Below are 57,671 nucleotides of genomic sequence, written 5' to 3'. Positions count from 1 at the left end.
GCGAAGTGCTAATTTATTGGAAAGGATTTCAGGCAACTTTTTCATACATCACAAAAATAAGGGAATTTTTTGGTCTTTTGGTTTTTCGTCGTTTAGAAACTTGATTGCTTTGAAAATCGAAATCGGTTTCGATTTTCGAATTCACTAACATTTGTTAAAAAAAAGTTAAAATCAAACCTTTGGTTAAGGTGTCAACCGAATAGTTTTCTACTTTCGACATCGATGAAAAGAATTGCCACCCTTTTTTTAATCGTAACTTTATTCTACAATATGATAGGTTACTATTTAATGTTTGCGTACCAAGAACAGCAAGCATGGGTAGCGCGTATGGAAAAAACAACCCATACTGATTTTCGTGTTATGCGATTAAATGCTTCTTTATATTCGTTTGCTGATGATACCGAATTTGAAGAAGTAAATGAAGATGTTATCATCAATAACAAAAGCTATCACATCTTTAAAAAACAAGTCAAAGACAATGTTTTGAGCTTATACTACCTTCCTAATAGTAAAGAAAACACTGTGGGTAAAGATTTGAATGATATTGTGGATAGTCAATTATTCAATAGTGGTTCATCAAAAGAATCGCCAGTAAAAAAATTATTAAAATCTTTCATTAAAGATTATGTAGACCAACCTGAAGTTAGCATTCCTGTGCGAACTAAAGCAATTGCTTCTACTGAATTATTTTCTACCAATGGCACTGAATTTACCAATCCAGGCCATCTCTCGTTACCGTATTCCCCTCCAGATTTTATTTAATCTCCTATTCTAAAAACCCTTCGTTTTGAAGATAAAGTATGTATTAGTGCGTTGAACTAATATTCTACTTATGGTTTTGTTTAGCTATCGATTGCATAGTTGGCAAACCCTTATTCATTCAAAATTTATACGCTGTTGTTTAGAAATAGTTCGAATTATCTTATTGATTAAGATACATTCATCCTTTTATTTTATCCTATTACTAATTATTAAATTATTTTTTTGGGCATCCCAAAAAAAAATCAATTAGACCAACCTTACAATCAAGGGTTGATTTAGTGCTTTTTGAATTTCTTTTTAAAGAAGAAATTCAACTAATTTATATCAATATTTAACTAAACAATGAAAAATTATACTTTCTTAAATCGCGTATTTATTTTATTAACAGTAATTCTAACTACTTTTTCTGTCGAAAAAACAAACGCTCAAGGCTGTGTTGCCGTTCGACAAATGGGAGGACTTAGTCTATGTTCAACTAATTCGTATAATTTGCAAAAAGGCGAATTTCAAGTAGGAGCTAACTATCGCTATTTTCATTCATGGAGACACTTTATTGGAACAGAAGAACAACCACAACGCCAAACAACGGGTGGAGGAGTTGATGCCAATGGTAATTCTTTAGGAAACGCAGTAAATATTTACTCTCACGCTGCCGATTTCACAGTTTCGTATGGTGCAACAGACCGACTACAATTGAATGCTACTATTCCGTATGTAAATAACGAAAGATCTCAAGTACTAAACCAAACCAGTCCAACTGCCAAAATATTTAGATATAGCGTATATGCACAGGGGTTTGCTGACGTTAGATTAAGCGCTAACTATTGGATTTTTGACCCTAAAAAAGCAGAAAAAGGAAACATCATGGTGGGTGTAGGTGTTAAACTAAACACTGGTAGCCACAACAAAACGGACGATGCGCCTCAAGCTAATGGAACCATACAAAATGTAGTGATGGATCAAGCAATTCAACCTGGAGATGGAGGTGTAGGATTTTCATTAGAATTTCAAGGATTTCGTAAATTAACTGGAAAACTGTATGGGTTTGCCAATGGGTATTATTTATTCAACCCAAGAGAATCTAACGGAACTTTCAAATCAGCTGCTAAATTAGGCTTGGAAGGATATAATGTTTACGCTTGCCCAGATCAATATTTTGGTAGAGCTGGAATGATGACAACGGTAGACAAAAAAAATAATTTAAGTGTTTCTCTAGCGGGCAGAATTGAAGGTATTCCTGCTTACGACGCCATTGGTGGTCAAGTAGCTTATAGAAGACCTGGGTATGTTATTGCTGTAGAGTCTGGAATTTCATACCGTAAAGGAAAACATGGTATCACATTATTTGTTCCTTATAATTTTGTAAAAAACAGAATTCAAAGTGCTGCTGACATTGCTGATCAAAACATTCAAAATGCACGAATTGCTAATCCAGCAAATTACGTTCATGTTCAAGGAGATGCTGCTTTTGCTGACTACTCAATCAACCTTGGTTACACCTATCGTTTTAGTCTTCACAACACCATGAAAATGAGTGTAACACATTAATAAATAAAAATTATACAACTAAACTATATTCACAAATGAAACAAATTTACTTCTGTTGCCTATTATTAGGTTCTTTATTTGCCAATGCTCAAACCGAAATTGACGGTATTATGATGAGTAAAAAACAACTTTGTACCGGTGCGGTCTATCAATACAGTGCTTGGGACAATTACTGGGAAGGCAGTTTCAAGAGAGACAATCAAAATTTAGGAACTGTTTCAAATAACAATATTAGCGTAAATGCTAACTATGGGGTTTCTGATAAATTGAATGTTATTGTGAGCTTGCCTTATATTACTACCAAAGCTTCTGCAGGTACCTTAAAAGGACAAAATGGATTGCAAGACTTTTCGGCAACGGTAAAATACATGCCTATTGAAAAAACGATTGGAGATGCGACTTATTCTTTATACACTATTGCAGGGATTTCGATTCCAACAACCAACTATGTTGCTGACTATTTACCATTGAGTATTGGATCACAAAGTAGAACAGGTACTTTCCGTTTGATGGGAGACTACCAAAAAGGACATTTTTTCACTACTCTTTCTGGAGCGTATTTAAAACGTGCTAAAATTACAATAGACCGTAATGCTTACTTTACAAACGAAATGATTTATTCTAATGAAGTGGCGATGCCAGATGTTATTAATGTCAATTTCCGAATGGGATATCGTTCTAGTCGTTTGATTGCTGAGGCGATTGTGGACAACCAAGTAACCCAAGGCGGATTTGATATTACACAAAACAATATGCCTTTTCCTAGCAATACTATGAATGCCGTTAAAGTGGGTGTACATACCAAATATACCTTCCCTAAAAAAGAAGCGCTTTCTCTTGTGGGTGGATTCAATCGTGTATTGGACGGCCGCAACGTAGGGCAAACCAATGCCGTTTATGCAGGACTTTTTTATATCATCAACTTCAATAAAAAATAAAATGAAAAATATAGTTGCAACTTTTTTAAGCCTTATCTCATTAGCCATACTTTCTTCTTGCAGTAATGATATTTACGATCGTTCTGAAAGTTATCCAATGCTAATTCCATCAAATAATGATAATCTCGCAGGTACTTGGAGACCTATTTTACTTAGCGCTCCAGACGAATTCAGCTTAGACGCTCCTGTAGCAACAACTAATGCTTCTTTTACGCGAGAATTAAACGAAATTAAAAGCTACCAAGCCAATATCACTGATGAACAAAAAGCCATCATTAAATACTGGAGTGCAGGAAGTGTTTTGCGTTGGAACGAAATTATGCGTACGTTAGTGGCTAAACACAATCGTCCGCCGTATCAAAATGCAGATGGAACGTATCCTACACCTTCATCTGCCAATCCATTTGCCAATCCAGAATTTCCATTTTCTAATCCTCCTTATGCAGCGCGTGCGTACGCTTATGTGAGTGCGGCACAATACGATGCTTTGGTAGCTACTTGGCATTATAAAAGATTGTACAATAGAGTCGCTCCTTATGTAGCAGACAATACTTTGAACGTATTGGTTCCAAAAAATGGAATGCCTTCGTATCCATCAGAAGATGGTGTATTAGCTGGTGTTACAGTTGAATTATTGAAATTATTGTTCCCTACAGAAATTGCCTATATTGATGGCAAAGCCGAAGAAGAAAAATTATACCGAATCATTAGTGGTGCCAATGTGCGCAGTGACGTAGATGCCGGAATCATTTTAGGTCGAAAAATTGCAGCTAAATACATTACTAGAGCTGCGGGTGACGGAATGGGAGCTGCGGGTGGAAATCAAACCATTTGGACACAACTACAAACACAAACAAGTGCTACTGGAGAAACCCCTTGGTTATCTTTAGATTTGCCTATTAGACCGCCTATGTTGCCTCTATTTGGAAGTGTTCGTTCGTTCTTAATGTCGTCTTCTGATGTATTAGCAAGTCGCCCAGTTCCACCCCCATCAACAAAATCAACACAATTTGCTAATGAAGTAGCAGAAGTGAAAAATTTTAGCAAAAATGCTACTAGAAAAGAAATGGAAATTGTAAGCTTTTGGGCTGACGGAGTAGGAACTTATACTCCACCGGGGCATTGGAATGCTATAGCAGCTGATGCTTTTGTACCACAAAATTACAGTGAAGTACGTTGGGCAAGAAATTTGGCGCTATTGAACCTTTCTTTGATGGATGCGGCTATTAGTTGTTGGGATGCCAAATACTACTACTTTAATCCAAGACCATCACAAGTAGATCCTTCGATTAAAACACTGACAGGAATTCCAAATTTTCCAGCCTATGTTTCAGGACACTCTACTTTTAGTGGAGCAGCAGCCACCGTATTATCTCATATAATTCCTGCAAAAACAGAAGAATTCAAAGCGTTGGCAAAAGATGCATCTAACTCTCGTTTGTTTGGAGCCATTCATTATAGAAGTGATTGTGAAAAAGGATTGTTATTAGGAGAAACTGTTGGAGGATTTGCCGTTGCAAGAGCTCGAGTTGACGGAGCTGAATAAATTAAGTACCAATACTAAATCAAGAATATTATGACAAATATTTTCAACACTTTTTACTTTTCATTCAGTGAAAAAATAGAAAAATACAGCATTGTAATTATGCGTATTGCTTTGGCGATTGTTTACATTTGGTTTGGAGGTTTAAAAATAATTGGGCTAAGTCCTGCGGGAGATTTAGTAGAACATACCGTTTTTTGGTTCCAGCCCCAAATATTTATTCCTGTACTTGGAATCTGTGAAGTAACAATTGGATTGGGGCTATTAATAAAACGATTTGTCCCAATAACCATTTTGTTGTTGTTATTGCACATGATTGCTACCCTATTTCCGCTTTTTATATTAACTGATGCCTGTTTTGATACTTTTCCATATCGACCAACTTTAGTAGGCCAATACATTATCAAAAACCTGGTTTTAGTAGCAGGAGCCTTGGTCATTGCAGGAAAACACAATAAAAATTATTGTACTCAAAAATAGCACTAATTAAAAACAAAAAAGCCTAACAAATGTTAGGCTTTTTTTATACAATCCAATTCGTATTAGTCAGCTAATAGAATTACTTTATTGTCTTTCATTTCGATTGTTCCAGACTCAACTGATAAAGTATACAATTGGTCATTCACTTTCGTTAATTTAGATGCTGCTTCTTTAGAAAGATTAAAACTTGGTGCTGCAATTTTAACAGTCCCCTTTTTAAGCAAAGAAACAATCGGCGCGTGATTATTCAAGATTTGAAAATCTCCATCGACACCTGGTAGGTATAATGAAGTAATCTCTCCTGAAAATAATTTTGCTTCTGGTGATACTATTTCTAAAATCATTTTTTTTTAGTTAATAGTTGATAGTTGATAGTTGATGGCTGAAAATGTAACAACCAATAACCGTCAACCAACAACCAAATTACGCTTCTGCCAACATTTTCTCTCCAGCTTCGATAGCTTGCTCAATTGTTCCTTTAAGGTTGAAAGCAGCTTCTGGCAAGTGATCTAATTCACCATCAATAATCATGTTAAATCCTTTGATAGTATCTTTAATGTCAACTAATACCCCTGGAATTCCTGTAAATTGCTCAGCAACGTGGAATGGTTGAGATAAGAAACGTTGAACACGACGCGCTCTAGATACGGCTAATTTATCTTCTTCAGATAATTCCTCCATACCAAGGATTGCGATGATATCTTGTAATTGTTTGTATTTTTGAAGAATTTCTTTTACTCTTTGTGCGCAATCATAATGCTCATCACCTAAAATTTGTGGAGTTAAAATTCTTGAAGTAGAATCCAATGGGTCAACCGCTGGATAAATACCTAACTCAGCAATTTTACGAGACAATACAGTAGTTGCATCTAAGTGAGCAAATGTAGTTGCTGGTGCCGGGTCAGTTAAGTCATCCGCAGGAACGTAAACCGCTTGTACAGAAGTAATAGATCCTTTATTTGTAGATGTGATACGCTCTTGCATAGCTCCCATTTCAGTTGCTAATGTTGGTTGGTATCCTACCGCAGATGGCATACGACCTAAAAGTGCTGATACCTCAGAACCTGCTTGTGTAAAACGGAAGATATTATCCACGAAGAACAATACGTCTTTACCTTGATCAGATCCAGCTCCATCACGGAAATATTCAGCGATAGATAATCCAGAAAGTGCTACACGAGCACGAGCTCCTGGTGGCTCATTCATTTGTCCGAAAACGAAAGTAGCTTTTGACTCTCTCATTCCTGGCATATCTACTTTAGACAAATCCCATCCTCCATTTTCCATAGAGTGCATGAAATCTTCTCCGTATTTGATAATTCCTGACTCTAACATCTCACGAAGCAAGTCATTCCCTTCACGTGTTCTTTCACCTACTCCTGCGAATACTGAAAGTCCACCGTGACCTTTTGCAATATTGTTGATCAACTCTTGAATCAATACTGTTTTACCTACTCCAGCACCACCAAACAATCCAATTTTTCCTCCTTTTGCATAAGGCTCAATCAAATCGATTACTTTGATTCCTGTAAATAAAACTTCAGAAGAAGTTGATAAATCTTCGAATTTTGGAGCTGATCTATGGATAGACAAACCATTTTCTCCTGTTTTAGGCAAGTTTCCTAAACCGTCAATTGCATCTCCAATTACGTTGAATAAACGTCCGTAAACGTCTGGACCAATTGGCATTTGGATTGGATTTCCTGTACCTACTACTTCATAACCTCTACTCAAACCATCTGTTGAGTCCATCGAAATGGTACGAACGGTATTTTCACCAATGTGTGATTGTACTTCTAGAACCAAGATAGTTCCATCTTTTCTTGTGATTTCTAACGAATCATAAATTTTTGGAAGTTCAACATCTTTACCGTTGAAAACAACATCAACTACTGGACCAATGATTTGGGCAACTTTTCCTATTACTTTAGACATTACTTATGTATTTATTAAATAGCTATTTAGGTTTATGAAATTGACTTAATCGAAAGCTCTCGATTAAATACTTTTTACAGAGTGCAAAGATAATTTTTAAAATATAAAATCAATAATTTTTTTTAAAAAAATCAGGATAAATTTAGTTGTAAATAAAAAACCACCACATAAAAATGTGATGGCTTGTTATTTAAATATGAATAGTTTATTTCAACTATAAACTTGAAGGATATAAAATTCTATATTTCCCTAAATCAACTTTCTTCAAAGTAGAAGAATATTTAGCATTAATGGCATCAATAAATGCATTGGCGATTAAAGCATACCCTCTTGGACTTGGATGAACTCCGTCAAGTGAGAAAGAACCACCTGTAACATATATTGAATTCATTGTGAAGTTATTACTTACTATTCCTGTAGTTGACAATTTATCCATAATTGCTTTAGCATCTACAAAAGCCAATCCTTTTGAATCAGCAATTGCTCTAATACTTGCATTGTAGGCATCAGTTGCAATTTTAATTTCGGCTGCTTCAGATGGAATTAAAACATGTGCGTCTTGCAATGGGAAAGTTATACCAAATTTATTTAATGGAGACGGCGGAGCCATTCCTAATCCCGAGTTGGTTGCAGTTGGAGCTGCTCCAATAACAGACTGTGTTGGCAACAACACTAAATCCGTTGCTTTAGCTTGACGTGCTTGACCATACACTGCACCGTAAAAAGCAGCGTTTTGAGCACCCAATGTAGGTGTTAAAACTGCTGTTAATTGTACGGATAAATTAGTTATTGATTCGTCCTTAATTAATAAAGGATTAGAAGCAGTTGTAGACAATAAATTAATTCTATCTCCCGCACCTAAATAGGTTAATGCCGATTTTAAAGGGCCATACAATTGCGTGTTCAAAGCTGAAATTGTAGCTTGTCCTACTGCCGTATTACCAGAACCTAATACTGAAACACTCAGTGGATTGTAAGGAACTGTTGTAAAATATGGTAGAGTAGAAACATATGGTAAGTTTGCCACAACACCTTTAGCGCCATTAGCCGTTAAATTTGTAATTAAAGCATTATACACATACGCAAAAACGCCCGGATCTGTAATATCGTTTGAACCATACGTTGCTGCATTATTATTTCCTGTTTGGTTTACACCAACACCTCCAGATGTTGCATACCCTAACACATCATTACCACCAATCCATAAAGAAAAGAAAGTTGGAGACTGTGCCAATGCATCTGCTAAAACCGTAGTAGTTGCAGAAGTTGAAAAACGAGCAAAATAAGGGTTAGCCAATCCTCCAGCTACTCCAGCTACGTTCCCGTAACCAGCAGCAACTAAATGATAACTTTTAGCTCCAGGAACTCCTAAATTATTAAATGGACCTGTAACTTTTGTACTTACTTCTGTAGTTGGAGCGCCAGAAACCGATACTGGAGCCGACCCGTTAAAATACAAACGTTGCGCTGCAATTACATTTCCTCCAAGAAGTAATCCTCCAATATTATCCGAAGTAAAAGGAATTTTAAAATCCCCTCCACCAGCGGCTGCAAATTGTTGTGACAAAATATTTGGATATGATCCTTCTTGACCTGTTTTAAAAAGCGCTCCATCACTATATCCTGCCGCAAAAGAATCTCCTAAAGCAACATATTTAGTAAAATTTGCCGAACCTGCAACAACAGGTTCTTCTACAACTGTAGTATCATCATTATTAGTACACGCTACAAAGGTCAACGAAACCAATACTAGCCACTTGAAATTTTTTATCATGATTGTATTTTTTTAATTAGTAACCAATTACGGATTGATTGTCCATGAAGCAAAGTATTGTTGACCAATAGCACCTGCACCTAACACTTGAGTATATTCTTTTCCACCAATATTAGCCGCTCCAATTTTAAGAGTCGATTTTAATTTAGGTAACAAATAATTCACTTGTGCATCAATTACAGTTGCTGATTTAATCATACCATCCACCATTGTAGATTGCCATAAATATTCGCTATTCCATCTTCCACTTACGTTAAATCCGAAATTTTTAAATAATTTTTCATTTCCAAAAGAAGCTTTTACTCTATGTTTAGGTGTATTAAAACCTGCTTTAAAACTAGGGTCTTTAGCTTGATCAAAATTAAACTCAGCATAGTTATAATTGATTCCTGCCTCAAAATCTTTATATACTTTTTTAGAAAGACCTAAACCAAACCCAAGTGATTTAATTTCAACATCTGTATTAGTATACAATTGGAATGCTCTATAATTTCCGTTTTGAAGTGCATGCAAAGACTGAGTACCTAAATCGGTTGCCCCTCCAGCTGGATTTGGAGCATCTTGCGCTTTTCCATATAATGGAGCTACCACATTTAAATTTCCAATGAAGTTATTGTATACATTATAGTATCCGTTGATATCAACTGAAAGATCTTTAATAACTGAACGGTATCCTAACTCTAATGCTTTAACCGCTTCTGGTTTAACAAAAGCTAAATTTGTTTTTTTCAACAAAGCTGGATTTCCTGAAGCAGTAAGAGCAGCAACAGAAGAAGCAGTATAAGAGTTATTATAAGCATTCAATCCTGTAATATTAACCGAAGTTCCTCCTGCAAAAAATTGCCCTGTTGCTGTAGCTATAGGCAATGTTTCCGTATATCTTGTCAAGTTGTCTGGAGCAGATCCTAACAAAATAGCACTTCCTACATTAAATCCGATGTACTGATCTTGAGTTGAAGGATTTCTAAATCCAGTTTGGAAAGACGCTCTGAAATTATGTTTTCTACTTTCTCCTGCAGAATACACCAAGGAAACTCTTGGAGAAAAATTACCTTCAAAGTTTTTAGATTTATCATAACGCAATGAACCCGTAAATTTCAATCTGTCGTCTACCAATTTTTTAGTTAATTGTGTATACGCTCCATATTCATTGTAGTTAATTGGACCAGATGCATCTGTATAAATTCTACCGTGTGAATTCAACTGGTATTGTCTGAATGAACCACCTACTTGAATTTCGGCAAATTTGATTACATCCTTAAAGTTGTAATTAGCATCTGAATGATAAATTCTAGAGTTGTCTACTAATTTAGAACCTGAAAGTACACTTGCTTCATTAGTTACTTGATTGAATGCATTTTTGAATTCAGCAGTACCTGGCAAAAATCTACCGGTATCAGCCGTAGCTCTTGCAATTTTATTGGCGTTTTCAGGAGTCATACCTGCTAAAGTAGATTGGATATAAGCTCCTGCATATTCTCCAAACCATTGACTATCTGATTTCCATTTACGGTTGATGTTAATCCCTGTAAACAACATGTCATACGAATGTCCTCCGTCTTCAGTAGTAGTATATCCTCTTACGAAAAAGTTTTTACCTTTGAACTCTAATTTATGTTGTTGCATAAAGAAATCATTCAAATAATATCTATTCGCTCCTTGGTAAACGGCATTTCCGAAACCAAACTTACTTTGCCAAATCACTTCTAATTTTTCATTTCCGAAAGGTCTAAAGTGTAAAGAGAAATCAATTTTAGCATTACTTGCTTTATTATCTGTCAAATCTACCTCATTGTACCCTGTTCTACTTACATTTGAACTAGGCAACAAATTAACAGCACTTGCTGGAATTAATCCCATAGATGCTAGCGCATTTCCAACTCCTTTAATATTAGTAGAAACCTCATCACCGTATACATTGATACCATCGTAATTCACATTACTTCTATCTCTTCCCGCAACCGTTTTATCATCATAATTAGTAGCGTACCAGTCCGTTCCTCTCATGAAGGTTATATTTGCTTTTGCAGCAAAGTAAGGATTGAACGCTTTTGCCATACGAATTCCGTAATCTACATAATCATTAACACCCGCTGCTTTTTGGCTAGTTTGACCATATTTAGCATACGCTCTAACTCCCTCGCTAGTAAATGGACTTTTACTATTCATAAATAAAATACCATTAAAAGCATTGGCTCCATACAAAGCAGACGATGCCCCAGGTAATAACTCCACACTTTGAACATCAATCTCAGAAACACCGATCATGTTCCCAATTACAAAGTTCAACAAAGGAGAAGAGTTGTCCATTCCATCCACTAATTGCATGAAACGAGTATTAGCTACTGTAGCAAAACCTCTTGTATTGATTGATTTAAAAGACATACTACTAGTGTTCATTTGAACCTCTTTCATGTTTTCTAATCCTTCATAAAAAGTAGCCGAAGCCGTTTTCTTAATGTCAGCAATACCCATTCTTTCAATGGTTACTGGCGATTCTAAAACACGTTCTGGTGTTCTTGAAGCAGAAACCACAATCTCATTTAATTTAGTCTCTTCATCCTGTAATTTCACAACTACTTTTTGATTCGAAGACGAAACCATTACTTTTTTAGATCCAAAACCTAAAGCGGTAATTTCGATTTGATAAGGGAATTTTTTAGACGAACTCAAGATGAATTTCCCTTCGTTGTCAGTTATTGTTCCTTGTGTTTGTCCAGTAACTTTTATATTAGCCCCTGGAATAGGTTGATTATTACTGTCTGAAACAGAACCTGAAATTGAATTTTGCGCAAATGAAATGCTACAAAAAAACAAGGTCAAAAAAAGTAAGTATACTCTCATTGGTTAAAATTTTGTTGGTTTATGCGACCAAAATACAAATATTTTTGGCTATTATTAAAATTAGAGGTCAAAAATTTCATATTTAACAACAATTCTTCTCATTTATAATTAATCTATAGCCGATTTAATTAAACTATTAATAACAAATCGTTTCTTACGTAATTAAAAACCCCAGAGAGACAAACAAAAAATAACAAATAGTAGAAAAATAACAAAAATTAGAATTTGCAATACAGTACAAACACAAAAAGCGAGAAATATCTCGCTTTTTGTGTTTGTTATTAATTATGAATATAGGTTTATTCCACCGTAACAGACTTAGCCAAATTTCTTGGCTGATCTACATTACACCCTCGCATAACTGCAATATGATACGACAACAACTGTAATGGAATGGTTGTAATTAATGGAGATAAGGCATCTGAGGTTTCTGGAATTTCAATCACATAATCCGCTAATTCACGAACTTGTGTATCTCCTTTTGTTACCACAGCTATAATACGCCCACTTCTTGATTTAATTTCCTGAATATTACTTACAATTTTATCATAATGCCCTTGTTTAGGAGCAATTACGATTACAGGCATTTGCTCGTCAATTAAAGCAATTGGACCGTGTTTCATCTCGGCTGCTGGATATCCTTCTGCATGGATATACGATATTTCTTTTAATTTCAAAGCTCCTTCTAAAGCAACCGGGAAATTATATCTTCTACCTAAATACAAACAGTTGTGAGCTTCTTTAAAAGTAGCTGCAATCTCTTTGGTTCTATCATTTGTTTCCAAAGCTTCTTTTACTTTCTCAGGAATTATTTCTAATTCTTGTAAGTACCTATGGAAATCTGAATTTGACAACGTTCCTTTGGCTTTTGCCAAACGCAACGCTATCATTGTCAAAACTGTAATTTGAGTTGTAAATGCTTTGGTTGAAGCTACTCCAATTTCAGGACCTGCATGAGTGTAAGCTCCCGCATGACTTTCTCTTGAAATAGATGAACCTACCACATTACATACCCCAAACACAAAAGCTCCGTGTTCTTTTGCCAACTTAATAGCTGCCATTGTATCGGCAGTTTCCCCTGATTGAGAAATAGCTATAACAACATCTTTACTACTAATAATTGGATTTCTATATCTAAACTCTGAAGCATATTCTACTTCAACTGGAATTCTTGTAAATTCTTCAAAAACATATTCGGCAACTAAACCTGCATGCCACGATGTTCCACAAGCCACAATGATGATTCGGTCTGCGTTAAGAAATTTTTCCAAATTATCTTCTACACCAGCCATTTGAATCAACCCTTCATTAGCATGCAATCTTCCTCTATAAGTATCCTTAATTACATTCGGTTGCTCGTAGATTTCTTTCAACATAAAGTGATCGTAACCTCCTTTTTCAATTTGTTCCAAATTTAATTGAAGCTCTTGGATGTAAGGATCTACTAATGAATCATCTTTAATTTTTCTGATTTTCATTGGTTTATGAAGCCTGATATTAGCCATCTCACCATCTTCTAAATAAATAGCATTTGATGTGTATTCAATAAATGGAGATGCATCCGAAGCGATAAAATATTCGCCTTCTCCAACTCCAATGGCCAATGGACTTCCTAAACGAGCTGCTACAATTTCATTTGGATTTTTTTTATCAAAAACAGCGATAGCATACGCACCTACTACTTGGTTTAAAGCTACTTGAACTGCCTTTCCTAATTTTAATTTTTCTTTGATTTGAATATCTTCAATCAAATTAACTAATACCTCAGAGTCAGTATCCGAATGAAAAACATATCCTCTTTTAATTAATTCTTCTTTTAAAGGCGCATAGTTTTCAATAATTCCGTTATGAATTATTGCTAAATCACCTGAATTAGAAAGGTGTGGGTGTGAATTGACATCATTAGGCACCCCATGAGTAGCCCATCTTGTGTGTCCTATTCCTATAGTTCCATTAGAAGTAATCTCTGTAGCTGCTTTTGCTTCAAGATCAGAGACCTTACCTTTAGTTTTACATAATTTTAGGTTTTCACCATCGTACAACATGACACCTGCGCTATCATATCCACGGTATTCTAATCTTTTTAATCCTTTGATAACAATAGGATAAGCTTCTCTATAACCAATATATCCAACTATTCCACACATATTTTTAGTCTAATTAGGTTTTGTATAATAAATTTGAAGTTTCAATCTTTTATCTTCTGGTACAGAAGGATGACTTCCGTAAAGAATCGTTCCTAGCGGACTCATAACTGATGATTTTGCAACTTTAGTTGAAAACGTATTAGCTGTTTTCAATTTAGTGAATGAGGCATCTCCAATACTTTCAGTAACTACAAGTCCCAACTTAACATTAGTTGAATCGGCATGTTTTACTAGATTTCGAATCTGATTTGTAATTCTAATTTTATAGGTTTGTCCTCGCCCATTAGTAACCGCTTCTTTATTAATTAATCCACTAAAGATGTATTTTGAGTTTTTTGCATTTGCTGCACTCGTAGCATCAGTATAATAATCGTACACTGGAATATTATGAGTCAAGTCGTATAAATACACTCGATTAGGCTCTGTGCTATTCGCCATTTTAGAGGCATCAATGCTAAAAACTAAATTAGCTTCATTGATTAACCAACCTTTACTCCTAATTAAATCCAATTCGCCAGGAGTATTAAAAAGATTAATAACTGCCATCGAACCTTCTCCTCCTTTTAAATATAAATTAGCATCTCCAAGAGAAGTATTAGGATTATTTATTGCCGAAGAATACGTTCCATTAACGCCACTTTGATCCAATAAACTAACCGAATTTCCAGTCATACTCAAATCTATTGATTTTTGAACCTTCGTGGTCACGCCATTTGCATCCGTAGAATCTTCCCGATAACTAATTGTAATCTTACCTGCTTTAAAATTCAACATTGCCATACTTCCAGCACTACCAGAAACATTTTCTACTTTAAAATACAACCCTCTAAAGTAATCTTTAAAGACATCATTAGTAACTAATTTGTCTGGTGCATTTAAAATTTTATTGGCAAAAAAAGTACTATTAAGTTTCAAACGCATGGCAGGTACGGAACGAGTCGTTGTTACTTTTCCATCCGTAGCCGTTGTTGTTTGTACAATTTCTTTTGGATTAAAGAAAAAAGCATCGTTTTGTTTGGTATCTGTTGAATTATTTAATCTTGACCCAATTTTAGCATTATCAAATACTGTGTTTTGATCTGTAAAATAAGACTGTGATTGTTGAAGATATCCTAAAGGATCTAAATCCCTCATGTAATAACCTGATTCGTATACACTCAATTTTATAGGTGCTGTACCCCCATAAATAGAATCTAATTCATAAACATGACTACCATCGGTATTAGTGGTGGTAAGTGTGCTAAAATAAGGCACTGACAAATATACACTATCGACAATCGCATTAGCACCAATAGTTGGAGCTACAACATCTAAATTTAATTGAGTCGCAAAATGTGATGTAGTCTTTCCAAAAGCAGGATCATCATAAATCCCCAACGCATTTATTGCCAAATTATTTGAAGCGACAGGACCTGTTTTTTGATTGTGTGCTACCACAGGAGAAGTATATTGCAATAAATCAAAATGATTATCACCCATCAAATTTCCACCGATAGAATTATAATCTTTATCACAAGAGTATAAAAAAGTAATGCTTATTACTAATAAAAGTGCTTTCTTAATAAAAGAGGTATTGTACATGTTTTGTTGTAAAGTTTAATTTTAAAGAACTTCATTTTTATAGAAATTAGTATATGCTTCTGCAAATACTTCTTTCGATTGGAAAGGTAAAAAAGGTTTTCCTGAAGATTCTATAAATTTTGTTAAACTTGGCGATAGATTTTCTGAAGCAATAATAACAGCATCAGAATGTTTAACAGTAGCTTTAATAATGTTTTCGTAATCAGGTACTTCCAAATCCAAAATAGATTCTAAAGGCACATTATCAAATTTCACTTTATTAATCATTTCCGCATCCAATGTCCCTTCAAAAGACTGACTGTACACCGAAGTAACGATCTTAGTCTCTGAAAACAAGGCCTCATTTTTATAAAAATGCTTCATGTATATAGGCAACATAGCTGCCATCCATCCATGAACATGTATAATATCGGGAACCCAATTCAGTTTTTTTACTGTCTCAACTACTCCTTTGGCAAAGAAAATAGCGCGTTCATCATTGTCTGGGTACATATTGCCCTCATCATCTGTGAAAGTAGCTTTTCTTTTGAAGTACTCATCATTATCAATAAAATAAACCTGTATTCTTTCTTTTGGAATAGACGCCACCTTGATAATCAATGGCATATCCAAATCATTTACTACCAAATTCATCCCTGAAAGTCGAATTACCTCATGCAATTGATGTCTTCTCTCATTGATATTTCCATATCTTGGCATAAAAATTCTAATCTGTCCGCCTTGATCATTAATCATTTTCGGCACATCGTAGGACATCAAAGAAACCTCATTTTCAGCAAGATAAGGAACTACTTCAGATGATACATATAATATCCTCTTGTCTTTCATATTGTAATTTACTTAATTTTTTGGCAATAAAAACCGAGCAAAATTACAAAAATTTATGCACTTTATAACAAATATGTTAAGTTTGCACTCCATTTAAAACATCTAACATGCAGATTTTCCACGGAAAAGCACCCTTAATAGCCCACCTAAAACCTATTAAATCAGCACATTCCACTATTGGATTTGTCCCAACCATGGGCGCTTTGCATGCTGGACACTTGGCTTTGATGGAACGTTCACTTCAAGAAAATGAGTGTACTGTAGTGAGTATTTTTGTCAATCCAACTCAATTTAATAACCCCGAAGATTTAGCCAAATATCCTCGAACATTAGACGAAGACGTAAGAAAAATTACTGCTTTAAGTCCAGAAATAATTGTATATGCTCCGTCAGTTGAAGATATTTACGATGGGAATCCCGTTTCTCAATCCTTTGATTTTGAAGGATTAGAAAATCAAATGGAGGGTAAATTTAGACCTGGACATTTTAATGGAGTGGGGACAATTGTACAACGATTGTTTGAAATTGTAACGCCAACAAATGCTTATTTTGGCGAAAAAGACTTTCAGCAATTACAGATTGTCAAAAAATTAGTTGCTAAAAATCATTTAGAAGTAACTATAATAGGTTGTCCTATTTATAGAGAAGCCAATCAACTAGCGATGAGCTCCAGAAATGAGCGGTTATCCGCCGACGAAAGAAACCAAGCTAGTTTGATATACCAAACCTTAGTTCAGGCAAAAGAGAAATTTAAAACTGAATCCATAGAAAGCGTGAATCAATATGTTCAAGAAGCATTTAAAAACCACTCACTATTTGATTTAGAATACTTTGTCATTGCCGATGAAGAAACACTTTTACCTTGCGTCACCAAAGAAAAAAATAAGAATTACCGTGCATTTATTGCGGTTTTTGTTAACAATATTCGATTGATTGATACCATTTCACTAAATTAATTTACTTTTGCACCATGCAAATTCAAGTAGTAAAATCAAAAATACACCGCGTTAAAGTAACCGGAGCCGATTTAAATTACATCGGTAGCATCACTATTGACGAAGCCTTACTCGAAGCCTCTAATATTATTGAAGGTGAAAAAGTGGCTATTGTTAACGTAAACAACGGCGAACGTTTTGAAACCTACGCAATTAAAGGAGAAAAAAATTCAGGCACCATTACACTGAACGGTCCAGCGGCTCGAAAAGTTCAAAAAGATGATATCATTATTATCATTTCGTATGCCACATTAGAGTTTGAAGAGGCCAAAACCTTTACACCTTGGATTATTTTTCCTAACGAAAATGACAATTCCTTAACTTAATTAAGGATTAATTTGATATACAAAACCACTCTCAAAAGGAGTGGTTTTTTGTTTTAACAATAATCTATTACCCGATTATTTTTTTAGACCATTCTTTACTGTAAATTTGGAATCAATTTATTCCAAGAAGTATGTCGAAAGTTAAAACCTCTTTTTTCTGTCAAAACTGCGGTACGCAATATGCCAAATGGCAAGGTCAATGCAATGCCTGCAAAGAATGGAACACTATTGCCGAAGAAATCATTCAGAAACAAGAAAAAGTGGCTTGGAAAAGCGAACCGGCGGCTGCCGGAAAAGCACCTAAACCTTTGCGAATAAATGAAATCGATTCTACTCAAGAAATTCGTTTAGACACTACAGATAATGAACTTAATCGTGTTTTAGGAGGCGGAATTGTTCCTGGTTCTTTAATTCTTTTAGGAGGAGAACCTGGTATTGGAAAAAGTACGCTTTTGCTACAAATCTCATTGAGTTTACCTTATAAAACGCTTTATGTTTCGGGCGAAGAAAGCCAAAAACAAATTAAAATGCGTGCGGAACGTATTACCCCAAATGGGGACAATTGTTTCATTTTAACTGAGACTAAAACCCAAAACATCTTCAAACAAATTGAGGCTATCCAACCTGAAATCGTCATTATTGATTCGATTCAAACGCTGCATACCGATTATATTGAATCGACTCCAGGGAGCATTTCTCAAATTAGAGAGACCACTGCTGAGTTGATTAAATTTGCCAAAGAAACCAATATTCCCGTAATTTTAATTGGTCATATTACCAAAGACGGCACCATCGCTGGACCAAAAATTTTAGAACACATGGTAGATACCGTCTTGCAATTTGAAGGCGACAGAAATCATGTGTATCGAATCTTGCGTTCGCTTAAAAATCGTTTTGGCTCCACTGCCGAAATTGGAATATATGAAATGTTAGGCAGTGGCTTGCGCGAAGTGTCTAATCCATCGGAGATTTTGATTTCGCACAAAGATGAAGAATTATCAGGAACCGCCATTGCCACTACTTTAGAAGGCATGCGCCCTTTGATGCTCGAAATACAAGCTTTAGTAAGTACTGCAGTATATGGAACTCCGCAACGTAGTACAACAGGATACAATGCCAAAAGACTGAATATGATTTTAGCCGTTTTAGAAAAACGTGCTGGTTTTCGTTTGGGTGCCAAAGACGTTTTCTTAAACATCACTGGTGGAATATCCGTTGATGATCCTGCTATTGATTTGGCAGTGGTGGCGGCTATTTTATCTTCGAACGAAGACATTCCTGTCAATAAAGATTTTTGCTTTGCGGGCGAAGTAGGTCTTTCAGGCGAAATTCGACCTGTAAACCGCGTGGACCAACGCATCCAAGAAGCTGAAAAGTTAGGTTTTTCGACCATATTTGTATCCAAATACAACAAAATAGCCTTGAAAAATACCGGTATCAAAATCCGATTAGTCGCTAAAATTGAAGATGTAGCTGGCGAATTATTTGGGTAACACATATTAATTGCAATTTTTAGTTGTTTTGTCATTCCGACAAAGAAGGAATCTTACAACCAAAGCAACTAATGAGATTCCTCCTTACGTCGGAATGACAGAATGTTCGTCTTTTGTATTACTTAATGACATTGTACTTATTACCCCAACAACACATGAATCGTTAATGCAGCGTTAATTGTTATTCTTGCCTTATTTTATTTCGTAACTTTAAGTAAAACAATGTTTTAACTTAAAAAAAGAAATCATGAAAAGACAAACTGGAATTTGGATTGACAGCTCAAAAGCAATCATTGTTTGCTTAGACGGAAAGAAGGAAAGTATTACCGAAATCGATTCGGATATTGAAAACAAATCACATCATAATCGAGAAGGTAATAAAGGAACATTTTCAGGTAACCACCATAATGCTAACGAAACACAACTTAGCAATCGTAAAAAGGAACAAACTAATTACTTTATGGATTTTATAATTGATTATATCAAAAAATCGGATGAATTGTACGTTTTTGGTCCCGCTGGAGCTAAAACCCAATTAAAAAAACGGATTCAGGAAGAACGTATAATTACACCTGACAAATTAAAAGGTATCGATACTTCTGATAAAATGACCGTCAATCAAATTGTGGCCAAAGTAAGAGATTTTTATACACAATAACACAAAAAAAGGCTTCATTTCATACGAATTGAAGCCTTTACTCTATATTGATACATTGATTACTCGTGCTTTGGAAATGCTTTTTTATTGAAAAAGAGTAAAATTCCCACGCCTGTCGAAATAGCTACATCAGCAATATTAAAAATAGCATTGAAAAATGTAAATTCTTTTCCGCCCCAAATAGGTAACCAGCCAGGTAAATTACCTTGCCAAATAGGGAAATAAAACATATCCACTACTTTTCCATGAAACCATGTTCCATAAGGTTGATTTGAAAATAAAGTGGCTACATTTTGCTGACTATCATCAAACGTTACTCCGTAAAAAACAGAGTCTAAAATATTCCCAAAAGCACCCGCCATAATCAAGGCAATAGCAACAATCAAATAATTAGAACTGTGTCTCTTTTTAACTGAATCCCAAAGCCAATACCCTATTCCGGCTACTGCAAACAAACGAAACACAGTCAATATCAACTTTCCGTATTCGCCAGGAATTCGCGTTCCCCATGCCATTCCTTCGTTTTCAATAAAATATATTTTAAACCAGGAGAACACTTCCACCTCTTCTCCTAAGATAAAGTTGGTTTTAATATAAATTTTTGACACTTGATCTACTACCAGTATAAGAACAACAAGTAAATAAGCGTTACGTAATGAGATTGAATTTTGTTTCATGCGGCAAAAGTAAATAAATTCCAAAAATAAAAATTCCAAATTCCAAAATTTCTAAACAGCAATTTTTGGAATTTGGAATAAGTAAGTGAGTACAATTATAATCTATCGTTGCATATTTTTAGCTTCGATACTCATAGTTGCGTGAGGTACAATTAGCAAACGTTCTTTACTGATTAATTTACCTGTTACTTTACACACTCCGTAGGTTTTATTTTCTACACGGAAAAGCGCATTTTTCAAATCACGAATGAACTTTTCTTGACGAATAGCTAATTGTGAATTGGCTTCTTTAGACATGGTTTCACTACCTTCCTCAAATGCTTTGAATGTGGGAGACGTATCATCTGTTCCATTATTCAAATCATTCATATAAGCACTTTTGATCAAGTCTAAATCTTCTTGGGCTTTTTGTATTTTCTTTTGAATTAACTCTTTGAATTCTGCTAAATCAGCATCTGAGTATCTTGCAATTTCATCTACCATGACTCAATTATTTAGTGATTATTATTTTTGTTTTTATATCGTCAAATTCTATTTCTAATCCGTTGACTACTTCATTTTCGAACATTAAACTTTCTGTCAATGTTTCTGATTTGATATAGTCTTCATTCGCTTCCACAGCTTCTTTCAATTCGGCATTTTGTTGTAACGTCACTTTAATTTTATCTGTCACTTCAAATCCTGAATCTTTACGGATATTTTGGATTCGGTTTACCAATTCTCTGGCGATTCCTTCTTGTTTCAACTCTGGCGAAATCGTGATGTCTAATGCCACTGTAATTCCGTTTGAATTTGCCACTAACCAACCCTCAATATCTTGAGAAGTTATTTCTACATCTTCTATAGTTAAAGATACGGTATTTCCCGCAATAACAATAGCTAAACTTCCTTCACGCTCCAATTCATTGATCTGATCTGGTGTAAACCCTTGTATCTCCTTAGAAATCAAGCCCATGTCTTTTCCGAAACGTGGCCCTAATGTCTTGAAATTAGGTTTAATTTGTTTAACCAAGATTCCCGAAGCATCATCTAAAAGTACGATTTCTTTTACGTTAACTTCTGCTTTAATCAAGTCAGACACTGCTTCAATTTCAGCTCTTTGATTGTTGTCAAGCACTGGAATCATTACCTTTTGCAACGGTTGGCGTACTTTAATCATCTCTTTTTTACGAAGTGACAACACCAATGATGAAATCGTCTGGGCTTTTTGCATTTTGCTCTCCAACGATTTATCAACAAAGTTTTCAACGTATTCTGGAAATTTCGCCAAATGTACACTCTCAAAACCTTCTGAATGCGTTGCTTGTGTTAAGTCTCTATATAATTTATCCATATAAAATGGTGCAATTGGCGCTGCAAGTTTACTTATGCTTAACAAACAAGTGTACAAAGTTTGGTAGGCTGCGATTTTATCTTGAGCGTATTCCCCTTTCCAAAAACGTCTTCTACACAAACGAACGTACCAGTTACTCAAGTTTTCCTGAACAAAATCAGAAATTGCACGAGCGGCTCTTGTCGGTTCATAATCAGCATAGAAACCATCTACCTCTTTAATCAAAGTATTCAATTCCGATATAATCCATCGATCAATTTCTGGTCGCTCCGCCAAAGGAATTTCTGCTTCTGAATACGTAAATCCATCAATATTAGCATACAAACTAAAGAACGAATACGTATTGTACAAGGTTCCAAAGAATTTACGACGCACCTCAGCAATTCCTTCAATATCAAATTTCAAGTTATCCCAAGGATTCGCATTGGATATCATGTACCAACGCGTAGCATCTGGGCCATATTCTTTCAAAGTTTCAAATGGATCAACAGCATTTCCTAAACGTTTTGACATTTTCTGTCCGTTTTTGTCCAATACCAATCCGTTTGACACTACATTTTTATAGGCAATTTTATCAAAAACTAAGGTTCCAATGGCGTGTAAAGTATAAAACCAACCACGGGTTTGATCGACTCCCTCAGCGATAAAATCCGCTGGGAACGATTTGTTTTGGTCAATCAACTCTTTGTTTTCAAATGGATAATGCCATTGTGCATAAGGCATAGCTCCTGAATCAAACCAAACATCAATCAAATCGCTTTCGCGTTGCATTGGTTTTCCTGAAGCCGAAACCAAAGTGATTTTGTCCACTACATTTTTATGCAAGTCAATCAAGTCATAATTGGCTTCCGACATATTACCAATTTCAAAACCTGCAAACGGATTCGTTTTTTGGAAACCTGCTGCGATTGATTTTTCAATTTCGTTGTACAATTCTTCTACTGAACCAATCAAGATTTCTTCTTGTTTGTCTTCGGTTCTCCAAATTGGCAATGGAATTCCCCAGTATCTAGAGCGTGATAAATTCCAATCGTTCGCGTTTTTCAACCAATTCCCAAAACGACCTTCACCAGTAGCTTTTGGCTTCCAGTTAATAGAGTCGTTCAAATCAAACATACGATCACGCACCTCGGTAATCTTGATGAACCAAGAATCCAAAGGATAGTATAAAATAGGCTTATCTGTTCTCCAACAATGTGGGTAACTGTGGACGTATTTCTCTACTTTAAATGCTTTATTTTCTTCTTTTAACTGAATGGCAATTTCCACATCGGCAGAACGCTCTGGTGCTTCGCCTTCGTTATAGTATTCGTTTTTAACGTATTTGCCTGACAGATCTCCGAGTCCATTTACGAATTTACCTTGCAAATCCACTAATGGAACTAGCGTGCCGTTTTCGTCTAAAACCAACATTGGCGGCACTTCAGGTGTAGCTTCTTTGGCTACTTTAGCATCATCCGCTCCAAAAGTAGGTGCTGTATGCACAATTCCTGTTCCGTCTTCGGTAGTTACAAAATCTCCTGCAATTACACGGAAGGCATCCTCAGCATTTTGATACGGCAACACCAATGGCATTAATTGTTCGTAGCGAATACCAACCAAGTCCGCTCCTTTGGCTTCCGCCAAAATTTGGTATGGAATTTTCTTATCTCCTGGTTTGAAGTTTTCAAAATCAGCAGCCTCTGCCGATTCAAAGAAGGTTTTACCGAATTGTTTTCCAACCAAGTTTTTAGCCAAGATGACATTCGTTGGTAAAAAAGTATATTGATTGAAGGTTTTCACCAACACATAATCGATTTTTGGACCTACTGTCAAAGCCGTATTGGATGGCAAGGTCCAAGGCGTTGTGGTCCAAGCCAAAATATGAATATCTCCAAAGCCTTGTAAAAAGCTTGGTAATGACTCTGGTTTAGTTTGGAATTGTGCTACAATCGTAGTGTCTGTAACATCTCTATACGAACCCGGTTGGTTCACCTCGTGCGAAGACAATCCTGTTCCTGCTTTTGGAGAATACGGTTGAATGGTGTAGCCTTTGTACATCAAATCCTTGTTGTAGATTTGTTTCAACAACCACCATACGGTCTCCATGTATTTGGGTTTATAAGTAATATAAGGGTCTTCCATATCTACCCAATACCCCATTTTTTCCGTCAGGTCATTCCAAACATCTGTATAGCGCATTACGGTACGTTTACACGCCTCGTTGTATTCTTCTACGGTAATGGTTTTTCCAATATCTTCTTTGGTGATTCCCAATTCTTTTTCAGTACCCAATTCCACAGGTAAACCGTGGGTATCCCAACCCGCTTTACGCTTTACTTGGAAGCCTTTTTGAGTTTTATAGCGACAAAAAATATCTTTAATAGCACGTGCCATCACGTGGTGAATTCCTGGTAATCCATTTGCCGAAGGCGGCCCTTCAAAAAACACATATGGTGGATTCCCCTCACGGGTACTTACCGTTTTCTCAAATATCGTTTCTTTCTTCCAAAAATCCAGCACTTCTTCTGCCGATTTTGGCAAGTCAAGTCCTTTGTATTCAGTAAATTTTGTGCTCATGGTATGCTTTTCTAAATCGAGTTGCGAAAGTAGTGAATATTAGTAAATAGGCAAAAGCCAAAAGGCAAAAGTTATCGATGCTGATGAAAGTGGGATTTTTAAAGGAAATTCGAACACAGATTTCACGGATTAAATAGAATAGTCTATTTTTTTAGGAAACACTTCTTATTTGAAATTCTATGCCCATTTTTATTAACTTGCGATTATTATTTTTATCAAAACCATTAAACCAATAATTCAACAAGCTTTTTTCAAATATATATGAAATATAAAAAATACTGGTCAATTGCAGATTTACCCAACTATTCTCTAAGAGCCTATGATGTTTTCTTTTATATCTCAATAGTATTTATTCTTGCATTTATCTTAACTAAGATATTTAAAAAGAATAACGAAGACTATGAAAAAACTATCGTTCTTTGGGCTACAGGAATAATTGGAATTGGAACATTAATTGGTTTCATATATTTAAAATTCTTTATAAAAGATTTAACAGACCAACATATACAAAGAATACTAAATTCAAAAAATGTAGCAGTCGTAGAAGGAAATATTAGTAACTTTCAAAGTGGAAGACCATTGTCTAGAAGAGGCACTGTGACTCAAGAAAGCTTCATTGTTGACTCTGTTGAATTCTCATATTCAGATGAAGTTCTTGGCAGATTTAATCGATTTAGCAAAACAAATAATGGTGTTTTTCGCAATGGTTTACCCGTGAGAATAACATATGGAAAAGAAAAACACGAGATTGTAATGATTGAAATTAAAACTAAATTCTAACACCAATTTCGCAGATTACCGCAGATGATATACTGCTTCTAAGAAATTTGTGCCAATTCGTGAAATTCGTATTTTTTAAGCAAAAACCTCCTTTAAGACATCCAAAGATTTAGGTTTTCTAAAACCGTCCAAGTGATAACTGTAGTAGTCCATCAGGATTTTCAAGAGGATTTGTCGTTCAATAACATGAAAGATTTTTTGATCGGAATCCCACTTTAAATCAATCAGTTTTTTGAACAAAAGCGTTTCGTGTTCCGTCAACGAACTCACTGCATGAAACGGGGAAAAAACACCTTCAACCAATTCGAAAAAAGCCTGATCTCTATCCGACACATCTGGATAAAACCCAAAATATTTGGTCATTTCGAGCAGTAAAATCAGATGAAAGTTGGCTGTTTCGTCATGATTATCAAGCCATTGTAATGCCGCTTCTAAAAAAACGAAAAGCGCTTCGTTTTTTTCTTCTTCGTGAATGGAATGGTGCAAAATCTCCGACAAGAACAACACAATCGTGCTTTTCACAATGTCTGTATGAATCGAATAAAAAGGAGTGGCTATTTTAATTTCTTTGAAGTTCTCCAAAGTGCCTTTGTTTTTATGTACCGCTTCAATGTCTAAAATACTCAACGGCTGAAAATACGCAATTTTTTGATTGGATTTTCGAGAGGAAAAAGCATCCCGAACAAAATAGGATTTCAAACCATGCGTCAAGGTAAAGCATTTTACAATCAGGCTTTTTTCCTGAAATTTTAATGCCGAAATAACAATCGCTTTGGTTTTGACTTGCATTTTGTTGACTATTGGTCCACAAATATAAGATACTCTCTTCGTTTAATGTAATTAGTTATTGATTAAAATTTTACGTCAGTTCGAGTGATTTTCTAACTAAATCTTGGAAAAGAAAATTGTATCGAGAACAAGTAAAATTTTATCAAGAACGATTCTCGATACATTTTTTGTTCCGCTTCGCTTCACAAAAAACACTCGAATTGACGTTTTTGATAATTCTAACTAACCCGTTATAAACTAAAAAACCTTCTCCCGAAAAATCGAAAGAAGGTTTTTTTGCATTTGAATTAATAGTTTTACACCACTCCTTGTGCAAGCATTGCATCGGCTACTTTTACGAATCCAGCAATGTTGGCGCCTTTTACATAGTTAACATATCCATCTTCCTCTGCTCCATATTTTTTGCATTGGTTGTGAATACCCACCATAATATCTTTTAATCTCGCATCTACTTCCTCGCTAGTCCAGTTCAAACGGATCGAATTTTGCGTCATTTCTAAACCAGAAGCTGCAACTCCACCTGCATTAGCAGCTTTACCTGGTGCAAAAAGCACTTTGTTTTCTAGGAATAATTTGATTGCTTCTAAAGTACATGGCATATTTGCCGCTTCAGTTACACAAATCACACCATTTGCAATTAAATTTTTAGCATCTTGCTCGTTCAATTCATTTTGAGTCGCACATGGAATCGCGATATCCACTTTGGCTTCCCAAGGGCTTTTCCCTTTGTGAAATTCAGCGTTTGGATATTTCTCTAAATACGCTTCCGCTTTATTATCGCCGCGTGCTCTCATTTCGAGCATGAAATCAATTTTTTCTCCTGAAATTCCATCTTTATCATAAATATAGCCGTCAGGTCCTGAAATAGTCACCACTTTCCCTCCAAGTTCATTTACTTTTAAAGCAACTCCCCAAGCCACATTTCCAAATCCAGAAATGGCTACTGTTTTTCCTTTGATATCTTGACCGATAGTACGCAACATCTGTTCTGTAAAATACACCACTCCATATCCTGTAGCCTCAGGTCGAATTAACGAACCTCCGTAGGCTAATCCTTTTCCGGTTAACACTCCTGTAAATTCGTTTCGGATACGTTTGTATTGACCAAATAAGTAGCCAATTTCTCTTGCTCCCACTCCAATATCTCCTGCAGGAACATCCAAATCAGGGCCTATATGACGACATAATTCCGTCATAAACGATTGACAGAAACGCATGATTTCACCATCCGATTTTCCTTCAGGATCAAAATCAGAGCCTCCTTTTCCACCTCCCATCGGCAAAGTGGTCAAACTATTTTTGAATACTTGTTCGAAAGCTAAAAACTTCAACACCGATAAATTTACCGTGTGATGAAAACGAATTCCTCCTTTGTACGGTCCAATAGCGGAGTTCATTTGAATTCTAAATCCACGGTTCACAATAATTTCTCCTTTATCATCCACCCATGGCACTCTAAAAATAATAGAACGTTCCGGCTCGGCGATACGAAGTAAGATGTTCTTTCCATCGTATTTTTTTCGTTCTGAGATAAACGGGATTACTGTTTCGGCAAATTCTCTAACCGCTTGTATGAATTCTGGCTCATTTGGATTTTTGGCTTCTACCAAAGCCATAAATTGATTTATTTTTTCTTCCATGTTAAGAACTATATTTAAGTCAATACAGATTGATTTTTTAGTCCAAATTGATTTTAAGAAATCGATTTCGTAACTACAAACAAAGATAGCTGTAATTGAAGAATAAATCCGTGCAATTTATTGAGTTTTTTTGCAGATTTATCGTTTTAACAAGCTATTTTAAAGAAATTTACATTTACAATAATAAATTTTACGAAAACGATATAGTTTTCGCAATTATTACATAAAAATAATTGATTATTGAAAGAACTAAAAAATGAAGTGGAATTCCTTACACTAATTTTTTCAGGCTCATGATAATTCCAAGGTGAAGTCCCTCGTGAAAATTATTGTACGCCATAGCATCTTTTACATTTTTCAACACAAAGCCACTAGAGGTTGGGTATTCTGTAAATTGAGTAAAAATACCGCTACCGTAATCGGCTTGAGTTTGGTCAACCAAATCAAATAGCAGCGATTTGATTTGGTCTACTTCTGCTTGAGTAGCAGCTTGTTCTGGCTTGGATCCTTTTTTGTATTTGTCGACTAATTCGTCTGAAACTAACATTGGTAGTCCTGAAAGCTTGTAAATTAACAACTGTTGCGTAACCACCACATGTGCAATATTCCAAAATAAATTATTACTAAATCCTTCCGGAATAGCATTTAATTGATCTAAAGTGAAGTCCTCTAAAAAAGGAGCGATTAATTTTCGGCAAGTTCTGTTCAGTTCGAATGTTTGTTCCATTGGGTTTTGATTTGAAATTTTTGCTAAAAATAATCATTTTAAGTATCAAATGGATTTTCTTTGCAAAAAAGTAATTGCAATTCAATATGAACAAAATATACTACCTCGCTTCTTGCGATACCTGTCGAAAAATCATTAAAGCCTTACCAAAAGGACACAATCTGGTTTTTCATGACATCAAACAAGACCCAATTACTGAAGAACAATTAGAAGAAATGCACCAACTTTCGGGAAGTTATGAAGCGCTTTTTAGCAAAAAGGCACAGTTGTACAAGTCTTTAGGATTAAAAGACAAAGCCTTGACTGAAGCTGATTTCAAAAAATACCTATTAGAACATTATACGTTTTTGAGTCGTCCCGTTTTTATTATTGACGGCGCCATCTACATTGGCAACAGCCAACAAAACATACTACAAGTCCATAAAGCATTAAGCTAATGTCTAAAAGAAACCTTGCCTTACTAGCCGCTACTTTTGTATCCATTATATATGGAATAACCTTTACAATTGCTAAAGATGTCATGCCTCAATATGTAGATGCGTATGGATTTATCGTATTTCGGGCGGGAGGTTCTACTATTTTGTTTTGGCTAATCTGGATTGTTTTAAAACTGAACGGCAAAGTCCCTTCTGAAAAAATTAGTCGTTCCGATTTTCCAAGAGTAATAGCCGCAGCATTCTTTGGAATAGCCTTGAACATGCTTTGTTTTTTCAAAGGATTGAGTCTAACCTCACCCATTAGTGCGGCGGTAATTATGGTCTCTACTCCTATGATTGTATTAGTCCTTTCGGCCATTATTCTGAAGGAACGTATGCGAAAACGAATGATTACAGGCCTAATTTTAGGACTAATCGGGACTACTTTTCTTATTTTATATGGCAAATCTGTTGGGAGTGCCACCAATGCCGGTTTAGGAAATTTATTAGTTTTAATTAATGCTATTTCTTACGGATTTTATCTCATCATTGTCAAAAAACTGATGCATACTTACAACGCTTTTACTTTTGTAAAGTGGATTTACTTGCTAGGATTTTTAATGGTATTACCCTTTGGTTGGGACGTTTTTCAAACTGTAAATTGGACCCTACTGCCAATCCCTATTTTTTGGAAAATTGGGTTTGTCGTGTTCTTTTCGACTTTCCTAAATTATCTTTTGAACCTGCTTTCTATGAAAGAATTAAGCCCAACTACTGTTGCGGTTTTTGTCTATTTACAACCCCTTTTTGCTACTATTTTCGCCATCGGATTAGGAAAAGACGAGTTGAACGGCGTTAAAATAATCTCGGCAGCCCTAATTTTTAGTGGGGTTTATCTCGTTACAATGAAGAAATCCTAAATTTTCAATACATTTGTAGCTATTACACAATTCATATATGATACAATCAATGACTGGTTTTGGTAAAGCCACTTTGCAATTACCGACCAAAAAAATCACGGTAGAAGTAAAATCTTTAAATAGTAAAGGACTCGATTTAAATGTGCGAATGCCTTCGCTTTACCGCGAAATGGAATTGGGTTTGCGCAACCAAATTGCGCTAAAACTAGAAAGAGGTAAAGTAGATTTTTCGATTTTTATCGAAAGTACTGCCGAACAAACTTCGACTAAAGTCAATGTACCTATCGTGAAAGGATATATCGAACAATTAAGAGCCGTTTATGCCGAGGCAGAAGAAACTGAATTGATGAAAATGGCAATTCGAATGCCAGACACGATGAAGATTGAGCGCGAAGAAATTGACGAAAATGATTGGGCTCAAATTGAAACCGCTATTGAAGAAGCTTTACAAAATATTTTAAATTTTAGAAAAGACGAAGGACAATCGCTTGAAAAGGAATTCCAATTGCGTATTGCGAATATCCGTCAATACATGAACGAGGCCTTGGCACTGGATCCAGAACGCGTTCAAGCCATTAAAGATCGTTTGCAAACTGCTATTGCCGAATTGAAAGTAAACGTAGATGAAAATCGTTTTGAACAAGAATTGATTTATTACCTAGAAAAATTAGATATTACTGAAGAAAAAGTGCGTTTGACCAATCACTTGGATTATTTCTTGGAAACCATCAAAGGAAATGAAGCTAACGGTAGAAAATTAGGTTTTATCACTCAAGAAATGGGACGCGAAATCAATACCATGGGTTCTAAATCAAACCACGCACAAATGCAAAAATTAGTCGTTCAAATGAAAGACGAATTGGAAAAAATTAAAGAGCAGGTTTTAAACGTTTTGTAATTTTTAGATTCTGAAACAAGTTCAGAATGACAGAGCATTAATAACACAACATAATGAATAACGGAAAATTAATCGTATTCTCAGCACCCTCTGGTTCTGGAAAAACTACCATAGTAAGGCATTTATTGGCGCAAGCCGATTTGAATTTAGAATTCTCGATTTCCGCAGCGACTCGTGAAGCCCGTGGGGAAGAAATTAATGGAAAAGACTATTATTTTATGTCTATCTCCGAATTCAAACAACACATCAAAAACGAAGATTTTGTAGAATGGGAAGAAGTCTATCGTGATAATTTCTACGGCACATTAAAAAGTGAGGTAGAACGTATTTGGGCCAAAGGTAAAAATGTCATTTTTGACATTGATGTAGCTGGTGGATTGCGTATCAAGTCTAAATTTCCTGAGGAAACTTTGGCTGTTTTTGTAAAACCTCCAAGTGTTGACGAACTGAAGCGCAGACTTAAAGAACGCTCTACAGAAAGTGAAGAAAAAATCAATATGCGTATTGCAAAAGCTCACGTAGAATTGGCAACCGCTCCACAATTTGATGTCATCATAAAAAACTATGACTTAGAAATAGCTTTAGAAGAAGCATATCAATTGGTAAAAGATTTTATTAGCAAATAAAAAAATATAACACAAAGTCTCACTAAGTTTGGCGCCAAGTAGCACAAAAAAACTTCGCGTAACTCTGTGTAAAACTTTGTGTAACTCTGTGTAACAAAATGAAAATAGGACTCTATTTCGGAACGTTTAATCCTATTCATGTGGGGCATTTGATTATTGCCAATCACATGGCGGAGCATGCCGATTTAGACCAAGTTTGGATGGTGGTTACCCCACACAATCCATTGAAAAAGAAAAGTACTCTTTTGGCGGATCATCACCGATTAGAAATGGTGTTTTTGGCAACGGAAGATTTTCCGAAAATTAAACCTTCGGATATTGAATTCAAACTTTCGCAGCCAAATTATACCGTGAATACTTTGGTTCATTTAGAAGAAAAATATCCAGAGCATACGTTCTCTTTAATTATGGGCGAGGATAATTTGAAGTCGTTTCATAAATGGAAAAATTACGAGGCTATTTTAGCACATCATGAAATTTATGTCTATCCCAGAATCGATACAATTTCTGGTGAACTTGAAAATACTCTTTTTAAAAACCACCCGAAAATCCACTTAATTGATGCACCTGTTGTAGAAATCTCGTCTACGTCCATCAGAGAACACATCAAAAAAGGAAAAAATGTACTGCCCTTGTTACCTCCAAAGGTTTGGGAGTACATTGATCATAATAATTTTTACAAAAAATAAGCCCTTTATTAACACTTGTTTATTCGTGTGTTATTCCATAATAGTGTACCTTTAATAAAAACTTATACTCATGTTAAACTTCGAATTATACAATCCAACCCAACTTGTTTTTGGGAAAGGACAAATAGAACAATTACCCACTCTTGTTCCACAGAATGCTAAAATATTAGTAGCTTATGGTGGTGGAAGTATTTTTAAAAATGGGATTTACGATCAAGTAAAAACAGCTTTACAAGGTTTTGATGTGGTGGAATTTGGTGGCATTGAAGCCAATCCGTACTATGAAACATTGATGAAAGCGGTGGAGATTATTCGCGAACAAAAAATTGATTTCATTTTAGCCGTAGGCGGTGGAAGTGTAATTGATGGCGTAAAATTCATCTCGGCTGCTGTTAACTTTGAAGGCAATCCGATGGATATTTTACATAAACGAATTATTTTTAAACAAGGTGCTGATGTAGTGCCTTTTGGAACCGTTTTGACCTTGCCTGCAACCGGAAGCGAAATGAATTCAGGTTCGGTAGTTTCTATAAAAGCTACTCAAGAAAAACGTGATTTTGGTGGCTCAGCTATGTTTCCAAAATTTTCGATTTGTGATCCAACTGTGATTGCTTCGTTACCAAAAAGACAACTGCAAAATGGTGTAATTGACGCTTATGTTCACGTTTTGGAACAATATTTAACCTACCCACATGAAGGACATTTACAAGATAGACTTGCCGAAAGTATCTTACAGACCTTAATTGAAGTGGGGCCAAAAGTAGTTGAAAACCCAACGGATTACGCTCTTGCATCTAACTTCATGTGGAGTTGTACTATGGCGTTGAACGGATTGATTCAAAAAGGAGTGCCGTCTGACTGGGCAACCCACATGATCGGACATGAATTGACGGCTTTATACAATATTGACCACGCCAGAACATTAGCAATCATTGGCCCTAATTTGTTCCGCGTTTTATTTGAAACCAAAAAAGAAAAATTAGCACAATACGGGAAACGAGTGTTTCAATTGACTGGAACCGAGGAAGAAATTGCCCACCAAGCCATTGAGTCGACCGTGGCTTTTTATCATACTATGGGGATGAAAACTAAGATATCCGAAAACGCTTCTAACATTGAAAACACTGCTGATTTTATCGTAAATCGTTTTGAAGAAAGAGGTTGGAAAGCTTTAGGCGAAAGACAGAATATTACTTTAGATAAGCTAAGAGAAATAGTGGAATTAAGTTACTAATTTTAAAATCAAAAAGGCGTTCTACTAACTTACTGTGGGACGCCTTTTCAAAATACAAAAACAAAACTAACTAACTCAAAGTGCATTTTTAAATATAAAAACTTCATTAATAATAGTTTACAACGTAAACTATTATTTTTTATTGTGTAGCATTGTAAAAAATAATTAAAAATGTATTGCTTTTATTGCTAGAGCCTGTAAAATCTGAGACTGAGAAATAGAATAAATTGGTGTTTTTTGTTTTTTTTACCTACTTTTGATTAAATCCAATACATAAAATGGCCGAAAATTTAAAATTTGCAGTTATTGGTGGAGGTAGTTGGGCTACCGCCATTGCGAAAATGTTATGTGCTAATCTACCTGAGATTTCATGGTACATGCGAAACGAAGCTGCAATTGAACACATTAAAACTGAAAAACACAATCCGAATTATTTAAGTTCGGTGGAGTTTGACACTAATAAACTAAGACTAACTCACGATATTAACGAAGCAGTTGCCTACGCAGATTACCTAATTTTTGCGATTCCATCTGCTTTTTTAGAAGCGGAATTAGCTAATTTGACTACCTCGCTCGAAAACAAAATAATTTTCTCGGCGATCAAAGGTATTGTCCCTGAAACAAGTTTAATTGTGGGGGAACATTTCCATTTTAATTACAACATTCCTTACTATAATATTGGGGTAATAACTGGTCCTTGTCATGCCGAAGAAGTGGCTTTAGAGCGTCTTTCTTACCTGACAATTGCTTGTGGGGACCCAGAAAAGGCAACCATTGTCGCTAAAAATTTATCTAGTAATTATATTAAAACTAAAATTACAGATGATATCATTGGGACAGAATATGCTGCAATGTTAAAAAACATATACGCAGTAGCGGCCGGAATTGCCCATGGATTGGGTTATGGAGATAACTTCCAATCGGTTTTGATGAGTAATGCGATTCGTGAGATGAAAAAATTCATCAAAAAAGTGCATAAAATGAAACGCAACATCAATGACTCGGCTTATTTAGGCGATTTATTGGTGACAGGTTATTCTGTTTTTTCTCGAAATAGAATGTTCGGAAATATGATTGGTAAGGGATACACCGTAAAAAGTGCGATGATGGAAATGAGTATGGTAGCCGAAGGCTATTATGCTACTAAAAGCGCGTACCAGCTGAACCAAGGTTACGGAGCTAGCACGCCAATTATCAATGCCGTGTATAGTATTTTGTATGACGGAAAAAATGCTAAAAAAGTATTCAAAAATTTGACTGATCAATTGGATTAAATATAAAATTATGAGCGAAAGATGGAAATATCAGATTAAAGTAGGAGGCATTTGGGGGCTATTCATGATTGGTTTCTCTACTTGGTACTTATCAAGCACAACGCCTCTAGCCACACAATTAGCCGACAATGGCTACTATTTTAGAGCTATTGGCTATATTGTTTTTGGAATATTTATCTTGGGATACTCTAGTTGGACGGCTAAAAAACGCCGTGAAGGAAAATAAAATTTTTAAACTTTATCGTTTAAAAAATAAACCGCAGATTTACTGATTATAACAAATCAGCGAATCTGCGGTTTGTTTTAGGATATATTATCGAACAATTACGCCATCTACAAATAAAATGGGCACTTCTTCTTGATTCGTTTCTTGAATAGCATTAGCTTTAAAAATAAACTTCTTATCGTAAAGGGTGTTTCCGATAAAAAAAGTCACCATAAATTCATTGTTTAACGCCAAAAGGCTTTTGTCAATCAATTCGATTTTAGCTACCGAAACCTCAGGAATTTCTGCAAAAGCATGGCGCAAAATCGATGTTTTTTTCATTTCGCCATCTAGGGTTCCAAACGCTTTCGAAACGACCATTACGCCGTCTATTTGAAAATCAGAATCGTTTACTAAATACGCATACCACACTTTCTCCATAAACTCATCGCTCCATTCTTGAACGACCGCCATGAAAACATTTTCTACTTCGGGAATGATAATGTCTTTTTTCATCTATTTAAAAAACCCTTTCTAAATGTTACTTCAAAAAGGGCGAATTAATTATTATACTATTGATTTGAATTGTTCCAAGAAACGAACATCGTTTTCATAAAACATTCTGATATCTCCAATTTGGTATAGCAACATCGCAATACGCTCAACTCCCATTCCGAAAGCAAAACCATTGTATTCGTCTGGATTGATACCGCAGTTTTTCAAAACGTTAGGATCAACCATTCCGCAACCCCCAATTTCTAACCAACCTGTTCCTTTGGTAATACGGTAATCTGTTTCGGTTTTCAAGCCCCAATAAATATCAATCTCAGCACTTGGCTCTGTAAATGGAAAATAAGAGGGTCTCAAACGAATTTTAGACTTCCCAAACATCTCTTTAGTGAAATACAACAAGGTTTGTTTTAAATCAGCAAAAGAAACATCTTTATCGATATACAATCCTTCTACTTGGTGGAAAATACAATGCGAACGAGACGAAACTGCTTCGTTACGAAAAACACGTCCAGGAGAAATGGTTCTAATAGGCGGTTTGTTGTTTTCCATGTAGCGCACTTGCACTGAAGACGTGTGAGTACGCAACAAAATATCGGGATTAGTTTGAATAAAAAAGGTATCCTGCATATCACGAGCCGGATGGTATTCGGGCAAGTTCAAAGCGGTGAAATTGTGCCAATCGTCCTCAATTTCTGGACCTTCGGACACATTAAAACCAACGGTAGAAAAAATATCAATGATTTGGTTTTTAACCAATGATATTGGATGACGGGAACCTATCAAAACCGGCTCTGCAGCACGAGATAAATCACCATAAATTCCTTTGCTTTCTTCTTTACTTTCTAGCGCCTCTTGAATTGATTTTACTTTGTCTTCGGCAGAAGTTTTTAGCAAATTGATTACCTGTCCAAATTCTTTTTTCTGTTCGTTAGGAACATTTTTAAACTCGGCAAATAACTCTTTCAAAAGTCCTTTACTTCCTAAAAATTTAATTCGGAAAGCTTCTAGTTCCGCTGGATCTTGTGAGGAAAATCCTTGTGCTTCGCTAATGTATTCTTTTATCTTGTCTATCATCAGTCTTTTTGTAAAGGTGCAAAATTACGATTTTTTAGTGAAAAGTAAAACCTGGTTTGGGGATTCGTGATTCGTAATTTGTGATTTGGTTATGTTGGCGCCAGTTACTAGTCCATTAGTACTAATTTCTACTATTGAATTAGTCCTCTTTCAAGGAAATAATTCACAATCGCTTCTTTCATCAAAACAGATTGTTCTCCTGCTTTTAAAGGGGGTAATTCTTCTTTTACTTTGTAATGTGGCCAACCTTCATCGTCAAAAAATTCAAATTCATAATAGCCATACGGTTCAAGCAATCGACAAATAGCAATATGCATCAGATTGAGTTTTTCATCTTTCTTGAATTCGCGATGAATTTGCCCTAATTCTTGAATTCCTATTAAATAAATAATGGCATCCAGATCCAAATCTTCGCCTTGTGAAAACCGATCGGATAATATAACTACAAGCTGTTCCCAGCGTTCTTTCAATTGTACGTCTCTTGACATTGGATTTACGATTTATGATTTACGATTTACGAAATGCAAAACGAGAACCAAAATTTCAGCAGCAAAGATAAGAAGTAGAAAATTGAGAATGGACAATCGACAATTCTTTTATCTTTGTGCTTTTATACGATACAACTATGGGATTTTTAGATATTATCATTGCCGCCTTATTGATTTATGCTGCGTTCAAAGGCATTCAAAACGGACTTTTTGTAGAACTGGCTTCTTTTTTCTCTTTAATTGCTGGAATTTATTTGGCTATCAAATTTTCCTCTATGGCTAAAACAGCTCTTTCAGGTGTATTCAAATGGAATCCGTACACCATTCAAATTATCGCTTTTATCCTTACTTTTTTGGTGGTTATAATTGGAGTGTCATTAGCCGGAAAGTTCTTGACTAAAATGGTGAGTTTCGCTTATTTGGGATGGATTAACAAAGCAGGTGGTGGTTTTTTCAGAATGTTGAAAACGGTATTAATAGTGAGTATCTTATTTAGTGTTTTCGAAAAGATCAATTACAATCATTTTTTAGCTAAAAAAGAAACTTTAGATCGTTCTATTTTCTTTAATCCGATTCAGAAAACAGCTGATTTTATTTTCCCTTCAATTCAGAAATTGTACAAAAAGGCAACTACAAAATAAACCGAAAACTTTATTTCACCTCTCGAATAGCTTCGTTTTGAATCCAACCCTCCGTTCCATCGGTAAGTTGAATTTTTTTCCAATTGCCTAAAGTTTCTTCCACAAAGACTTTGGTCCCTTCGTGTAAAATGAAAGTCGCTGGGCTTGCCTTTTGCGGTTCGCTTTTTACCTCGACAACCTCAGCAAAAACTATGGCCGGGCGTTCGTTTACAAAATGATTTTTTTCAAAAATTCCGGCCGCTAAACTAATCAGTAAACTTACAAGCCAAACAAACATTCCAAAAAAGAATATACGTTTTGACGATGCCGTCAACGAAAAATAATATCCTATAAAAAACCCTAAAAACAAGAATCCAAACACCACCGAAATCCACGCCCAAGTATTGAAATCGTATATCGCGGTAAAATCGCGGAGTAATTTAGAAAAGCCTACTTTAGGCACTTCTTTTACCTCATCAATAGTTAGTTTTTGAGCAAATTTTAAGTTGTTTGCTACATCTGCATCCTCAGGATGTAACACCAACGCTTTTTCGTAATAATAAATAGATGGGGCTACTTTATGTAATTTGAAATAACTATTCCCTAAGTTAAAATACAATTCAGCAGATTGTTGGTGGCTATCCAACACACTCTCATACGCTTGAATTGCTTGTTCGTATTGCCCTTTTTGATACAAAACATTCCCTTTTTCGAATCCGCTTTGAGCGAATACAAAAGAAGTGATGAATAAAAATATATAAACTAAATGTTTCATTGTGTCCTTCGTGTTTAAGAAATCTGTTTTTCCAATGCTGAAATAATCAACACCGCTTTATCAAAATCATTTTGAATCGACGTGCTTGAAGCAGGTGCATACCGCGCGAACTCACAGTTTTCAGTTAAGGCAATAAAATCGTTTACAGCTTCTGGATTGGCATTTCGAGACAATAGCAATTCTTGAATATTGTCTTTACTCATTTCTGAAGTTTCGATATGCAATTTGGCTTTCAAGAAATTGTGCATTGCTTTTTCTAAAGCCACATAAAATGGTTCCTTGTTGTTGATTTGTTTTTTGGCTTCCGATAAATATTTCTTAGCTAATCGATTGTTCATTCGGATTCTATTTCCAGTAATATCGCCCTCCAAAGCCTCTTTTCTTCTCTTGATGAATACGACTATTGGCAACACTATAAACGGCAATAACAACAGTATGTAATGCCATAACGATCCAAAGAAATCATTACGTTGCAAAGGGGTTAACTCTGTTTTTAATTTAATGAATTTAAACTGCTCTGGTCTCTCAATTTTGTTTTTATTCGCACCTGAATTGGAAGCCACTGCTTGCGCAGCCGTTGGCCCATCTAAAACATTGATTACTATCTCTTCTGAAGTCAGCGTTTTATAAGTGCCTGAACTCAAGTCAAAATAACTGAACTGCATTGGCTTAATAGGATACTTCCCTTTGTATTGCGGGACAATAGTATAACTATCTGAAATTTTACCTAGCATACCTGACAAGCCTGTATTGACTTCTTCTTTATGAACAGCGTCATACATTTCGAGTGCATTTGGCGCAACGGGTTTGGGTAAATCAAACAATTTTAAGTTCCCTTTTCCGCTTACACTCACGACCAAATCCAAACTTTCTCCGTTTTTCAAATTGGTTTTGGTTGGCGTTACTTTAAAATCAAAATTACCCACTGCTCCTGTAAATCCTGCCGGTTTTCCAGCCTCAGGAAGTGGCTTTACGGCAATCGTTTTGGTTCCTGCCGAAACGCGTTTGTTACCTTCGGTAATCATTACTCGCCCAAATACATCTCTACGATTAGTTGGCAATTGCACATCAATATCCAATGATAAAGGTTCAATAGTTAATTTACCCGATTTTTGTGGATACAGCACCGTTTTTCGTAAAGTTACATATCGATAGCGCTGTCCTTTGAACATGCCTTCTTCAGCAACCAATTGCTTGATGTCAATGTTTTGACTCCAAAAATCATTGTATTTGGGTTTGTTCAACTCACGCCAATTGGTAATTCCAATATTGTAACTGAAATACAATTTATACACTACGGTAATAGGTTCGTTGATGTACGGATTAGTTTTAGAAATATCAGCTACGAGATAAATGTTATCATCAGCCGATATTTGAGGTGCAGATGGATCGTTCGGATCGGCTTGTTGTTGCACCGCGTCGGTAACTTTAATTCTTACGGGAGCCGTTTTATACAATTGCCCATTAAATTCAATCACCGCTTGTTTGATCACTAAGTTTCCTTTTTGCAAAGGCAATAAAAAGTAAGAGTATATTTTTTCGAAAGTACTTCGGCCATTAATCCACGATTGGCTTATTTGCTGACTCGGTCCTGCAATTACTCGAAATCCTTCAAAATTAGGCTGAACAAAATTATCCCCATCTACATTCATTATAAAATCCACGCGGAGTCTCTCGTTAAGTCCGAGCGTATTTCTACTCACTTTTGCCTCAAATTGTACTTGAGCCAAAAGTCCTTGAAAACTGATTAATAATAGCAGTATGTATTTTTTCATTGGGTGTTAAAATGGTATTCTAATTTCAAATTCTTACCAGTCTTTTTCTGTTTGTACTGGTTTTCCTTTTACTTTTTGAGCATTGACTTTATTCTGAACTTTCTTTTCTTCATTATTCACGGCATCCAACAAGTTCTGCACTCGTTGTTGCGAAATTCCTCCCGGATTCGGCTTAGGCTGCCCTTGATTTTTGGAAGGATCGTCTTTTTTATCCGATTTGTTTTTATCCTGATCTCCGTCCTTTTTATCTTTATTTTGATCGCCTTTATCTTTGTTTTTATCCTTATTTTTATCGTCTTTCTTGTCGTCCTTTTTATCCTTGTCCTTGTTTTTGTCTTTATTCTTATCGTCTTTTGGCGGGTTATCTTTTAGCATTTTTTTTGCCAAAGCATAATTGTATCGCGTTTCTTCATCTTCTGGATTGTTTCGAAGTGCATTTTTATACGCTTCCACCGCTTGCGAATAATCCTTTTCTTTCATGAACACATTTCCTAAATTGTGAAATGCCTTGTGTTTTTGAGGACGTGTTTTGATGTTTTTCAACGCATTGGCAAAAGCGATTTTGGATTCCGAAAATTGGTTTTGACGGTAAATGGAATTTCCTAAATTATAAGAAGCTACCGTTCTTCTTGGGAATTTAGAGTGTGAAATTCTATAATTGGCCTCGGCATCTGCATATTTTTTGGCTGCAAATTCTTCATTCGCTTTGGGCAAAAGTGCATCTTTCTCTTGGGCAGTAATTGCCAAAGAAAACACAAGAAAAATAGATACAAATAGATTCCTCATCCTTGTTTTTTTATTCCTTTTCATTAAATAAATTGAGTTTATTCACCCATTTGGTTTTGCGTTCCAAAAGAAAAACATCTGCAAACAACAACACAAATGCAAATCCTAAAAACCATTGAAATTGCGACTGGAAATCGGCCATTTGAGTAGCTTCAAATTCGGTTTTTTCAATGTTATTCAACGCATTTTTTACATAATTAATTACCTCTTTGGTGTTGGCGCCATTCACATAACCCCCTTTAGTCGCTTTAGCAATAGCAGTCAAACTTTCTGAGTTGAGTTTAGTAATAACCACTTCGTTATTGCTGTCTCTTTTTAAACCTTCTAAAACACCATTACGTCGTAACGGAATAGTTCCTCCATTTGGAGTTCCCACCCCTATCGTAATGATTTTAATTCCTAATTTATTGGCAGCTTCTGCAGCGGCTTCTGCCCCTTCCGAATGATCTTCACCATCTGAAACTAGAATCAACAACTTACTCGTTTTTTTATCATCAAAATAGGTGGCCGATAACTTGATAGCTTCATCCAAAGAAGTTCCCACAGAAGAAACCATATCAGTATTCATGCTTTGTAGAAACATTTTGGCTACGCTATAATCCGTGGTAATAGGCAATACAGGAAACGAACTTCCTGCATAAGCCACAATCCCAATTCTGTCGTTACCCAATTGATTGATAATTTGAGAAACCAATTGCTTGCTTTTTTCTAAACGACTTGGTGCCACATCTTCGCAAAGCATACTTTTAGAAACGTCCATAGCAAAAACGATGTCGATTCCTTCGCGTTTTACCGTTTCCATCTTGGTGCCAATTTTTGGATTAACCAAGCCTAAAATCAAACCTATCAATGCCAAAAGGAGTACCACTAATTTCAAAACAGGTTTAAAGACTGAACTTTCAGGACTCAATCGTTGCACCAATTCTAAGTCGCCAAATTCACGTTGTTTTTTTCTCTTCCAATATAAATTGAATAGAAAAACCAACACCAAAAGTGGCAGTAGCAATAGTAAGTACAAATATATTTTTTCGTCTAATTCCATTTTAAATAAATGATCGGTACACCGTGTTTCGCAATCCAATTTCTAGCAACAAAAAGAAACCTGCCAATAAGACAAACGGGCGAAATTTCTCATCATAATCATAGAATTTTAATTCCTGTATTTCGGTTGTTTCTAATTTATTAATTGCCTCATAAATAGCTTCTAGTTTACTATTACTTGTAGCTCTAAAATATTTTCCATCTGTTTTTCGAGCGATATTTTTCATCAACTGCTCGTCAATTTCTACCTGCATCATTCGGAATAAAAATTGTCCGTTGGGAGCAATTGCATACGGAAACTCAGCCATTCCATTAGTCCCAATACCTACCGTATAGACTTTAATTCCGTATTGTTTTGCAATATCCGAAGCCGTTTCTGGCTCAATAAATCCTGCATTATTTACACCATCAGTCAACAGAATAATCACTTTGCTTTTGGCTTTGCTGTCTTTTAAACGATTAACGGCTGTCGCCAATCCCATCCCAATTCCCGTTCCGTCTTGCAAGACATTATCGTATTTAATACTTTCAATCGCTTGTTGAATAATTGCTTTATCACTTGTAACTGGAGTTTTAGTATAGGCTTCAGAGGCATACACCACTAATCCAATTCTATCATTCGGTCTTTCATCAACAAAACTGGAAGCTACTTTTTTCAAAGCTTCCATTCGATTAGGTTTCAAATCTTTAGCCAACATACTTCCCGAAACGTCAATCGCCATCACAATATCAATTCCTTTTGTAGTCTTAGTTTTGTTACTAACATCAACGGTTCTAGGTCGTGCCATCGCAACAATTAAAGTTGTTAAAGCCAATAAACGAAGTACCCCTAAAAACGGATACACTTTCACAAAAAAGGATTTAGAACCTGTAAAACCTGCTGTCGAACTTATTTTTAAAGTAGCTGTTTGCTGGTTTCTTTTCAAATACAACCAAGCGCCTGCCGCTGGAATTAAAAGCAACAACCAAAAAAATTCTGGATTTAAAAATGTTATTTTTTCCATTATTTACCCGCTTGTCTTAGTTCAACTGAATGTAACATTCGGTCTGCAATTGCACTTCCGTATTGGTCTCCTTCAGGATATACAATCATAATTTGTTGTAATCCTTGATTTTGTTTGAAATATAAAATTTTATAATATACTTTTTCGCTCGACTTGGTCAACGGATTTAACATGGTCATTGTTCCGTATCCTTTTAAGCCTTTCACACCACTTTCAGTTTCAAAATCTTCTTGTTTTACAATAATATTTTGACCGCCTTGAGCCTCGATTATTTTTAGATTGCCCTCCATGGCTTTTGCCAAATCAATATCAGTTGGTTGTTTGAATTGACTTGTAGACACCATCATAAAAAAGCTATTCATCATGTCGCCATACTGGAATAATTGCATTTCTTTAATCAATGCCATCGTGTTTTTCGGCAAGACTTTTTCGGCATCAACTCTTTTTAAAACTTGAGGGGTTTCAATTAAAATGCCTGGATTTCCGTATTCGCTTTTTACCCATTCTCCTTCTAATAATTCTTTAGTTTCACGACCAAAAACCGTATCAATCACAAAACTAAAACCACGAGTTACCACAAAAAAACCTGTAATTACAACCACTAATAACACTACTGAAAGTATCGCAGTACGAATACGTTTGGCTTTCTTTTTCTTTAACTGCAATTGAATCTGATGTTGTCTTTGTGCTTCATTGAGCAACAAATCTTCTTCTTCCGGCACTTCAACAGGAATCGCTTTATCTAAAGTTAAAATCGCTTTTTGAATCTTATTTCTGTCTTCTGTAATTTCGAAATCCATTGGTTTAGACTTCGCAAACTTCACCAAGTCGGCTTGTTTTAAAACGCGTTCTAAATTTTCGATTGTTTCTTGCGAAAGCGTCATTTTCTTTTTTACAGAGGCTGCTCTCAAAGCCATAATCAATTCAGAAGTAGTACTTTCCATCGCTGGAATTTCGATAGCCTCTTCGATATAATTTCTAGCGATGTCGGTCAATTCACTATAATATTCCTTGATTTCTCCGTTTTGCCACAATTCTTTTTTCTCCAAAATAGTTAGTAAGGATGTGGCTTTTTCGATAGGCGTTTTATAAACTTCTTCTTCAATGACTTTTTGCTGTTTTTTCTTGATGTACCAATACACCAAAGCGCCTATTCCTGCTAAAATAATAATTGCTAGCATGTACTTCCACCAATTCCCCCAATGACTTTCAGCAACCACAATATCCTTGATGTCGTACATTTTTTGTTGCAACGTATCCACTTTCACATTGGCTACCTCAACTAAAAGAGAATCGGACAAGAACGGTTTTTTGTTAATCAAAATAGACACTCTTGAAATAGTATATTTCCCAGAATCAAATTGTGTTAACCCGTATTTTTTAATTAATTCATAGCGGTCGTTATTTCGAATCGTATCAATTGGATACGAACGAATCACTTCTAAGGCTCCTATATTTTTCAAATTAGGGAAAACTACTCTTGCCGAAGTATCCACTAATGCTTTCAAGGTCAATTTAAACTCGGCTCCAATTTTGTTGCGAGTCGTATCTAAAGCCGTCGTTACTTTTTGTGCAAAAAGCGTGGTTGAGATTAGAAACAATACTATGTATGCTGTTTTTTTCATTTATACTATTCAGAAATTTTGATTTCTGATTATTGATTAACGATTAGTGATTTTTGATTTTCCGTTTACTATTTCAAATTGTTCTTCGCCGTTTTAATACTCGAAACAAAAATGGAAATTAGTTCATTCACTTCTGTTTTTGCAGAAACCAACAAATCTTCCTCTTTCATTAAACCTGCTTTTTCAATAATTTTCAAACAAACAAAACTTTCTCTCAATTCTTTTAAACAAATTCCCATTTTATGAATAAAGTCTTTACTACTTTCAGCACTTTGTGCTTCTCCATAATTTAATGCGGGAGATGTCCCTGATCTAATTATTTGACTCGCTAAATGATTTCCTGCATAATTTTTTTCAAATTTACTTGCTACAATTATTATTGTTGCCGCAAAATCAATCAATCTATTTTCGAGTTCTTGTTTATTCACTTTTTAAAAATCTAAATTCTGCAATCGTTACTCTTCAATCTAAAATCTTTATCTCGATTTAAAATACCCTAATAGTTTGGTTACATAACTTTCATCAACTCGGGTATTCACTACTCCAGAACCTGATTTACTGAAGGTTTCTTTAAAATAATTTACTCGATCGTGATAGTGTTTTTCATAGTTCAAACGAACTGATTTAGAACCTGTATCTACTAATTGTATCGCTCCTGTTTCGGCATCCAACATAGGAACCATTCCTAAATTGGGCATTTTTTCTTCGCGAATGTCGTACACTCGTATTCCAGTTATATCGTGTTTTTTAGAAGCGATTTTTAACGTTTGCTCGTATTCCTGCGTCATGAAATCAGAAATAACAAAAACGATGGCTTTCTTTTTTTGGGTTCCCGACAAAAATTTCAAGGCTTGTGCCAAATCCGTTTTGTTACTTTTAGGTTCAAACTCGATGAGTTCGCGAATGATTCGCAACACATGAGATCGGCCTTTTTTGGGTGGAATATACAATTCAATTTCATCTGAAAACAGAATTAATCCAATCTTATCATTATTTTGGGTCGCCGAAAAAGCCATCGTAGCAGCGATTTCAGTTACAATGTCTTTTTTAAACTGATTTTTGGAACCAAAGCTCTCCGAACCCGAAATATCAACCATCAGCATCATTGTTAATTCGCGTTCTTCTTCAAAAACCTTAACATGTGCTTCGTTGTATCGCGCAGTTACATTCCAGTCAATGGCACGAATATCGTCTCCATATTGGTATTGACGTACTTCGCTAAAAGTCATCCCACGTCCTTTAAAAGATGTGTGATATTCTCCCGAAAAGATATGATCACTCAATCTTCGGGTTTTGATTTCTATTTTTCGGACTTTTTTAAGTAGGTCTTTTGTATCCATTTTTGTTACTGCCACAAAGGCGCAAAGTCACAAAGTTTATCTTTCAAGAAATTAAGGAACCTCAACTTCGTTTACGATTTTGTTGATGATGTCCACAGATGTGATGTTTTCTGCTTCTGCTTCGTAGGTAACTCCAATTCTGTGACGCAACACATCATGAACTACCGCACGAACGTCTTCTGGAATCACATACCCACGACGTTTGATGAAGGCATAACACTTAGCTGCATTAGCCAAATTAATACTTCCACGTGGCGATGAACCAAAACTAATCAATGGTTTTAAGTCGGCTAATTTGTATTTTTCTGGGTAACGTGTAGCGAAAATAATATCTAAAATGTATTTCTCGATTTTCTCGTCCATATACACCTCACGAACTGCTTCTTGAGCGCGTAAAATTTGCTCGATAGAAACCACTTGGTTTACTTTTTCATAGCTTCCGCTCAAATTCTGACGAATAACCAATCGCTCTTCGTCCATTTTTGGATAGTCAATCACCGTTTTCAACATAAAACGATCGACTTGTGCTTCTGGCAACTGATACGTTCCTTCTTGCTCAATTGGGTTTTGTGTAGCTAAAACTAAAAATGGCTTATCTAATTTAAAAGTCGTGTCGCCAATAGTCACCTGCTTTTCTTGCATTGCCTCTAACAAGGCTGATTGCACTTTGGCTGGCGCACGGTTAATTTCATCGGCTAAAACGAAATTGGCAAAAATGGGGCCCTTTTTAATTGAAAATTCATTTTGCTTGATGTTATAAATCATCGTTCCTACCACATCGGCAGGTAATAAATCAGGTGTAAATTGAATTCGACTAAACGAACCTGCAACAGCTTGAGAAAGCGTATTAATGGCTAAGGTTTTGGCCAATCCTGGAACTCCTTCTAACAAAATATGTCCTTGACCAAGTAGTCCAATTAACAATCGTTCTACCATGTGCTTTTGACCCACAATTACCTTGTTCATTTCCATAGTAAGTAGATCGATAAAAGCACTTTCTCTTTCTATTTTCTCATTAATTGCTCTAATGTCTAAAGTCGATGTATTCTCTTCCATTGTGATATTTTTTAAACCTTTGTTTATAGGGTTTGCTTTTGCGAGTGCAAATTGAATTTTTTTTTAGAAGTAAGATGTTAAAGAATGGTTAAAACTTCGGCAAAAAGCCTAATTTTAAGGACGAATTGTGATAGAATTTACCTATTTTTAAGAACTCTATTCAATTTGAAAGAAAATACTAGATTTACCAATTAGAAATACTTTATATCACAATGAGTAAAACAACACTATCTCCCATAATTGCTGGGGCAATGAATTGGGGAATTTGGGATAAAAATCTCAACACAAAAGAGATGGAGAATATGATCCATTTGTGTTTAGAAAATAAAATTACCACCTTTGATCACGCTGATATTTATGGCGATTATACCACCGAAGCTGAATTTGGAAAAGCCTTAAGTTCAAGTAAAATTGATCGTCAAAAAATCCAGTTGATTTCGAAATGTGGTATTCAAATGGTGACCAAAAACAGAAACAATACCATCAAGCATTATGAATATTCTAAAGACTATATCATTTGGTCTGTAGAAAATTCTTTAAAAAATTTAGCTACAGATTATTTAGATATTCTATTATTACATCGCCCTAGTCCGTTAATGCAAGCGGATGAAATTGCAGAGGCAGTGGAAAAATTAAAAGTCGAGGGGAAAATTATCGATTTTGGTTTATCCAACTTTACTGCTTCGCAAACCGAATTAATTCGTCAGAAAACAGCAGTAAGCTATAACCAAATTCAGTTTTCAGCTTCGCATCACGAAGCCATGTTGGACGGAAGTTTGGATTATATGCAAGTAAACGGTATTCGCCCTATGTCTTGGAATCCTTTAGGAAGTGTGTTTAGAGAAGATAATGAGCAAACCCGACGTATGAAAAAATTGTTAGCGCAATTAGTTTCTAAATACGGAGTGGGTTCAGACACTATTTTATTGTCTTGGATTTTACAACATCCTGCTCAAGTAATTCCAATTGCAGGAACAGTAAACGTTGCTCGAATTCAAGCCTTGATGAAAGCGACTGAATTACCTTTAGAAAAAGAAGATTGGTTTGCTATTTGGAGCGAAAGTATGGGTAAAAATGTGCCTTAATAACAAAATTAAAAAATGAGTAAAACAGCCTTAATAACAGGAGCTACTAGTGGAATTGGAAAAGCAACTGCGATAATTCTAGCGAAAAACAACTACAAATTAGTGATTTGTGGGCGCCGCGAAGATCGTTTGAACGAACTTAAAACAGCCCTTTCGGAGTTTACAGAAGTACACTCTTTATTGTTTGACGTGCGAGATAAAGAAGCGGTTTTTGAACAAATTAGTTCCTTGCCTGAAGCCTTTTCGCAAATTGATATTTTAATTAATAATGCTGGAAATGCACACGGTTTAGACCCTATTCAAACAGGAAGTATCGACGATTGGGATGCTATGATAGATGGTAATATCAAAGGGCTCCTGTATGTTTCAAAAGCGATTATTCCGCAAATGATAACACGTAAATCAGGACATATCATCAACATTGGATCGACCGCAGCCAAAGAAGTGTACCCAAATGGCAACGTATATTGTGCTACCAAACACGCTGTCGATGCCTTGAACCAAGGAATGCGAATGGATTTGAACCCGTTTGGAATTAAAGTTGGTGCGATTCACCCAGGAATGGTTTCTACTGAGTTTAGTGATGTACGTTTTAAAGGCGATTCTGAAAAAGCGCAAAATGTCTATAAAGGTTTTTCTCCTTTACAAGCTGAAGATATTGCAGATATTATCCATTTTGTAGTATCAAGACCGTATCATGTGAATATTGCTGATTTGGTAGTGATGCCGACTGCCCAAGCTTCGTCTGGAATTGTCAATCGTTCTTTATAAAAAGAAACACGTATGAGAACATTGGTTATTGGAGACATTCATGGCGGGTTGCGCGCACTACATCAAATTTTAGAAAGAGCCAAGGTTAGCCCAAACGACAAACTCATCTTTTTAGGGGATTATGTCGATGGCTGGAGCCAATCTCCTGAAGTGATTGACCTACTCATTGCGATGAAAGAAACGCATAACATTGTTTGTATTCGTGGTAATCATGATGATTTATTACTCAACTGGCTTAAACATGGAACTGACAATCCACAATGGTTTGAACACGGTGGAGAAGCTACTGTTACCGCCTATGAAAATTGTAATGCCAAAACCCTAGAAACTCATATTACTTTCTTAGAGTCTTTAGAAGACTACCATCTTGATGATCAAAACAGATTGTTTATTCATGCTGGATTTACTAATATGAACGGTATTGATTTTGAATATTTTCCGAAACTTTTTTATTGGGACAGAACCCTTTGGGAAACTGCATTAGCCCTAGATAAAAATATGGAAAAATCCGATTTAGCGTATCCAAAACGTTTTACTTTATACAACGAAATCTTTATTGGTCACACTCCTGTTTCCCGCATTGGTAGAACAACTCCAGTTCAAATGGCTAATGTTTGGAATGTTGATACCGGAGCGGCTTTTAGAGGGCCTCTTACCGTGATGGACGTGGATTCTAAAGCGTATTGGCAAAGCGAAAATTTAGATATTTTGTATCCTAACGAAAAAGGGAGAAACTAAAACTATTTCTTAGCTATAAATCTCGGGTCGGTTTCCATAACTGTTCCACAGTTGGTGCAAGTTCGTAAGGTTTCTGAACTATAAAAATGTTCAAAGTGGGATAAAAAGTCTTTTTCGATATTATGCAATTCAAAATAAACTTCGTGCAGTTTATGATTACAAGCATCACAATGCCAAAGCAACCCATCTGTAAAACCTAAACCCGCTCTTTTACGCTCGATAACTAAACCGATTGACCCTTCTGAACGAACCGGTGAGTGCGGAATTTTAGCCGGATTCAGGTACATATCTCCCGGATGCAATTCCATCTCTTTGCGTTCACCATCTTCCTGAATAACCACTTTTATACTTCCTTCTAATTGATAAAACAATTCTTCGGTTTCGTTATAATGGTAGTCTTTTCTTGCGTTAGGCCCCGCCACAATCATAACTATATAATCTCCTGACTCGGTATATAGATTTTTATTGCCAACTGGTGGTTTTAATAAATGACGGTTTTCATCAATCCATTTGTTGAGATTAAACGGTTTTGCAATAGCCATATTTCTAAATTTTAAAAGGGTAAAGTTACCAAATTAAACTTGCTATTTTTTCTCTTTTATCAAATAAATATAAACTGGAAAATGATCGCTGAAGCCAATTTCTGTTGCCGAATGCCTTAGCGGATACCCCTTGAATTGACCGCTGGTTTGAACTAAAAATGGTTTGTTGTAAATTCCCGCTTTCCAATATTGCCAAGAAGAATAATCTGTTTTTAATAAAGTTTCCGATACCATGATTTGGTCAAAAATATCCCACGCGTCTCTGTGAGCAATAGTTCCCATCCCCTTCTTTGCCATTTCTTCAAAAGGGTTGTAAATCCCAAATTGCGGTACTTCTGCCTTTTTAGCCTTGGCACCCAATGCAATTTTGACACTCGTATTGTATGGGCCATCATTTAAATCGCCCATCGTAATTATTTTAGCATTGGGGTTTATTTGCTGTAACGAATCCATAATTTTCCTATTCAATTTACCTGCTGCTTCTCGAAACGGACTCGAGCGTTGTTCTCCTCCAGAACGCGAAGGCCAGTGGTTGACAATCAAGTGAATTTCTTCACCTTCTAAAAAACCTGTAACTAGAAGTTGGTCACGCGTATACACTCGTTTATTTTTTGAACTTACCTCCAAAACATCGTCTGTCTTTTCATCAGAATCGATTTTAGCTTTAGTTTCTTTTTGGTAGACATATAAAGGGATATTGGTGTACGTTGTGGGTTGGAAATACCTTTTTCTATACAATAAAGCGACGTCAATTCCTCTTTTGTCTGGAGAATCAAAATGGATAATTCCGTATTCCTTATCAACCAACTTAGGTTGTTGGATTACATCTTCTAGCACACCTCTGTTCTCAATTTCACAACCACCGATGAAAGTGGGTGCATCGGGATTTTCTGAACTGCCGATTTCCGACAAAACACGAGATAAGTTGTCTAATTTTTTTAAGTATTTGTCAAAAGTCCAATGCTGAGATCCTGCGGGAGTCCAATCTTCATCAAAAGTATTGGGATCATTTATTGTATCAAAGCAATTCTCAAAGTTGTAAAAGGCAACCGTATGAATACGGTATTTTTTGGACTGCCCAAATATGTTAAAGGATATAATAAAAAATACACGACAAAAAAGAACGGGGCCAATTCTCATAAAGACAGGATTTAGGATACTAGTTTTCAGGTAAAGTAAAACTAAGAAATTAGAACTGAAATTAAAAATGATTTCGGATTTGTCTATATTTGTTTAAAAATAAATACTGTTGCATAACAGATTTCATTCATGAGAAAAGCGTTCTTCTTATTCATTTTAAGTTTACTTTCTATCACTATGCAAGCCCAAACGACTATGATAACACCACCTTATTTACAAAAAGGAGACACTGTTGCAATATTAGCAACTGCTCGAAAACATATTGTAAAAAGCATGCAACCTACTATTGACTTATTAGAAAGTTGGGGACTACATGTAGTTATTGGAAAGAGTATTGGTTTAGAAGAAAATCAATTAGCCGGAACTGATGCACAACGCGCTGCCGATTTGCAGGAGCAATTGGACAATCCCAACATAAAAGCAATATGGTGCGCAAGAGGTGGTTATGGCACCGTACGAGTAGTTGATTTAATTGATTTTACACAATTCAAAAAACATCCAAAATGGTTAGTGGGTTTTAGCGATGTAACCGTTTTGCACAATCATTTGAACACCATGGGATACAAATCCATTCATGGTATTATGCCTATTAGTCTTGCAAAAGCAACTCCTGAAGCTATTGAAAGTTTGCGTTTATCCTTATTTGGACAACCTTTACAATACGCTATTGATTCGCACCCAATGAATCGTTTAGGAAAAGCTTCTGGCGAATTAGTTGGCGGTAATTTATCTATTTTATATAGTTTGTTAGGTTCCCCATCTGCAATAGATTGTAAAGACAAGATTTTATACATCGAAGATTTGGACGAATACCTCTACCATATTGATCGTATGATGATGAATTTAAAACGCAACGGCTGTTTGGAAAGCTTAAAAGGAATTATTGTAGGTTCAATGACCGATATGAAAGACAATGATATTCCTTGGGGGAAAAATGCACTTGAAATTGTTCAAGATGTGACGAAAAAATATGACATCCCAATGATTTTTAATTTCCCTGCTGGTCATATCCATGATAATAGAGCGTTAATTTTAGGAAGCAACGTAACCCTTGAAGTAACCGAAAATTGCAGTACCGTGGTTTTTGAATAGCCAACACGTAACCCTTTCACTATGGCTGAACACAACGAATTAGGAAAACTCGGAGAAGCATTAGCTCTAGAATACCTACAAAAAAACGGCTATACAATTTTGGAAACCAATTGGGTTTTTCAAAAAGCCGAAATTGATATTTTAGCTCAAAAAGACAATATCCTAGCCGTTGTTGAAGTAAAAACGCGTTCCTCAATTGATTTTGGCCTTCCTCAAGATTTTGTAAAACCCAAAAAAATCCAATTATTGGTCAAAGCAGTTAATGGGTACGTAACCGAAAACGACTTGGATTTTGAAGTACGTTTTGACATCATTGCCATCAATAAAAAAGGGCAAGAATTTGTAATTGAACACCTTACAGACGCTTTTTTTCATTTTTAAGCATATTTTTTGATGTTATATTTGTAACAAATTGTTTTTTTATTTATATTTGCAGCAGTTTTTAACACAACTACTACACCCTAACTACTATTTTTAAAACAACAACTTAACACAACTACTATGAAAACCGTTTCGTCCATCGTAGAAAATTACATTAAAACAAAACCTTTTTTACTGAACGCTTTATCGTTAGGCATCATTAATTTGACCTCTCTTTCACGCAATATTATGAGTGAATTAGAAAGCGAATTTAGTAAAGAAGTAAAACAAGGGGCCGTTGTCATGGCGCTTAAACGACTAACTGAAGAGTTAGACTTTAAACTGAATCACAAAATCAACAAAGTCATTAAAAACATCGGAGAAATCACTGTTCGTTCCGAGTTGACTGATTATACTTTTGCTGCTTCAGAAACAGTTTTGAATAAACAAGCTGATTTAATTACCGATATTAATAGCCATTCTGATATTTTTTACACTTCGTCAAGAGGGGTAAATGAAACAAATATCGTGGTGAGTAGCAGCGTGAACCATTTGGTTGACAAACATTTTGCTAACGAAAAATTGATTCAAAAATTAGAAAATTTAGCTTCAATCACCGTGAAGTTACCAAAAGAAAACATCGTGGTTCCTGGGATTTACTATTTCATTTTTCAACGTTTGGCTTGGGAAGGAATCATTATCAATGAGGTAATTTCTACTTCGAATGAGTTCACTATTTTAGTAAGTGAAAACGAAGTGGATGTGGCTTTCAAGGTGATTAAAGATTTGAAAAATTAAAATTCATTTTAAACAAAAAAGCCTCCAATAATTTGGAGGCTTTTTTATTTATTGTTTTCCTATCAACTCCATCAGCTCTAAAGCTCTGCGAATTGATTTTACATTGTCAAACGTCAATAATAATCGCAAACCGTTAGGCGTTTGTTTTTCTTTCATTTTACACAACGCACTTTGTTTTTGAACAAACTGTAACACCTGATGAAAACGTCCTGATTGGTAATAATCCGATTGTTGGTCGGAGACAAAATACCCAATCATTTTACCTTGTTTCATCACGAGTTTTTCAATTCCTAAACGGGTGGCAATCCATTTGATTTTCATGCTACTCAACAAAGAAAGGGCTTGTTTTGGCAAAGGCCCAAAACGGTCAACCAATTTGTTTTCGTAAGCCAAAAGCGCTTCTTCATCTTTTATCTCAGCCAACTCATTGTACAACAGCAATCGTTCTGAAACCGTGTTGATGTACTCATCTGGGAACAACAACTCAAAATCAGTATCCAACTGCAAGTCTTTGACGTATTCTTTGGTTTCGATATCCTTTTGATCGGGATACAAATCCTTGAATTCGTTTTCTTTGAGTTCTTCGATGGCTTCATTCATAATTTTTTGATAGGTATCAAAACCTATTTCGTTGATGAAACCACTCTGTTCTCCTCCTAACAAATCGCCTGCGCCACGAATTTCCAAATCTTTCATCGCGATATTAAATCCGCTACCCAATTCGCTAAATTGTTCCAAAGCCTGAATTCGTTTGCGGGCATCATCCGTCATTGCCGAATACGGCGGACAGATGAAATAGCAAAAGGCTTTCTTGTTGCTTCGCCCAACTCGACCACGCATTTGATGCAAATCAGACAATCCAAAATTATTGGCATTGTTAATGAAAATCGTGTTGGCATTCGGGACGTCCAAACCGCTTTCAATAATAGTGGTAGCCACCAAAACATCAAATTCGCCATTCATAAAAGCGAGCATCAATTCTTCGAGCTTGGCGCCTTCCATTTGGCCGTGGCCAATTCCTACTCGGGCATTGGGAACCAAACGCTGGATCATCCCTGCAATTTCATTGATATTTTCAATACGGTTATTAATGAAAAACACCTGTCCGTTACGCTGAATTTCATACGAAATAGCATCGCGAATCACTTCTTCGCTAAACCCAACTACATTCGTTTCAATAGGATAACGATTGGGCGGTGGTGTGGTAATTACCGATAAATCTCGGGCTGCCATTAACGAAAACTGCAAGGTTCTTGGAATTGGCGTAGCTGTTAAAGTCAACGTATCTACATTAGCTGCAATGGTTTTCAGTTTGTCTTTGACATTCACGCCAAATTTTTGTTCTTCGTCAACAATCAACAGACCCAAATCTTTAAAAACCACATTTTTATTCACTAGTTGGTGCGTTCCAATGACAATATCTAATTTTCCTTCAGCCAATTGCTTTAAGGTTTCAGCTTTTTGTTTGGCAGTTCTAAAACGATTCAAATACCCTATCGAAACCGGCATGTCCTTTAAACGTTCTGAAAAAGTTCGGTAATGCTGGTAAGCTAAAATCGTAGTGGGTACTAAAACAGCCACTTGTTTGCTGTTGTCTACCGCCTTAAAAGCCGCACGAATAGCCACCTCTGTTTTTCCAAAACCTACATCACCACACACCAAACGATCCATCGGGCGATCACTTTCCATATCGGCTTTCACTTCTTGTGTTGATTTGATTTGGTCTGGCGTATCTTCGTAAATAAACGAACTTTCTAATTCATTTTGTAAATAACTATCAGGCGCATATTGGAAGCCTTTTTCCAAACGCCTTTTAGCATACAATTGAATCAAATTGAAGGCAATATGTTTGACGCGTGCTTTGGTTTTTTGTTTTAAAACCTTCCATGCATTCGACCCCAATTTATAAATTTTAGGAGGTGTTCCGTCTTTGCCATTGTATCTTGAAATTTTGTGCAAAGAATGAATACTCACATACACAATATCATTATCGGCATAGACCAATTTAATGGCTTCTTGTGTTTTTCCTTCGACTTGAATTTTTTGTAAGCCACCAAATTTTCCAATTCCGTGATCGATATGGGTTACATAATCGCCCACCGAAAGTGAAGTCAATTCTTTTAAAGTGATATTCTGTTTCTTAGAATACCCATTTTTAATACTGAATTTATGGTAACGTTCAAAAATTTGATGATCGGTATAGCAAGTAATTTTGTTTTCTTCGTCGATAAATCCTTGGTACAAAGGTAGTACTATAGTGTTGTATTGCTTGCGAATGTTCTCCGAATTTGCCTCGTCTAAGGTTTCAAATATGTCATGAAAACGCTTGGCTTGATTGTCATTCGAACAGAACAAATAATTTTTGTATCCATTAAAATGATTGTCGTTCAAATTATTCAACAACAAATCAAATTGCTTGTTGAAAGATGGTTGCGGCTGCGTATGGAATTCGAACTTTTTAGTTGTTTTAAAAATCGCTTTGGAAGCCAATTCAACCAATGAAAAATCCAACGCTCGTTTAATAAATTGTTCTTGATTTAAGAATAATTGTTCTGGCGTAGCGTGTTTAATGTCTTTGGAAAGTTTCTCAAAAGCTTCTTGAGCTTTAGCAAATTGTTTGTCTAACTGACTTAGTAAGCCTTCTGTATTTTGAATAAAAACAACCGTTTTTTCTGAAATATAATCTAAAAAACTTTCTCGATTTTCTTGAAAAAATTGATTTTCAACATTGGGAATAATGGTGATTTTCTTTTGTTGTTCCAATGACAATTGCGTTTCCACGTCAAAGGTTCGAATACTATCCACTTCGTTACCAAAAAACTCAATTCGGTACGGATTATCATTCGAAAATGAAAACACATCGACTATTCCACCACGAACCGAAAATTCGCCAGGTTCAGTTATAAAATCTACTCTTTTAAATTCGTATTCAAACAACACTTCATTGATAAAATCAATCGAAATTTGGTCCCCAACAGCCACTTTTAAAGTGTTTTTGTCCAACTCTTTTCGAGTCACCACTTTTTCAAAAAGGGCTTCGGGATAACTTACAATTATAGCTGGTTTCTTGCGTGAGTTGATGCGATTGAGGACTTCGGCACGAAGCAATACATTCGCGTTATCGGTTTCCTCTATATGATAGGGACGGCGAAACGAAGCCGGATAGAACAATACGTCTTGGTCGCCAATCATTTGCTCCAAATCGTTCAGATAATACGCCGCTTCTTCTTTATCGTTTAAAATCAATAAAAACGGTAATTCTGTCTTTTTAAAAAGGGAACGAATTACAAAGGAAATGGAAGAACCCACCCAACCTGAAAGCTGTAACTTTTGGGCATGATTTTGTGCTATTTGAGCCGCTATTTGCTCTATTTTAGACGAATTATCGTAAACGGAATAGATTGCTTTACTCAACGCGCGGTAAATTTGGATTTACAATAGTGTTAGGAATCGCTCTTGTTGTATCCAACATTCGTAGCATGTCTGATTCGCCTTCTTCCACAGGGATTTTACTTTTCTCAGTAATTTTGTCCATTTGCCTTTGTAAAGAGACTAACTCGGCGTTGATTTCTCCTATCAAAAGAATCACTTTTTTATCTGGGATATTGTCTAAGTGAATAAATAGATTCAATAGTCGAACTTTGGTAATCAAGGTTCCTATTCGGCTTTTTATTTGCGGTTGTTGGAATTGAAATGGAATATTATTGTTGAGCAACAACACTTTTTTAGAAAGCTCCGCTGCTTTTTTCTGAAAGGCACCCATTGTCTTTCTTGGCTTTTGTCCCAATTCGTCTAAAAATTGACGGAATTCAGTCCAACTCGCCACACTTTGTTCAGAAGTAGTATTGATAGGAGTAGCATAAAAATCCCAGCTTTTGCTGATGTTTTTATAAATTACTTCTTTTTTTTGAATCGCTTTTTTATTTTCTGCATCTCGTTGTTGCGCATCGTCCTTACATGAAGTAAAGAGCAAAAGCAAAGCACAAAAAAGCACCACTAGGTATTTCATATCCATTTTCATTGAAGCACAAAGTTACAAACTAAATTTACAATACCGAATACGACATTTTGAACTTATTTTTCTTTTTAAAAACAAAAAGCGCCTCATCAATTAAGACGAGCCGCTTTTCTATAAGGGCAATAAATATCGTGTGTAGTTTATTGTCCTACTATTACAAAGGTACTTCTTCGGTTGAGTTGGTGGTCAGCCTCTGAGCATTTAACTCCATCAGCACATGTGTTCACCAATTGGCTCTCTCCATAGCCCTTAGCTGTTAAACGGGTCTTAGCGATGCCACGTTTGACCAAGTAGTCCATCGTAGATTTAGCTCTGCGTTGTGATAACCCTTGGTTGTATGCTTTGCTCTGACGACTGTCCGTATGCGATCCAATCTCGATTTTGATACTTGGGTTTTGAGTCAGTACTTCT

At 35.7% G+C, this 57,671-nt stretch carries 56 protein-coding genes (1 of these 56 running past the window's edge); 25 read left to right on the top strand and 31 right to left on the bottom strand.

Annotated features, from left to right (window positions below):
- A protein-coding gene (locus RMR09_RS03320) for an 8-amino-7-oxononanoate synthase (protein WP_310594400.1) crosses the window boundary here: on the bottom strand, nt 1-45 show its beginning. The gene continues 1,104 nt to the left of window position 1, outside the view; only the first 45 of its 1,149 coding nucleotides appear in the window; it begins with the start codon at nt 43-45; the stop codon falls past the left edge of the window.
- Between the two features lie 177 nt (nt 46-222).
- Between RMR09_RS03320 and RMR09_RS03315 the strand changes: the two genes are divergently transcribed.
- The 5 genes from RMR09_RS03315 to RMR09_RS03295 all read left to right on the top strand — a co-directional run bounded on the left by RMR09_RS03315 (nt 223) and on the right by RMR09_RS03295 (nt 5,271).
- Entirely contained in the window at nt 223-762 is a 540-nt protein-coding gene (locus RMR09_RS03315) for a hypothetical protein (RefSeq protein ID WP_310594399.1), read from the top strand.
- A gap of 342 nt (nt 763-1,104) precedes the next feature.
- Nucleotides 1,105-2,310: a hypothetical protein gene (locus tag RMR09_RS03310; RefSeq protein ID WP_310594398.1), complete on the top strand. Its 1,206-nt coding sequence runs from the start codon at nt 1,105-1,107 to the stop codon at nt 2,308-2,310.
- 35 nt (nt 2,311-2,345) lie between these two features.
- Nucleotides 2,346-3,248, top strand: coding sequence for a hypothetical protein (locus RMR09_RS03305; protein WP_310594397.1), 903 nt, complete (start codon nt 2,346-2,348; stop codon nt 3,246-3,248).
- A gap of 1 nt (nt 3,249) precedes the next feature.
- Nucleotides 3,250-4,794, top strand: coding sequence for a phosphatase PAP2 family protein (locus tag RMR09_RS03300; protein ID WP_310594396.1), 1,545 nt, complete (start codon nt 3,250-3,252; stop codon nt 4,792-4,794).
- Nucleotides 4,795-4,824: 30 nt separating this feature from the next.
- Nucleotides 4,825-5,271 (top strand): DUF417 family protein, encoded by a 447-nt coding sequence (locus RMR09_RS03295; protein ID WP_310594395.1) that lies wholly within the window; start codon nt 4,825-4,827, stop codon nt 5,269-5,271.
- A gap of 62 nt (nt 5,272-5,333) precedes the next feature.
- Here the strand turns inward: RMR09_RS03295 and RMR09_RS03290 are convergent, their stop codons facing one another.
- The 7 genes from RMR09_RS03290 to RMR09_RS03260 all read right to left on the bottom strand — a co-directional run bounded on the left by RMR09_RS03290 (nt 5,334) and on the right by RMR09_RS03260 (nt 16,380).
- On the bottom strand, nt 5,334-5,615 hold the full coding sequence (locus tag RMR09_RS03290; protein WP_310594394.1) for a F0F1 ATP synthase subunit epsilon: 282 nt from the start codon (nt 5,613-5,615) through the stop codon (nt 5,334-5,336).
- A gap of 79 nt (nt 5,616-5,694) precedes the next feature.
- Nucleotides 5,695-7,206: a F0F1 ATP synthase subunit beta gene (gene atpD, locus RMR09_RS03285; RefSeq protein WP_310594393.1), complete on the bottom strand. Its 1,512-nt coding sequence runs from the start codon at nt 7,204-7,206 to the stop codon at nt 5,695-5,697.
- 214 nt (nt 7,207-7,420) lie between these two features.
- A complete protein-coding gene (locus tag RMR09_RS03280; RefSeq protein ID WP_310594392.1) occupies nt 7,421-8,980 on the bottom strand; it encodes a G-D-S-L family lipolytic protein in 1,560 nt (519 codons plus the stop codon).
- Between the two features lie 27 nt (nt 8,981-9,007).
- Nucleotides 9,008-11,824, bottom strand: a complete 2,817-nt coding sequence (locus RMR09_RS03275) for a TonB-dependent receptor domain-containing protein (protein WP_310594391.1) — start codon at nt 11,822-11,824, stop codon at nt 9,008-9,010.
- A 299-nt stretch (nt 11,825-12,123) separates the two neighbouring features.
- Nucleotides 12,124-13,971 (bottom strand): glutamine--fructose-6-phosphate transaminase (isomerizing), encoded by a 1,848-nt coding sequence (gene glmS, locus RMR09_RS03270; RefSeq protein ID WP_310594390.1) that lies wholly within the window; start codon nt 13,969-13,971, stop codon nt 12,124-12,126.
- A 9-nt stretch (nt 13,972-13,980) separates the two neighbouring features.
- On the bottom strand, nt 13,981-15,552 hold the full coding sequence (locus RMR09_RS03265) for a DUF4270 domain-containing protein (protein ID WP_310594389.1): 1,572 nt from the start codon (nt 15,550-15,552) through the stop codon (nt 13,981-13,983).
- A gap of 21 nt (nt 15,553-15,573) precedes the next feature.
- Complete coding sequence (locus RMR09_RS03260; RefSeq protein WP_310594388.1) at nt 15,574-16,380, bottom strand: glycogen/starch synthase; 807 nt, start codon at nt 16,378-16,380, stop codon at nt 15,574-15,576.
- A 107-nt stretch (nt 16,381-16,487) separates the two neighbouring features.
- Between RMR09_RS03260 and panC the strand changes: the two genes are divergently transcribed.
- The 4 genes from panC to RMR09_RS03240 all read left to right on the top strand — a co-directional run bounded on the left by panC (nt 16,488) and on the right by RMR09_RS03240 (nt 19,852).
- A complete protein-coding gene (gene panC / locus RMR09_RS03255; protein ID WP_310594387.1) occupies nt 16,488-17,336 on the top strand; it encodes a pantoate--beta-alanine ligase in 849 nt (282 codons plus the stop codon).
- A gap of 14 nt (nt 17,337-17,350) precedes the next feature.
- Nucleotides 17,351-17,701, top strand: a complete 351-nt coding sequence (panD, locus tag RMR09_RS03250) for an aspartate 1-decarboxylase (RefSeq protein ID WP_310594386.1) — start codon at nt 17,351-17,353, stop codon at nt 17,699-17,701.
- Nucleotides 17,702-17,832: 131 nt separating this feature from the next.
- The gene (radA, locus tag RMR09_RS03245) at nt 17,833-19,194 is read left to right on the top strand and encodes a DNA repair protein RadA (RefSeq protein WP_310594385.1); all 1,362 of its coding nucleotides are present in this window, start codon (nt 17,833-17,835) and stop codon (nt 19,192-19,194) included.
- 247 nt (nt 19,195-19,441) lie between these two features.
- Nucleotides 19,442-19,852 carry a hypothetical protein gene (locus RMR09_RS03240; RefSeq protein ID WP_310594384.1) on the top strand — a complete coding sequence of 137 codons (411 nt, stop codon included), beginning with the start codon at nt 19,442-19,444 and terminating at the stop codon, nt 19,850-19,852.
- 59 nt (nt 19,853-19,911) lie between these two features.
- Here the strand turns inward: RMR09_RS03240 and RMR09_RS03235 are convergent, their stop codons facing one another.
- From RMR09_RS03235 to ileS, 3 genes are all read right to left on the bottom strand, one after another.
- On the bottom strand, nt 19,912-20,514 hold the full coding sequence (locus RMR09_RS03235; protein ID WP_310594479.1) for a lipoprotein signal peptidase: 603 nt from the start codon (nt 20,512-20,514) through the stop codon (nt 19,912-19,914).
- Nucleotides 20,515-20,631: 117 nt separating this feature from the next.
- The gene (locus tag RMR09_RS03230) at nt 20,632-21,012 is read right to left on the bottom strand and encodes a TraR/DksA C4-type zinc finger protein (protein ID WP_296687021.1); all 381 of its coding nucleotides are present in this window, start codon (nt 21,010-21,012) and stop codon (nt 20,632-20,634) included.
- 7 nt (nt 21,013-21,019) lie between these two features.
- Complete coding sequence (gene ileS, locus RMR09_RS03225; RefSeq protein WP_310594383.1) at nt 21,020-24,421, bottom strand: isoleucine--tRNA ligase; 3,402 nt, start codon at nt 24,419-24,421, stop codon at nt 21,020-21,022.
- Nucleotides 24,422-24,682: 261 nt separating this feature from the next.
- On the opposite strand from ileS, the gene RMR09_RS03220 reads away from it, so the two are divergent.
- Entirely contained in the window at nt 24,683-25,201 is a 519-nt protein-coding gene (locus tag RMR09_RS03220; RefSeq protein WP_310594382.1) for a hypothetical protein, read from the top strand.
- A gap of 75 nt (nt 25,202-25,276) precedes the next feature.
- Here the strand turns inward: RMR09_RS03220 and recO are convergent, their stop codons facing one another.
- The 3 genes from recO to RMR09_RS03205 all read right to left on the bottom strand — a co-directional run bounded on the left by recO (nt 25,277) and on the right by RMR09_RS03205 (nt 28,357).
- Nucleotides 25,277-25,990: a DNA repair protein RecO gene (gene recO / locus RMR09_RS03215; protein ID WP_310594381.1), complete on the bottom strand. Its 714-nt coding sequence runs from the start codon at nt 25,988-25,990 to the stop codon at nt 25,277-25,279.
- Nucleotides 25,991-26,286: 296 nt separating this feature from the next.
- Nucleotides 26,287-27,630 carry an NADP-specific glutamate dehydrogenase gene (gdhA, locus tag RMR09_RS03210; protein WP_310594380.1) on the bottom strand — a complete coding sequence of 448 codons (1,344 nt, stop codon included), beginning with the start codon at nt 27,628-27,630 and terminating at the stop codon, nt 26,287-26,289.
- 271 nt (nt 27,631-27,901) lie between these two features.
- A complete protein-coding gene (locus RMR09_RS03205; protein ID WP_310594379.1) occupies nt 27,902-28,357 on the bottom strand; it encodes a DinB family protein in 456 nt (151 codons plus the stop codon).
- Nucleotides 28,358-28,443: 86 nt separating this feature from the next.
- On the opposite strand from RMR09_RS03205, the gene RMR09_RS03200 reads away from it, so the two are divergent.
- From RMR09_RS03200 to RMR09_RS03165, 8 genes are all read left to right on the top strand, one after another.
- Nucleotides 28,444-28,794 carry an ArsC/Spx/MgsR family protein gene (locus tag RMR09_RS03200; RefSeq protein ID WP_310594378.1) on the top strand — a complete coding sequence of 117 codons (351 nt, stop codon included), beginning with the start codon at nt 28,444-28,446 and terminating at the stop codon, nt 28,792-28,794.
- A complete protein-coding gene (locus RMR09_RS03195; protein ID WP_310594377.1) occupies nt 28,794-29,693 on the top strand; it encodes a DMT family transporter in 900 nt (299 codons plus the stop codon). Before RMR09_RS03200 ends, RMR09_RS03195 begins: the two co-directional genes overlap by 1 nt.
- A gap of 37 nt (nt 29,694-29,730) precedes the next feature.
- Nucleotides 29,731-30,591 carry a YicC/YloC family endoribonuclease gene (locus tag RMR09_RS03190; protein WP_310594376.1) on the top strand — a complete coding sequence of 287 codons (861 nt, stop codon included), beginning with the start codon at nt 29,731-29,733 and terminating at the stop codon, nt 30,589-30,591.
- Nucleotides 30,592-30,644: 53 nt separating this feature from the next.
- The gene (gmk, locus tag RMR09_RS03185) at nt 30,645-31,217 is read left to right on the top strand and encodes a guanylate kinase (protein WP_310594375.1); all 573 of its coding nucleotides are present in this window, start codon (nt 30,645-30,647) and stop codon (nt 31,215-31,217) included.
- Between the two features lie 98 nt (nt 31,218-31,315).
- Complete coding sequence (nadD, locus tag RMR09_RS03180; RefSeq protein ID WP_310594374.1) at nt 31,316-31,906, top strand: nicotinate (nicotinamide) nucleotide adenylyltransferase; 591 nt, start codon at nt 31,316-31,318, stop codon at nt 31,904-31,906.
- A 70-nt stretch (nt 31,907-31,976) separates the two neighbouring features.
- Nucleotides 31,977-33,140 (top strand): iron-containing alcohol dehydrogenase, encoded by a 1,164-nt coding sequence (locus tag RMR09_RS03175; protein WP_310594373.1) that lies wholly within the window; start codon nt 31,977-31,979, stop codon nt 33,138-33,140.
- 278 nt (nt 33,141-33,418) lie between these two features.
- Nucleotides 33,419-34,414: an NAD(P)H-dependent glycerol-3-phosphate dehydrogenase gene (locus RMR09_RS03170; protein ID WP_310594372.1), complete on the top strand. Its 996-nt coding sequence runs from the start codon at nt 33,419-33,421 to the stop codon at nt 34,412-34,414.
- Between the two features lie 10 nt (nt 34,415-34,424).
- Nucleotides 34,425-34,640: a hypothetical protein gene (locus tag RMR09_RS03165; RefSeq protein ID WP_310594371.1), complete on the top strand. Its 216-nt coding sequence runs from the start codon at nt 34,425-34,427 to the stop codon at nt 34,638-34,640.
- A gap of 87 nt (nt 34,641-34,727) precedes the next feature.
- Here RMR09_RS03165 and RMR09_RS03160 read toward each other — a convergent pair whose 3' ends face one another.
- The 3 genes from RMR09_RS03160 to RMR09_RS03150 form a co-directional block, all read right to left on the bottom strand.
- Nucleotides 34,728-35,135, bottom strand: a complete 408-nt coding sequence (locus RMR09_RS03160) for a hypothetical protein (RefSeq protein WP_310594370.1) — start codon at nt 35,133-35,135, stop codon at nt 34,728-34,730.
- A 51-nt stretch (nt 35,136-35,186) separates the two neighbouring features.
- A complete protein-coding gene (pheS, locus tag RMR09_RS03155) occupies nt 35,187-36,206 on the bottom strand; it encodes a phenylalanine--tRNA ligase subunit alpha (RefSeq protein ID WP_310594369.1) in 1,020 nt (339 codons plus the stop codon).
- 131 nt (nt 36,207-36,337) lie between these two features.
- Nucleotides 36,338-36,694, bottom strand: a complete 357-nt coding sequence (locus RMR09_RS03150) for a hypothetical protein (protein ID WP_310594368.1) — start codon at nt 36,692-36,694, stop codon at nt 36,338-36,340.
- 137 nt (nt 36,695-36,831) lie between these two features.
- Between RMR09_RS03150 and RMR09_RS03145 the strand changes: the two genes are divergently transcribed.
- Nucleotides 36,832-37,335: a CvpA family protein gene (locus RMR09_RS03145; RefSeq protein ID WP_310594367.1), complete on the top strand. Its 504-nt coding sequence runs from the start codon at nt 36,832-36,834 to the stop codon at nt 37,333-37,335.
- Nucleotides 37,336-37,345: 10 nt separating this feature from the next.
- Here RMR09_RS03145 and RMR09_RS03140 read toward each other — a convergent pair whose 3' ends face one another.
- The 9 genes from RMR09_RS03140 to RMR09_RS03100 form a co-directional block, all read right to left on the bottom strand.
- Nucleotides 37,346-38,089: a tetratricopeptide repeat protein gene (locus RMR09_RS03140; protein WP_310594366.1), complete on the bottom strand. Its 744-nt coding sequence runs from the start codon at nt 38,087-38,089 to the stop codon at nt 37,346-37,348.
- 14 nt (nt 38,090-38,103) lie between these two features.
- Entirely contained in the window at nt 38,104-39,864 is a 1,761-nt protein-coding gene (locus RMR09_RS03135; RefSeq protein ID WP_310594365.1) for a BatD family protein, read from the bottom strand.
- Nucleotides 39,865-39,897: 33 nt separating this feature from the next.
- Complete coding sequence (locus RMR09_RS03130; protein ID WP_310594364.1) at nt 39,898-40,650, bottom strand: tetratricopeptide repeat protein; 753 nt, start codon at nt 40,648-40,650, stop codon at nt 39,898-39,900.
- 10 nt (nt 40,651-40,660) lie between these two features.
- Nucleotides 40,661-41,692, bottom strand: a complete 1,032-nt coding sequence (locus RMR09_RS03125; protein ID WP_310594363.1) for a VWA domain-containing protein — start codon at nt 41,690-41,692, stop codon at nt 40,661-40,663.
- A gap of 1 nt (nt 41,693) precedes the next feature.
- The gene (locus RMR09_RS03120; protein ID WP_310594362.1) at nt 41,694-42,695 is read right to left on the bottom strand and encodes a VWA domain-containing protein; all 1,002 of its coding nucleotides are present in this window, start codon (nt 42,693-42,695) and stop codon (nt 41,694-41,696) included.
- Nucleotides 42,695-44,320, bottom strand: coding sequence for a hypothetical protein (locus tag RMR09_RS03115; RefSeq protein WP_310594361.1), 1,626 nt, complete (start codon nt 44,318-44,320; stop codon nt 42,695-42,697). The genes RMR09_RS03120 and RMR09_RS03115 overlap by 1 nt, the downstream gene beginning before the upstream one ends.
- 68 nt (nt 44,321-44,388) lie before the next feature.
- Complete coding sequence (locus RMR09_RS03110) at nt 44,389-44,748, bottom strand: four helix bundle protein (protein WP_310594360.1); 360 nt, start codon at nt 44,746-44,748, stop codon at nt 44,389-44,391.
- Nucleotides 44,749-44,796: 48 nt separating this feature from the next.
- Nucleotides 44,797-45,660, bottom strand: coding sequence for a DUF58 domain-containing protein (locus RMR09_RS03105; RefSeq protein WP_310594359.1), 864 nt, complete (start codon nt 45,658-45,660; stop codon nt 44,797-44,799).
- A 51-nt stretch (nt 45,661-45,711) separates the two neighbouring features.
- Entirely contained in the window at nt 45,712-46,716 is a 1,005-nt protein-coding gene (locus RMR09_RS03100; protein WP_229318083.1) for a MoxR family ATPase, read from the bottom strand.
- Nucleotides 46,717-46,928: 212 nt separating this feature from the next.
- Here RMR09_RS03100 and RMR09_RS03095 point away from each other — a divergent pair, with 212 nt between their 5' ends.
- The 3 genes from RMR09_RS03095 to RMR09_RS03085 are packed head-to-tail and all read left to right on the top strand — an operon-like array spanning nt 46,929 to nt 49,310.
- Nucleotides 46,929-47,801 (top strand): aldo/keto reductase, encoded by an 873-nt coding sequence (locus RMR09_RS03095; RefSeq protein ID WP_310594358.1) that lies wholly within the window; start codon nt 46,929-46,931, stop codon nt 47,799-47,801.
- A gap of 15 nt (nt 47,802-47,816) precedes the next feature.
- Nucleotides 47,817-48,572 carry an SDR family NAD(P)-dependent oxidoreductase gene (locus RMR09_RS03090; protein ID WP_310594357.1) on the top strand — a complete coding sequence of 252 codons (756 nt, stop codon included), beginning with the start codon at nt 47,817-47,819 and terminating at the stop codon, nt 48,570-48,572.
- 12 nt (nt 48,573-48,584) lie between these two features.
- Nucleotides 48,585-49,310, top strand: coding sequence for a metallophosphoesterase family protein (locus RMR09_RS03085; protein ID WP_310594356.1), 726 nt, complete (start codon nt 48,585-48,587; stop codon nt 49,308-49,310).
- Nucleotides 49,311-49,312: 2 nt separating this feature from the next.
- Here the strand turns inward: RMR09_RS03085 and RMR09_RS03080 are convergent, their stop codons facing one another.
- Both RMR09_RS03080 and RMR09_RS03075 read right to left on the bottom strand, forming a co-directional pair.
- Nucleotides 49,313-49,852: a 3-hydroxyanthranilate 3,4-dioxygenase gene (locus RMR09_RS03080; RefSeq protein ID WP_310594355.1), complete on the bottom strand. Its 540-nt coding sequence runs from the start codon at nt 49,850-49,852 to the stop codon at nt 49,313-49,315.
- Nucleotides 49,853-49,894: 42 nt separating this feature from the next.
- Nucleotides 49,895-50,992, bottom strand: coding sequence for an endonuclease/exonuclease/phosphatase family protein (locus tag RMR09_RS03075; protein ID WP_310594354.1), 1,098 nt, complete (start codon nt 50,990-50,992; stop codon nt 49,895-49,897).
- A 195-nt stretch (nt 50,993-51,187) separates the two neighbouring features.
- Here RMR09_RS03075 and RMR09_RS03070 point away from each other — a divergent pair, with 195 nt between their 5' ends.
- The 3 genes from RMR09_RS03070 (at nt 51,188) to RMR09_RS03060 (ending at nt 53,242) form a co-directional block, all read left to right on the top strand.
- Nucleotides 51,188-52,084 carry an LD-carboxypeptidase gene (locus RMR09_RS03070; RefSeq protein ID WP_310594478.1) on the top strand — a complete coding sequence of 299 codons (897 nt, stop codon included), beginning with the start codon at nt 51,188-51,190 and terminating at the stop codon, nt 52,082-52,084.
- Nucleotides 52,085-52,105: 21 nt separating this feature from the next.
- Nucleotides 52,106-52,465, top strand: a complete 360-nt coding sequence (locus RMR09_RS03065; RefSeq protein ID WP_310594353.1) for a YraN family protein — start codon at nt 52,106-52,108, stop codon at nt 52,463-52,465.
- A gap of 120 nt (nt 52,466-52,585) precedes the next feature.
- Entirely contained in the window at nt 52,586-53,242 is a 657-nt protein-coding gene (locus RMR09_RS03060; protein WP_310594352.1) for an aspartate kinase, read from the top strand.
- Between the two features lie 48 nt (nt 53,243-53,290).
- Here the strand turns inward: RMR09_RS03060 and mfd are convergent, their stop codons facing one another.
- From mfd to RMR09_RS03045, 3 genes are all read right to left on the bottom strand, one after another.
- On the bottom strand, nt 53,291-56,656 hold the full coding sequence (gene mfd, locus RMR09_RS03055) for a transcription-repair coupling factor (RefSeq protein WP_310594351.1): 3,366 nt from the start codon (nt 56,654-56,656) through the stop codon (nt 53,291-53,293).
- A complete protein-coding gene (locus tag RMR09_RS03050; protein ID WP_310594350.1) occupies nt 56,649-57,251 on the bottom strand; it encodes a hypothetical protein in 603 nt (200 codons plus the stop codon). Before RMR09_RS03050 ends, mfd begins: the two co-directional genes overlap by 8 nt.
- A 149-nt stretch (nt 57,252-57,400) precedes the next feature.
- On the bottom strand, nt 57,401-57,671 hold a 271-nt coding region (locus tag RMR09_RS03045), incomplete at its 5' end, for an OmpA family protein (protein WP_310594349.1).

This window comes from Flavobacterium sp. (genome assembly GCF_031537875.1).
Lineage (GTDB): Bacteria > Bacteroidota > Bacteroidia > Flavobacteriales > Flavobacteriaceae > Flavobacterium.
The sequence above is the reverse complement of the archived record's forward strand: the minus strand, read 5'-3'. Positions and strand labels throughout refer to the sequence as shown.

Excerpts from the sequence above, each read along its gene's own strand:
- RMR09_RS03290 (WP_310594394.1), bottom strand. The coding sequence starts at position 5,615 with ATGATTTTAGAAATAGTATCACCAGAAGCAAAATTATTTTCAGGAGAG.
- RMR09_RS03125 (WP_310594363.1), bottom strand. The coding sequence starts at position 41,692 with ATGGAATTAGACGAAAAAATATATTTGTACTTACTATTGCTACTGCCA.
- RMR09_RS03120 (WP_310594362.1), bottom strand. The coding sequence starts at position 42,695 with ATGGAAAAAATAACATTTTTAAATCCAGAATTTTTTTGGTTGTTGCTT.
- RMR09_RS03140 (WP_310594366.1), bottom strand. The coding sequence starts at position 38,089 with ATGAAACATTTAGTTTATATATTTTTATTCATCACTTCTTTTGTATTC.
- RMR09_RS03295 (WP_310594395.1), top strand. The coding sequence starts at position 4,825 with ATGACAAATATTTTCAACACTTTTTACTTTTCATTCAGTGAAAAAATA.
- RMR09_RS03195 (WP_310594377.1), top strand. The coding sequence starts at position 28,794 with ATGTCTAAAAGAAACCTTGCCTTACTAGCCGCTACTTTTGTATCCATT.
- RMR09_RS03075 (WP_310594354.1), bottom strand. The coding sequence starts at position 50,992 with ATGAGAATTGGCCCCGTTCTTTTTTGTCGTGTATTTTTTATTATATCC.
- RMR09_RS03115 (WP_310594361.1), bottom strand. The coding sequence starts at position 44,320 with ATGAAAAAAACAGCATACATAGTATTGTTTCTAATCTCAACCACGCTT.
- RMR09_RS03145 (WP_310594367.1), top strand. The coding sequence starts at position 36,832 with ATGGGATTTTTAGATATTATCATTGCCGCCTTATTGATTTATGCTGCG.
- RMR09_RS03280 (WP_310594392.1), bottom strand. The coding sequence starts at position 8,980 with ATGATAAAAAATTTCAAGTGGCTAGTATTGGTTTCGTTGACCTTTGTA.
- RMR09_RS03065 (WP_310594353.1), top strand. The coding sequence starts at position 52,106 with ATGGCTGAACACAACGAATTAGGAAAACTCGGAGAAGCATTAGCTCTA.
- nadD (WP_310594374.1), top strand. The coding sequence starts at position 31,316 with ATGAAAATAGGACTCTATTTCGGAACGTTTAATCCTATTCATGTGGGG.
- RMR09_RS03310 (WP_310594398.1), top strand. The coding sequence starts at position 1,105 with ATGAAAAATTATACTTTCTTAAATCGCGTATTTATTTTATTAACAGTA.
- RMR09_RS03090 (WP_310594357.1), top strand. The coding sequence starts at position 47,817 with ATGAGTAAAACAGCCTTAATAACAGGAGCTACTAGTGGAATTGGAAAA.
- panD (WP_310594386.1), top strand. The coding sequence starts at position 17,351 with ATGCAAATTCAAGTAGTAAAATCAAAAATACACCGCGTTAAAGTAACC.
- RMR09_RS03150 (WP_310594368.1), bottom strand. The coding sequence starts at position 36,694 with ATGTCAAGAGACGTACAATTGAAAGAACGCTGGGAACAGCTTGTAGTT.
- glmS (WP_310594390.1), bottom strand. The coding sequence starts at position 13,971 with ATGTGTGGAATAGTTGGATATATTGGTTATAGAGAAGCTTATCCTATT.
- RMR09_RS03160 (WP_310594370.1), bottom strand. The coding sequence starts at position 35,135 with ATGAAAAAAGACATTATCATTCCCGAAGTAGAAAATGTTTTCATGGCG.
- RMR09_RS03230 (WP_296687021.1), bottom strand. The coding sequence starts at position 21,012 with ATGGTAGATGAAATTGCAAGATACTCAGATGCTGATTTAGCAGAATTC.
- RMR09_RS03165 (WP_310594371.1), top strand. The coding sequence starts at position 34,425 with ATGAGCGAAAGATGGAAATATCAGATTAAAGTAGGAGGCATTTGGGGG.
- RMR09_RS03175 (WP_310594373.1), top strand. The coding sequence starts at position 31,977 with ATGTTAAACTTCGAATTATACAATCCAACCCAACTTGTTTTTGGGAAA.
- recO (WP_310594381.1), bottom strand. The coding sequence starts at position 25,990 with ATGCAAGTCAAAACCAAAGCGATTGTTATTTCGGCATTAAAATTTCAG.
- gdhA (WP_310594380.1), bottom strand. The coding sequence starts at position 27,630 with ATGGAAGAAAAAATAAATCAATTTATGGCTTTGGTAGAAGCCAAAAAT.
- RMR09_RS03095 (WP_310594358.1), top strand. The coding sequence starts at position 46,929 with ATGAGTAAAACAACACTATCTCCCATAATTGCTGGGGCAATGAATTGG.
- panC (WP_310594387.1), top strand. The coding sequence starts at position 16,488 with ATGCAGATTTTCCACGGAAAAGCACCCTTAATAGCCCACCTAAAACCT.
- RMR09_RS03100 (WP_229318083.1), bottom strand. The coding sequence starts at position 46,716 with ATGGAAGAGAATACATCGACTTTAGACATTAGAGCAATTAATGAGAAA.
- pheS (WP_310594369.1), bottom strand. The coding sequence starts at position 36,206 with ATGATAGACAAGATAAAAGAATACATTAGCGAAGCACAAGGATTTTCC.
- RMR09_RS03260 (WP_310594388.1), bottom strand. The coding sequence starts at position 16,380 with ATGAAAGACAAGAGGATATTATATGTATCATCTGAAGTAGTTCCTTAT.
- atpD (WP_310594393.1), bottom strand. The coding sequence starts at position 7,206 with ATGTCTAAAGTAATAGGAAAAGTTGCCCAAATCATTGGTCCAGTAGTT.
- RMR09_RS03060 (WP_310594352.1), top strand. The coding sequence starts at position 52,586 with ATGAAAACCGTTTCGTCCATCGTAGAAAATTACATTAAAACAAAACCT.
- RMR09_RS03050 (WP_310594350.1), bottom strand. The coding sequence starts at position 57,251 with ATGAAATACCTAGTGGTGCTTTTTTGTGCTTTGCTTTTGCTCTTTACT.
- RMR09_RS03130 (WP_310594364.1), bottom strand. The coding sequence starts at position 40,650 with ATGAGGAATCTATTTGTATCTATTTTTCTTGTGTTTTCTTTGGCAATT.
- RMR09_RS03300 (WP_310594396.1), top strand. The coding sequence starts at position 3,250 with ATGAAAAATATAGTTGCAACTTTTTTAAGCCTTATCTCATTAGCCATA.
- RMR09_RS03305 (WP_310594397.1), top strand. The coding sequence starts at position 2,346 with ATGAAACAAATTTACTTCTGTTGCCTATTATTAGGTTCTTTATTTGCC.
- RMR09_RS03135 (WP_310594365.1), bottom strand. The coding sequence starts at position 39,864 with ATGAAAAAATACATACTGCTATTATTAATCAGTTTTCAAGGACTTTTG.
- RMR09_RS03170 (WP_310594372.1), top strand. The coding sequence starts at position 33,419 with ATGGCCGAAAATTTAAAATTTGCAGTTATTGGTGGAGGTAGTTGGGCT.
- RMR09_RS03315 (WP_310594399.1), top strand. The coding sequence starts at position 223 with ATGAAAAGAATTGCCACCCTTTTTTTAATCGTAACTTTATTCTACAAT.
- RMR09_RS03190 (WP_310594376.1), top strand. The coding sequence starts at position 29,731 with ATGATACAATCAATGACTGGTTTTGGTAAAGCCACTTTGCAATTACCG.
- RMR09_RS03240 (WP_310594384.1), top strand. The coding sequence starts at position 19,442 with ATGAAAAGACAAACTGGAATTTGGATTGACAGCTCAAAAGCAATCATT.
- RMR09_RS03265 (WP_310594389.1), bottom strand. The coding sequence starts at position 15,552 with ATGTACAATACCTCTTTTATTAAGAAAGCACTTTTATTAGTAATAAGC.
- RMR09_RS03080 (WP_310594355.1), bottom strand. The coding sequence starts at position 49,852 with ATGGCTATTGCAAAACCGTTTAATCTCAACAAATGGATTGATGAAAAC.
- RMR09_RS03200 (WP_310594378.1), top strand. The coding sequence starts at position 28,444 with ATGAACAAAATATACTACCTCGCTTCTTGCGATACCTGTCGAAAAATC.
- RMR09_RS03105 (WP_310594359.1), bottom strand. The coding sequence starts at position 45,660 with ATGGATACAAAAGACCTACTTAAAAAAGTCCGAAAAATAGAAATCAAA.
- RMR09_RS03275 (WP_310594391.1), bottom strand. The coding sequence starts at position 11,824 with ATGAGAGTATACTTACTTTTTTTGACCTTGTTTTTTTGTAGCATTTCA.
- ileS (WP_310594383.1), bottom strand. The coding sequence starts at position 24,421 with ATGAGCACAAAATTTACTGAATACAAAGGACTTGACTTGCCAAAATCG.
- radA (WP_310594385.1), top strand. The coding sequence starts at position 17,833 with ATGTCGAAAGTTAAAACCTCTTTTTTCTGTCAAAACTGCGGTACGCAA.
- RMR09_RS03205 (WP_310594379.1), bottom strand. The coding sequence starts at position 28,357 with ATGGAACAAACATTCGAACTGAACAGAACTTGCCGAAAATTAATCGCT.
- gmk (WP_310594375.1), top strand. The coding sequence starts at position 30,645 with ATGAATAACGGAAAATTAATCGTATTCTCAGCACCCTCTGGTTCTGGA.
- RMR09_RS03085 (WP_310594356.1), top strand. The coding sequence starts at position 48,585 with ATGAGAACATTGGTTATTGGAGACATTCATGGCGGGTTGCGCGCACTA.
- RMR09_RS03220 (WP_310594382.1), top strand. The coding sequence starts at position 24,683 with ATGAAATATAAAAAATACTGGTCAATTGCAGATTTACCCAACTATTCT.
- RMR09_RS03070 (WP_310594478.1), top strand. The coding sequence starts at position 51,188 with ATGATAACACCACCTTATTTACAAAAAGGAGACACTGTTGCAATATTA.